This is a genomic window from Streptomyces amakusaensis, assembly GCF_039532665.1.
GTDB classification, from domain to species: domain Bacteria; phylum Actinomycetota; class Actinomycetes; order Streptomycetales; family Streptomycetaceae; genus Streptomyces; species Streptomyces amakusaensis.
Map to the genome: position 1 here is coordinate 458,201 of NZ_BAAASB010000001.1, position 56,162 is coordinate 514,362.

Here is a 56,162-nt window from a genome sequence, read left to right on the forward strand (position 1 = left end):
GACCGCCCTCGGGGAGCGCGGTTACGCGGCGCGCCGGCGGAGCCGGACGCGTGGGGGCGTACGACGGGCGAGTCACCCTGATCCCTCCCCGGCCGTATGTCATATGCCTCGGCGACAGCCTCGCACGCGAGGGGCCCGCAGGGCTTCCCCCGGGGCCGAAAACGGTGCCGCTGGGGCCGGTGATATCCGGTGATACCGGGGCCCTGGCGCACGGCCGGGCGGGGGCGGCCGTCACGGCCCGAGGACCCGTCCCCGGCGGCGGCTCCGCCCCTCGGGGCGCGGCCCGCCCCCAGCTCCCGGGGCGGCGACGGCCCTCCCGTCCGCTCCCCCGGCACCTGGCCTGAAGCCGCCCCGGAGACGGCGAAGGCCCTGCCGCGCGCCCCGGGGGCCAAGGTCGTCCCGGCCGGGCGCACGGGAGGGCCCCGGCGTGGCCCGGGGGTGAGCCCGGGCCGTTCTTCACTCGTGTGTCACTGACGGGCGTGGCTCAGCGCTTGGCCACGAAGACGTGGGAGGCGACATCCGCCTCCAGCTCCGCGGCCTCCCCGCTGCTGCCCACCAGCACCCCGCCGGGCGACTCGGTCACGCTGACCACCGAGCCGGGCTGCACACCCGCGCGCCGCAGGGTGTACATCAGCTGGGCGTCGGTCTGGATCGGCTCGCCGATCCTGCGGACGATCACCGTCTTGCCGTCCACCCCGGGGTCCAGATCGGCCAGCGAGACCATGGAGTCGTCCAGGAACGGATCGGCCTCCGCCTTCTCGCCCAGCTCCTCCAGGCCCGGGATCGGGTTGCCGTAGGGCGACTCGGTGGGGTGGCGCAGCAGCTCCAGCACCCGGCGCTCCACCGCCTCGCTCATCACATGCTCCCAGCGGCAGGCCTCCGCGTGGACCTGCTCCCACTCCAGGCCGATCACATCGACGAGGAGGCATTCGGCGAGGCGGTGCTTGCGCATCACGCGCGTCGCCAGCTTCCTGCCCTCGTCGGTCAGCTCCAGGTGGCGGTCCCCCGCGACCGTCACCAAGCCGTCCCGCTCCATGCGGGCCACGGTCTGACTGACCGTGGGCCCGCTCTGGTCGAGCCGCTCGGCGATACGGGCGCGCATGGGAACCACACCTTCCTCTTCCAGTTCGAGGATGGTGCGGAGATACATCTCCGTGGTGTCGATCAGTCCGGACATACGTGCCCCTCGATGAAATCGTGCGCTGCGGCCCCGGAGTCAATTCTTACGCATCCCGCCGACAACCGTGCCGCGCCGGGAGAAGCCGCCGGGCAGAGCCGTTGTGGAGACTGTAGGGACAGTATTGACAGGGCAATGGTCCAGACCGCAACGTGATCGGCGGCACGGGTATTCCCCGGCGCGCTCCATGTTCCACATGTCCCGGGTACGCGCGCCCGCATTCCGCGTCCCCGAACCTCCGGAGAGGGCTCAATGATGAGCGAGAGCAAGCTGGCCGGTCAGTTCTTCGACGCGGCCATCGGTCTGCTGGAACGCGTGCGCGACGAGGAGGCGGACAGCGTAGCCGCCGCCGGCGGGGTCATCGCGGACACCGTCGTCGCGGGCGGCAGGCTCTTCGCCTTCGGAGCAGGACACTCCTCGCTCGCCGCCCAGGACGTCGTCTACCGGGCCGGCGGACTCGCCCTGATGAATCTGCTCGCCGTCCCCGGCGTGGTCGGCGTCGACGTCATGCCCGCCACCCTGGGATCCGCGCTGGAGCGGGTCGACGGGCTGGCCGCGGCCGTGCTCGACACCAGCCCGCTGCGGGCGGGCGACACCCTCGTGATCATCTCGCTCTCCGGGCGGAACGCGCTCCCCGTCGAGATGGCGATGAACGCCCGGGCGCTCGGCATCAAGGTCATCGGGGTGACCTCGGTGGCGTACGCCGAGCAGACCAGGTCCCGGCACGTCTCCGGCGGCTTCCTCCGGGACCACTGCGACGTCGTCCTGGACTCCAAGATCGCCGTCGGGGACGCGGAGCTGACCCACGAGGGCATCGAGGCCCCCTTCGCCCCGGCCTCGACCGTGGTCACCAGCGCCCTGATGCAGGCGACCCTGGCGGCGGCGGCCGAGCTGCTGGTGGCGCGCGGCTTCGAGCCGCCGATGCTGCGCTCGGGGAATGTGGACGGCGGGCACGAGTGGAACGGCCGCGTGATGCGGGAGTACGGCGACCGGATCTTCTACCGGCGCTGAGCCCCAGGGGGCTCCCGGTCCGGGAGCCGCGCGCCCCGCGCCGTCGCCCGTGCACCCCGTACACCTCATGCGCGGACCGCGGACCGCGGACCGCGCAGCCGCCCCGGACGCCGACCGGCCCCGGGGCGGCTCCGCGTCCGGAGACCAGGCCGGGCCGGCCGGGCCGGTCAGCTCGGGCCGCGGCCCGCGAGGTCCAGGGCGAGCGCCGCCATGGCCGACATGCTCTCCGCGTACACCGCGTCCGCGCGCTCGAAGACCGGCCGGGTGCTGCCACGCAGGAAGGTCACGACGCCCAGGGTGCGGCCCCGGCTGCGCAGGACCGTGCAGAGGGCGTGGCTCATGCCGGCGGGCCACTGGCGCTCCCTGGACCAGCTCGCCGACGCGGCTCCTGCCGGCATGCCCGTGCCGGTGCTCGGGCCCGTACCGCCCGGGCCGGCCGCCGGGGCGGGCACGGCGGCAGCGGCGGGCGCGCTGGCGCGGACCGAGCCGATGCGCTCGGCCGCCTGGAGCGCGGGGTGGCCGCTCGGATAGCGGACCGGGATGCCGCCGCCCGCGACCGGCACGCAGGGGCCGGGCGCACCGCCCGCCGGGGTCGCCGCCGCGCGGACGAGCCGGCCCCGGTCGCCCGGCTCCACGACGTCGACCAGCACATGGTCGGCGAAGCCGGCCAGCGCGAAGTCGAGATAGGCGGTGGCCGCCTCCAGCGGGTCCTCGCACTCCCCCGCCGCCCGGGCCGCCCGGTGCAGCTGACTGGCGCGGAACCGCAGCCGGTCCGCCTCCTGCTCGGCGAGCTTCGCGGCCGTGACGTCCTGGAACACCCAGCCCACCCCCAGCGGCACGGGCTCCTCCGCCAGCGGGGACCCCAGCCGCAGAAAGCCGCTGCGCCAGCAGCGCCGCCGCCCCGGCTCGGGCCCGCCCGCCAGGGTCACCCACATCTCGCCGACGCCGCGCGGCTCCCCCTCCGCCAGGACGTGCTGAAGCGCCGCCTCCAGCTCCTCCACGCCCTGGACCACCAGCTCGCCCAGCGGTCTGCCGAGCGGGACCGGACGGCCCGTGCCCAGCGCCTCGGCCGCGTAGACGTTGACGACCGTCGGCCGCAGATCGACGTCGACCAGGACCAGACCCCAGGACGTGTCGTCGAAGAGGGCCTCGCTCAGCGCGATCGAGCGCTCCAGCCCGATCTGCGTATGCACCTCGTTGAAGGCGCAGTACAGCCCGGCCCGCTCGCCGGCCGCGCCGGGCACCGGCGCGGACTGGGTACGGACCAGCACCCGCCCGCCGTCCTTGCGCAGCAGCGCGAACTCGTTGACCGTGCGCCCCGGGGCGTCCATGGCAGCCGCCAACCGGGCCTCCACATCGGCGGCGTCGGCGGAGCGGACCGCCCAGCCGGTGAACCCGCGCCGCCCGACGGCCTCCTGGGCCGACCAGCCGAGGACGCGCTCGGCCTCCCGGTTCCAGTGGGTGATCGTGCCGTCCGCGCCGAAGGCGCAGAGCGCCGCGTCCATCCCGTCCAGAAGGGCGGCCAGCAGCTCCGCCCCCGCGCCCGCCGTCGCCGTCAGCGTCGGCTCACTCTTCGAAGCACTCATCGCGGCCCCCTGTCACCCCACATTCAACTCGAACGTGACCCACGACACACCAGCTTCCGGCTATTCGTTGTCCGTCGGACGCCGTCAGAACGGCTCATTTAATTCGGTTGAGCCCGCCCGGGGGCGCTTCTAGGGTGTGAAGCACACGACGAAAGGAGGTGATCCGGAAGTGGTTTCTTTTCGGATGCGTGAGGTGACTGCGGGCTAGAGGCCTGCTGTCGCACTCTGTGCAGTGGCAGGTTTTCTGCCGCACTCCAATGCAGTCACCCGACCCGTGGGCCGCCGGTGGTCCGACCGGCTTCCTCCGTCCCGTACGGAGGAAACAGGCCCACGGGTCGTTCCGCATTCCCTTTGTCCCGGGCGCACCCGGGCGCACCCGGGGGCATACCCAGGGGCTTACCGGGGTCTTACCCAGGCGCATAGCGGGGCGCATTCAGGGCGCGCCGGGGGCTTTCGGAGCGTTTTCAGGGCGCGAGCCGCTCAATTCGCCACTTCCCGCCCTCCCGGACGTACCGCAGCCGGTCGTGCAGCCGGTTCTCATGCCCCTGCCAGAACTCCACCGTCTCCGGCACCACCCGGAAGCCGCCCCACTCCGGCGGGGCGGGCACCGGCTCCCCCTCCGGGTAGCGCGCGGCCAGCTCCTCGTACCGGTCGACCAACTCCTGCCTGGAGCCGATCACCGAGGACTGCTCGCTCGCCCACGCGCCGAGCCGGGACCCGTGCGGACGGCTGCGGAAGTACGCGACCGTCTCGTCCCTGCCGACCCTCGCGGCCGTCCCGGTCACCACGATCTGACGGGCGATCGGATGCCAGGGGAAGAGCAGCGAGACCTGCGGGTTCGCCGCGATCTCCCGGCCCTTGCGGGAGCCGTAGTTGGTGTAGAAGACAAAACCCTCCCCGTCGTGCCGCTTCAGCAGCACCGTGCGCGAGGACGGCCGGCCCTCGGGGGTCGCGGTCGACACCACCATGGCGTTCGGCTCGCTCAGGCCGGCGGCGACGGCCTGGCCGAACCAGCGGGCGAACTGCTCCATCGGGGCGGCGGCCAGCTCCTCCTCCAGCAGCGGGGTGGAGCGGTAGCGCTCCCGCATCACGGCGGGATCCGGCACGGCGGGATCCGGCACGGCGTTCTGGGCGGCGGAGTCAGTCACGACCGTCATCCTGCCCCAGCGGCCACACCCCGGCCCGCGGCGGGGGCCCCGGGTCAGTGGCTCACCCGGACTCCTCCCGCTCCCTCAGCTGCCGCCGGAGGATCTTCCCCGAGGCGGCGCGCGGCACGCCCGCGACGAACGACACCCGGCGGACCCTCTTGTACGGGGCGACCCGCCCCGCCACGAACGCCATCACCTCGTCCTCCGTCAGCCTCACGGCCCCCGGCCGCCGTACGACATACGCCTTCGGGATCTCCGAGCCGTCCTCGTCCGGGACCCCGACCACCGCCGCGTCGGCGATGCGGTCGTGGGTGAGCAGCAGCGCCTCCAGTTCGGCGGGCGCGACCTGGTACCCCTTGTACTTGATCAGCTCCTTGACCCGGTCGACCACATACAGCCAGCCGTCCGCGTCCACCCGTCCGATGTCCCCGGTGCGCAGCCAGCCGTCCTCGTCGATCATCTCGGCGGTGGCTTCGGCCAGGCCGAGATAGCCCTTCATCACCTGCGGCCCCCGGATCGCGATCTCGCCCTCCTCGCCGGGGCCGACCACCCTCTTCCCGCTTCCGTCGAGCGGCAGCAGCCTCAGCTCCGTCGACGGGAGCAGCCTGCCGACGGTGCCCGGCGGCGCGGGCGGGCCGGCCGGCGGCACGACATGGGTGGCGGGCGAGAGTTCCGTCATGCCGTACGCCTGTCCCATCGGCGGCAGCCCCAGCCGCTCGGAGCAGACGGCCGCCAGGCCTGCGTCCAGCGGCGCGGCGGCGCTGATGGCGTACTCCAGCGAGGAGAGGTCGTACCGCGCCACCGCCGGGTGCCTGGCCAGCGCGAGGACGATCGGCGGGGCCACGAACAGGGCGGTGACGCGGTGTCTCTCGATCGCGCCGAGGAAGGACTCGATCTCGAAGCGGGAGAGCACGACGACGGTCGCCCCCTTGCGCAGCGGGGCGTTCATCAGCGCCGTGAGGCCGTAGATGTGGAAGAACGGCAGTACGGCGAGGATCCGGTCGCCGGGGCCCATCGGCAGCGGGACCTCCAGCTGCGCCAGATTGGTGGCGATGGAGCGGTGGGTGAGCATGACGCCCTTGGGCGCGCCGGTGGTGCCGGAGGAGTACGGCAGTACCGCGACGTCCTCGTCCGGGTCGATGGCGACGACGGGCTCCGGCGCGGCCGATTCGGCCATGTCCAGCACGCTCGCATGCCCCTCGGCCCGGTCGCAGACGAAGATCTCCTCGATCCCCGGGGCCAGCTCGGCGGCCCTGCGCGCGGTCTCCAGCAGCGGCGCGACGGTGACGATCCAGCGCGCGCCCGCGCCCCGGAGCTGGGTGGCGAACTCCTCCGCCGTCGCGAGCGGATGCACGGTGGTGACCGAGGCCCCGGCGCGGGTGGCCCCGTAGAAGACGCCGGGGTAGGCGATGGAGTTGGGGCTGTGCAGCGCCAGTACGTCCCCCTCGCGCAGCCCGGCCCGGGCGAGCCCGGCGGCGATCCCCCGGTGGGCGCGGTCGAGCTGCGCGTAGCTGACGGCGGTGCCGGTCGCCGCGTCGATCAGGGCGGTGGCCCCGCCGCGCTCGGCGGCCCGGCCGAGCACCGCGTCGTGGATGGGCAGGCGGACCGGCCGGGCCTCGGGGTAATGGCTGCGGAAGACGTGCTCGTGCTCGTGATCGACCATCGGAGCCCCCTCTACGCTGAGTGGACGGCCAGAATCGCGGCTGACGGCCCGGCTTGGGGAGTCCCGGGAAGCGATGAGATCGGGCGGGACGGCCCGGGGCCGTGGCTCCAGGGGCGGGCGGTACGCCAGGGACACCCGGCGCGCGTTCTACCGTCCGGTCTCCACGGGCTCCGGTTTCACGGGCCCCGGCGTCCGGCGCCGGGTCTGGGTCCGTACCGCTCCCATGCTCGCCGCGATGACCAGCGCGATCGCCAGCGCGTCCGTGAGCGAGAGCGCCTGACTCAGTACGAGGAAGCCCGCCGCCGCCGCTATCGCGGGCTCCAGACTCATCAGGACGGCGAAGGTGGACGACGCCATCCGGCGCAGGGCGAGCAGCTCCAGCGTGTACGGGAGCACGGACGACATCAGCGCCACCCCGAGCCCCAGCAGCAGGATCGACGGATCGATCAGCTTGGTCCCGGACTCGGCGATCCCCAGCGGCAGACTGATCAGCGCGCCCACGCCCATCGCCAGCGCCAGCCCGTCGGCCTGCGGGAACCTGCGTCCGGTGCGGGCGCTGAAGACGATGTACGCGGCCCACATCCCGCCCGCCGCCAGCGCGAACAGCGCGCCCACCGGGTCGAGCCGGTCGAAGCCCCCGCCGCTGAGGAGGAGGACGCCGACGAGGGCGAGCCCCGCCCAGACCAGATTCACCAGCCGCCGGGAGACGATCACGGAGAGGGCCAGCGGGCCGAGCACCTCCAGGGTGACGGCCGCGCCGAGCGGGATCCGGTCGGCGGCCTGGTAGAAGAGGATGTTCATGGCGGCCATCGCCGCGCCGAAGGCGACCACCGTGCCCCAGTCGGCGCGCGAGTGCCCGCGCAGCCTGGGCCGGCAGATCACGAGCAGGACGACGGCCGCCAGCACCAGCCGCAGCGTGACGACTCCGAGCGCGCCCGCGCGCGGCATCAGCAGCACCGCCACCGCCGCGCCGAACTGCACCGAGAGCCCCCCGGCGACCACCAGCCCGACCGGCCCGAGGCTCCACCGCGAGCCCTTGGCACCCGCCTCCGCGGACCCGTCCGCCCCGGCGAGCGCGGCGGCTGCCCCGGGTTCGGCGACCCCCGCGACAGGACTGCGCACCTCGTCCACCGACTGCTCCCTTCGTGGAAAACCCCGTACGACCCGTACAGCTCGTACGAGCTGCCACGCTACGGGGCCCCGCGCGGCGCGTGAAATGCCGACTGGGCTGCGGTTATGCTCCGGGCGCATGAGTATCGAGCTGCGTCACCTCCGCGCCTTCCTCGCCATCGCCGAGGAGTCGAGCGTGACGAGGGCCGCGCAGCGGCTGCATCTGACACAGCCCGCCGTCTCCCGGGCGCTGGCCGCCCTGGAGAAACATGTGGGCACCCGGCTGGTGGACCGCTCCACCCACCATCTCGCCCTCACCGCCGAGGGCCGGGTCTTCCGCGACAAGGCGGCCACCGCCGTCGCCGCCTTCGACGAGGCCCTCGACTCCGCCCGGCTCCGCCGCTGGCCGCTGCGGCTCGGCCACGCCTGGTCCGCCCTCGGCCCCTACACCACCCCGCTGCTCCGCCGCTGGGAGCAGGAGCACCCGGACACCCCGCTGGAGCTGCTCCGCATCGACGACCGCACCGCCGGTCTCGCCCGGGGCGAGGTGGACGCCGCCGTACTGCGCGGCCCGGTCGACGCCCCCGGGCTCGTCACCGAGCTGCTCTTCCTCGAACCCCGCGTCGCCGCCATCACCTCCGACGGCCCCCTCGCCGCCCTCCCCCGCCTCACCCTCACCGACCTCGCCTCCGGCCCGGTCCTGGTCAACGAGGTCTCCGGCGTCACCACCCTCGACCTCTGGCCCCCCGACGCCCGCCCGTCCTCCCACCTCACCGTCACCAACACCGACGACTGGCTCACCGCCATCGCCGCCGGCCGCGGCGCGGGCGTCTCCGTCGCCTCCACCGCCCAAATGCACCCCCACCCCGGCGTCACCTACCGCCCCCTCCCCGACGCACCCCCCGTCCCCGTCCTCCTCGCCCACCGCGCCCACTCCAACCACCCGGCCCTGGCGGACCTGATCGCCCTGGCGCGCGAACTGACCCGGTAGAGCCCTGCGGGCCCGGCTCCGTTCAGCCGGGCCAAAGCTCCTCGGTGAGCAGCACCTCGTACTCCGGGTCCGCGTACTCAAAGCTGTGCCCGCCGCCATGCCCCCGGTAGAGCGCACACGCCTCGTTCTCCCCGCCCGGCCTCCCGTTGTCCGCCCCGCAGTCGGCCAGCACCGCGACCCCCTCCGGGACCTGCCCCTCCTCCCACCGGGTCCAGACCTCGCCCCCGCTCGCATCGTCCAGCTCGCGGACCAGGTCAAAGTGGGCCCCGTCAGCGTGCTCTTCCAGGCCGCAGCGCAGCTCCGTGGCCACCTCCATCGGATGACCCCGCTCGTCCGGGGTGATCTCCAACGCCAGCACCACCAGCTGAAGCGGGAGCCGCACGGTCGCCGCGCAGACGAACCGGCTCTCGTCCGGTTTCACCGTGGAGAGCACCGTCATCGCCCCCACCGGCTCACCGCATAAGCGTTCGCCTCGGCCACGGCCGCGCTCATCGCGTCGGACTGTATGGCCGGACTCAGATCCCCCGGCATCGCGTCCCACTCACACCCGCCATTGAGCGGCCGCAACTGGACCCGTCCCCCGACCAGACCCATCACCCGGCCCACCCGCCTCGACGCGGTATCCCGCACCACCGACCCCGCCTCGGGGCCAGGTGCCGACTGCGCGGGCTCCCTCGCCGGGGCGTCCTGGGGCTGTTGTTCCTTCACCGATGCTCCTCACACCGTTCGAGGGGCGTCCGGTCGAATTCCGCACCACTCCCTCATCACTCATTGATCATGAGGAAGCGCACAGGGTGAGCAGTAGGCCGTGGCGTGGCCATGCGCGGCCGAGTGGCGGCCATGACGGGAACGAAGGGCGATGACACCTCAGACTGAGCGCATGAGCCGTAATGACGCTCTCAGAGCCGCCCGTCTGCGCAGGGGCTGGCGCACCGTCGAGCAGGCAGCCGAGCGGATCTCCTCGCACGGCCAACATCTCTTGGACGAACGGCACTTCAACGTCTCGCCGAGGACCTGGAGACGCTGGGAGGGCGAGCGCCCCGGCTGGCCTCCGGAGGAGACCGCGATCGTCATCCACGACGCGCTCGGCCATTGGCCCGAAGATCTGGGATTCACCACCCCACCAGGCTGGATCCGCCCCGAGCATCATCACGAGGACGATGTGAAACGCAGGGCCTTTACCTCAGTCACCGCAGCGGCGCTCATAGCCGGGCCCACGGTTCCGCAGCATGTGGACCCCGCCCTGATCGACTACTTCCAACAGCAGCTGGAAGGGCACTACCGGGCCGACATGTTCCTCGGGCCGCATGACCTCATCGGAACGGTGAGCGCGCAGTATCAGCTCATCGACAAGCTGGTGCGCTCCGCCAAGGGGACGACCCGCCGGGGGCTCCTGCGGGTCGGCGCGGCCTATGCCGCGCTGGTCGGGTGGCTCTACCAGGACGCCGGCGACCTGGAAGGCGCGCTCTTCTGGCGGGGCATCACCCAGGAAATCGCCATACGGTCCCGCGACCCGCATCTCATCGGGTACTCCCTGGTCAACCAGGCGCATGTGCGCACAGACCTCGGGGACGGCCGGGCGGTGGTCGATCTCTGCGAGGCGGCCCTGGAGGACTCCCGCCTGCTCGTGCCGAAGGTCAGAATCATGGCGATGCAGCAGCACGCTCACGGCGCGAGCCTCATCGGAGACCGCAGCACCGTGGACCGCCTCCTCGACGAAGCGGGCGCGATGCTGCCGCGCGTCGACGACGACCTTCCCTGGGGCAACGCCTGCCGCAGGACACCCGGCTATCTCGAAGTACAGCGAGCCACCTGTTACGGACGTCTTGGGCTCGGCGTGGAAGCGGAAGCCTTGTGGACACAGGTACTCACGGTCGTACCGGAGACCGCTCGCCGTGACCGTGGGGTGTACCTCGCCCGTCACGCCACCGCAGCGGCGACCGCACGGCGTCCGGACCAGGCACTGGAGATCGCCCGCAAGGTCGCGGGCATCGCCGTGGAGACCCAATCCGCTCGCATGGCCCACGAACTGGCCACCCTGGAACGCGCGATGAGCCCGTGGCACGATGCGCCGGTCGGCCGGGACCTCGCCGAGGTTCTGGCACCCGTGACCGAGAGGGGATGACATGGCGGGCACGCCAGTCGTACTGACCGAGGACGAGATCACCGAGCAGTTGACCCTGGCTCCGGGCTGGCAGCGCCACGGAGAGCAGATCACCCGGTCCTTCGCCATCCGCTACCACGGCGGCGTCGCGCTGATCGTGCACGTCGCGGACGTCGAACGCCTCATCGGCCACCACGCCGACATCGACCTCCGCTGGGACCACGTCCGCTTCACCATCACCACCCACGACGCCGGACACCGCCTCACCACCGCCGACTTCGATCTCGCACACCGCATCGACGGCATCGCCCACGCCCACGGAGCCACACCCGAAACGAGACCAGACTCCTGAGCAGGAGCACGCTGACCGCTATCCGTCCAGCCGGGCTGGATCCGCGATTCCCGATCCGGCGCGGCAGACGAGACAGGGAGGTTCCCCATGACGCGGCAAGGAGCGATCGCCGTCGAGTGCCTGAACGGACCGGCCTCGGCGCGGGCGGAGCAAGCCTTCCGGCTGGTGTACGCCGAGACTTTCGCGGAACCCCCGTACAACGAAACGGAAGCCGACGTGACCGCCTGCTTCCGCCGCTTCCGCTCCCAGACACGGAAACAGACCTTCCGCGCGGTCCTCGCCCGCACACGCCAAGGCGAGCCGGTCGGCATCGGCTTACGGGTACCCCCTCGGCCCCCGCACCGGCTGGTGGGACCGGATCGCCCCGCCCGCCCCCGACGACCTTCGCCGTGAGGACGGCCGCCGGACCTTCGGCCTGATGGAACTCGCGGTACGCGCCCCTTGGCGCAGGCTTGGAGTGGCCCGGTGCATGCATGCCGCGCTCATCGCCGACGCGGCGGAAGAGCACGTACTTCTCAATGTCCGCCAGGACGCCGAGGCCGCGCGGGAAACGTACCGGGCGTGGGGATACCGAAAGGCGGGCGAGACCCGCCCATGGGACGGAGCCCCGGTCCACGACGTCATGACCCTCGATCCACGGTCGGAGACGGCATAGACCAGGCATCGGTTGGCCCGTGGCGTTCGTCATCCGCCCACCCGTGACCTCCTCCGCCGTACGGCAGCCGCAGTCGACGCCCTCGGCGGGCTCCACCGGGCCGAAACGGCATCCCGCCAATCGGTGTTCGGCGCGCCGCAGGCCGGCGGTGGCGGACTCCAGTCGCTCGAAGACCTCCCAGGACATGACGACGGCCACGGGTGTTCCGTCCTCGGTGAGCGCGGTGGGGATTCCGGTCTCCCCGGCGCGGGTGACGATCATGTCGAGGAGGAGAGCGGCGTCCGCCGTGGAGGACTGGGGCATCTCGGAGAGCTGATCGAGGAGATCCATGCCGGGACGGTAGGGCGGGGACGGTGCGAGAACAAGGCGCGCCGCCCCGTCCGCCCCGATCAGGGTGTCCGGGGCGGACAGCGTTGACGAATCAGGGCAGGGCCATGGCTCGGGACCGGTCGGCGCGGCGTGGAGCGGAAGCGGTCGGCTCGACGGCTGAGCCGACGGAATCGGGTCGCGCCGTACGCTGAATGGGTGACCCTTCGTAGTCTTCATGACCGATCCGCCCTGGCCGAACGCTTTGGGCGCGACCCGGCGATGCATCTGATGGAACTCGGCGATCTCGACGATCTGCTGTGGGCGCACACCAGTTGGTACACGGTGTCGGAGGACGGGCCGGTCGCGCTGTTGTACGCGGTGGGGGAGATTCCGACGCTGCTCGCGTTCTCGCGGGCGGGGGAGGCCGCCGGGCTGGAGGAGTTGGCCGGGGCGCTGGGGCCGGTGCTGCCGAGGCGGTTCTTCGGGCATGTGACCGGGGAGGCGGGGAAGGTGCTGGCGGCGGCGGGGTACGAGGTGGAGTCGCACGGGACGCTGGTGCGAATGGTGCTGACGGAGCCGGGGCGGGCGGCGGCGCATCCGGAGGGGGTGTGGCGGCCGGAGTTGTTGGGGCGGGGGGATCTGCCGGAGTTGCTGGAGCTGTTCGGGCGGGCGTATCCGGGGAATTGGTTCGACCGGCGGATGCTGGACACCGGGCAGTACATGGGGGCGAGGCGGGACGGGCGGCTGGTCGCGGTGGCGGGGGTGCATGTGTACTCGGCCGAGTACCGGGTCGCGGCGATCGGGAATGTGGCGACGGATCCCGGGGTGCGGGGGCAGGGGGCGGGCGGGGCGTGTGTGGCCGCGCTGTGCCGGCGGCTGGGGGAGAGCGTGGATCACATCGGGCTGAATGTGCGGGCGGACAACGCGACGGCCGTCGGGCTCTACCGGAGGCTCGGCTTCTCGGAGGTCACGGAGTTCGCCGAGGCCACGTTCACGGCGCTGCCGCAGACCGCGACCGGCTGAGGCGGGCCGGGCTGTGGACAGACACGCGGACATGTACGCGGCCGTCGAAGCGACGATCAATCGGCTGAGCGCCCGGGTGTACGTCGGGCTGCGCGACGGGCCGCTCGACGCCGGGGATGTGGTCGCGCTCGCCTGTGAGCTGCTGGACTGGGGCGGCGGCGGGGAGGCCGTGCGGGAGGTCGTGGAGCGGGATCCCTCGCGGGTCCCGGCGGCCGAGATGGCAGTGCTGGCGCGGGGCGTGCTGGAGGAGATCGGGTTCGAGCCGGGGTTCGACCTGGAGCCGGGGCGGCTGGAGACGCTGCGGCGGGCGCTGCGGGTGGTGACACGGGATCTGCGGACGCGCGGGATCGAGGGCGAACCCGAGGTGGTGGTGGAGGAGAGCACCTATCCGGAGGCGGCCGTGGTGAGGCTGGCGAGCGGGCGGCTGCTCGGCAACGACGGGACGCTTCCGCCGTCCAGCGGCGAGGACATGGCCGGGGCGGTGGCGGCGGTCGCGGAGATGGTGCACGCGGGGCTGCTGGAGGAGACCTGGACGGTGTGGCCGCAGTGCGCGGAGCACCGGCTGGGCGCTCATGCCGCCGAGCGCGCGGAGCGAGCCGTGTGGTGGTGCGGGGGCGGGGACGGGCATGTCCTCGCGGAGGTGGGTGGGCTGGGGCGGGCCTGAGTCCGCCGACCGGGCCGGGCGGGGGTACGCCGTACCTGGGCCGGCCGGAGACACGGCCATGGGGCGACGCCTGACCGGCACGGGCCGGCCGCGGCCCGCTCAGGGCTGTTCCAGGCCCTCCGCCAGCACCTCCGCCAAGTGGCGGGCCCGTACGCCCGCGAGCTGGTCGAGCTGGGTGCGGCAGGAGAAGCCGTCGGCGAGGATCTCGGTGCCGGGGGCGGCGGCGCGGACCGCCGGGAGGAGCTGTTCCCCGGCGCAGGCGGTGGAGACCTCGTAGTGGCGGTGGCCGCGTTCGAAGCCGAAGTTCCCCGCGAGACCGCAGCAGCCGCCGCTGAGTTCACCGCTGAGGCCGGCCCGGGCGCGCAGCCGGCGTTCGGCGGCGTCGCCGAGTACGGAGTGCTGGTGGCAGTGGGTCTGGCCGGCGATCTCGCGGCCCAGCCGGGGCGGCGTCCACCCGGGGGCGTACTCCTCCAGGGTCTGGGCGAAGGTGCGGACCGAGGAGGCGAGCCGGGCCGCGCGCGGGTCGTCGCCGAGCAGTTCGGGGAGGTCGGTCTTGAGGGTGGCGGCGCAGCTGGGTTCCAGGACGGTGACGGGGACGCCGAGGTCCAGGAGGGGTTCGACGGTGTCGAGGGTGCGGCGCAGCACCGCGCGGGCGCGGGTGAGGCGGCCGGTGGAGATGTGGGTGAGGCCGCAGCAGACGGGCCCGGCGGGGAGGGTGACCGGCAGACCGGCCGCGCTCAGGACGCGTACCGCCGCGAGGCCCGCCGCCGGGGCGAGGTACTGGGTGAAGGTGTCGGGCCAGAGCACCGCCGAGACGGGGCCGTCCGCCGGGCGGTCGCCCAGCAGCCGGGTGAGGGTGACCGGCGCGAGCTTCGGGAGCGGGCGCCGGGGGTCGATGCCGGCCAGCAGCCGGGCGGCCGACGCGAGCGGGCGTACGTCCGCAAGGGCGTTGAGCGGGCGGGCGAGGGGCGCGGCGGCGCGCAGCCAGCGCGGGAGGCCGCCCATCGCGTAGTGGGAGCGCGGGCGGAGGCGGCCCGCGTAGTGGTGGTGGAGGAACTCGGCCTTGTAGGCGGCCATGTCGACGCCGACCGGGCAGTCGCTGCGGCACCCCTTGCAGCTCAGGCAGAGGTCGAGCGCGTCGCGGACCTCGGTGGAGCGCCAGCCGTCGCGGACGACCTCGCCCGCGAGCATCTCGTGGAGGAGGCGCGCGCGGCCCCGGGTGGAGTGCTCCTCCTCGCCGGTGGCGCGGAAGGAGGGGCACATCACGGAGTCGGTGCCCGGTTTCGCCGTACGGCACTTGGCGACGCCGACGCAGCGGCGGACCGCGCCGGCGAAGTCGCCGCCGTCGGCGTGGTGGCCGAAGACGGTGTCGAGGGGCGCGGGCGGCAGCACGGCGAAGCGGAGGCCCTCGTCGAGCCGGTGCGGGCGGACCAGCATGCCGGGGTTCATGCCGCCGTCGGGGTCCCACAGGTCCTTGAAGCGGGCGAAGAGGGCGACGAGTTCCTCGCCGTACATCTTCGGCAGCAGCTCGGCGCGGGCCTGGCCGTCGCCGTGCTCGCCGGAGAGGGAGCCGCCGTGGGCGACGACGAGGTCGGCGGTCTCCTCGGAGAAGCGGCGGAAGGCGCGTACGCCGGGGCCGGTCAGGAGGTCGAAGTCGATGCGGACATGGACGCAGCCCTCGCCGAAGTGGCCGTAGGGCGCGCCGCGCAGGCCGTGGGCGGCGAGCAGCGCGCGGAAGTCGCGGAGGTACGCGCCGAGCCGGGCGGGGGGCACCGCGCAGTCCTCCCAGCCGGGCCAGGCCTCCGCGCCGTCGGGGGTGCGGGTGGCGGTGCCGGCGGCGTCCTCGCGGATCCGCCAGAGGGCGCGCACGGCGGCGGGGTCGTCGACGACCGTCGCGTCCAGCGCGTCGGAGGCGCGCAGCAGGGTCTTCGCGGCGGCGCGCGCGGCGGCGGGGGTGTCGCCGCCGGTCTCGGCGAAGAGCCAGGCGGCTCCGCGCGGCAGGCCCCGGCCGTCGGGGACGAGGTCGCGGGCCATGCCCTCGACGGTCAGCGGGCCGTACGGGAGGAGTCCGGCCGCCGCGTCGGCCGCCGCGCTCTCGTCGGGGTAGCCGAGGACCGCGAGGGCGCGGGCGGGCGGGGCGGGCACCAGCCGCACGGTGGCCTCGGTGAGGACCGCGAGGGTGCCCTCGCTGCCGCAGAACGCGCGGGCGAGGTCGGTGCCGTTCTCCGGGAGGAGCGCGTCGAGGGCGTATCCGGAGATCCGGCGCGGGAGGTCCTGGGGGTATCCGGTGCGCAGCAGGGCGAGATGGGCGTCGACGAGGGGGCCGAGACCGGGCGGACCGCCGGGGCTTCCGGGGCCGCCGCCGGGGCTTTTGGCGAGACGGTGGGGGGTGCCGTCGTACGCCATGACGGTCAGGGCGCGTACGTTGTCGGCGGTCGTGCCCCAGGCCACCGAGTGCGCCCCGCAGGCGTTGTTGCCGATCATTCCGCCGAGGGTGCAGCGGGAGTGGGTGGAGGGGTCGGGCCCGAAGGTGAGGCCGAGCGGCCGGACCGCGTCGACCAGGGTGTCGAGGACCACTCCCGGCTGGACGACGGCCGTGGCGGAGTCCTTGTCGACGGCGAGGACGCTGTTCATGTGGCGTGTGAAGTCGAGCACTACGCCGGTCCCCGTGGCCTGCCCGGCGATGGACGTACCGCCGCCGCGCGGCACCACCGGGACGCCGAAGCGGCGGCAGATCTCCAGCGCGGCGGCGACGTCGTCCGTGTCGCGCGGGGCGACGACTCCGGCGGGCACCCGGCGGTAGTTGGAGGCGTCCATGGTCATCAGGGCGCGGGCGGCGGCGGAGAAGTCGACCCGGCCGCGCACCGCCCGGCGCAGTTCGGACGCGAGTTCCCCGGTCGGTCGCTGTTCGGCCATGTGTCTCAGGATGCCCCGTTCGGACGCTCCCCCACAGGAAGGAAACATGCCGATTGTGCCCGTTGCGTCCACCGGGCCCTTGGCAAAGCGCGGGTGAGGCGCGCAAAGTGATCGCCAATTCTCCTATAGTGACGACAACTTGATCAGGAACTAGCGGCTCCAGTTATGCCCCCGCCACCCCTCGGAAGGCAACACTCGATGACCGGCACCGCCCAGAAGCGATGACCCGCGGTATGCGGGCGGTCCACCCGGCCGAGCTCGGCGTGATGCTCCCCGGGCCGGCCGAGAATGCCCTGAAGATCGCCGTCGTCGGCGGCTTCGGGGTCGGTAAGAGCACCATGGTCCGCTCCGTCAGCGAGATACGTCCGCTGCACACGGAGGAAGTGATGAGCCGCGCCGGGCTCACCCTGGACGACACCAGCCGTGTCTCGGCCAAGAACGCCACGACCGTGGCCTTCGACTTCGGCCGGATCACCATCGACGACCGGAGCGTGCTGTATCTCTTCGGCGCGCCCGGACAGGAGCGCTTCTGGTTCCTGTGGGAGCGGTTGCTCTCGGGGACGATCGGCGCGGTGGTCCTGGTGGACACCCGCCGGCCCACGGACGCCTGGTACGCGCTGGACCGGCTGGAGTACCACGGGATGCCGTACATCGTCGCGGTCAACGACTTCGGCGGGCCGCTCCACAGCGACGAGCACATCCGGCAGGCGCTGGCGCTGGGGCCGGACGTGCCGCTGGTGGAGTTCGACGCGCGGGACCACTCGTCCAGCAAGTTCGTGCTGATCGCGCTGGTGGAGCATCTGCACGAGCTGTCGGTGCACCAGAAGAAATAGAAGATTTCTCGCCGCCCGGGTGTCTCAGCCGACGGACCGGGCGGCCGGGTCGCGCGCGGACCCGATACGCTCCGATGCGTGGCTGATATCCAGATTCCCGCTGACATCAAGCCCGCCGACGGCCGTTTCGGCGCGGGCCCCTCCAAGGTGCGTACGGAGGCGGTGGACGCGCTCGCCGCCACCGGCACCTCCCTTCTCGGCACTTCCCACCGCCAGGCCCCGGTCAAGAACCTGGTCGGCGAGGTGCGCTCCGGCGTAAGCGATCTCTTCCGGCTCCCCGAGGGCTACGAGGTCGTCCTCGGCAACGGCGGCTCCACCGCGTTCTGGGACATCGCGACGCACGGACTGATCGAGAACAAGTCCCAGCACCTGTCCTTCGGCGAGTTCTCCTCCAAGTTCGCGAAGGCGGCCAAGCTCGCCCCGTGGCTGGCCGACCCGACCGTCGTCTCCTCCGAGCCGGGCACCCACCCGGAGCCGGTGGCGGAGGCGGGCGTCGATGTCTACGCGCTCACCCACAACGAGACCTCGACCGGTGTCGCGGCCCCGATCAGGCGGGTCGCGGGCGCGGACGAGGGCGCGCTGGTGCTGGTGGACGCGACCTCGGGCGCGGGCGGTCTGCCCGTGGACATCACCGAGTCGGACGTCTACTACTTCGCCCCGCAGAAGAGCTTCGCGGCCGACGGCGGCCTGTGGATCGGCGTCTTCTCCCCGGCCGCCCTGGAGCGCGCGGCGCGCGTCCACGCCTCGGGCCGGCACATCCCGGAGTTCTTCAGCCTGCCGACCGCGATCGACAACTCGCTGAAGAACCAGACGTACAACACCCCCGCCCTCTCCACCCTCTTCCTGCTGAACGAGCAGCTGAAGTGGATCAACGGCCAGGGCGGTCTGGACTGGGCGGTGGAGCGCACGGCGGCCTCCGCGCGGGCGCTGTACGGCTGGGCGGAGGCGTCCAAGCACGCGACGCCGTTCGTCACCGACCCGGCGAAGCGCTCTCAGGTCATCGGCACCATCGACTTCGAGGACGACATCGACGCGGCGCTGATCGCCAAGACGCTGCGGGCGAACGGGATCGTGGACACCGAGCCGTACCGCAAGCTCGGCAAGAACCAGCTGCGCGTGGCGATGTTCCCGGCGATCGACCCGGCCGACGTCGAGGCGCTCACGGCCTGCGTCGACTATGTGATCGACCAGCTCTGACCGGCTGAGGACATACGCGGGAGGGCCCCGGCGGAATCACTTCCGCCGGGGCCCTCCGTCGTACCGCGCGGACGTCAGCGGCTCAGCCGGTGGAAGCGCCGGACCGCGAGCGGCAGGAAGATCGCGGTCAGCACCAGCGGCCAGACGACGGCCATCAGCACCGCGTTCTCCTGGACCCAGCTGCCGTCGCTGGCGACCGGGTTGCCGAACAGCTCACGGGTGGCCGCCGCCGTGGAGGAGAGCGGGTTCCAGGCCGCGACCACGCCCAGCCAGTCGGGCATGGTGGACGGCGGGACGAAGATGCTGGAGATCATCGTCATGGGGAAGACGATGGCGTACAGACCGCCCGCCGCCTCCGGGCTGGGGATCAGCAGGCCGAGCCAGACGCCGAGCCAGATCAGCGAGAAGCGGAGCAGCACCAGCAGCGCGAAGGCGGAGAGGGTGGCGAGGAAGCCGCCGTCGGAGCGCCAGCCGGTGGCGACCGCCGTCGCGGCGAGGATGGCCAGCTCGGCGACGGCCGCCAGGATGTCATTGCCGCCGCGCCCGGCGACCACGGCGGAGGGGGCCATGGGCATCGAGCGGAAGCGGTCGATGACGCCCTGGGTGGCGTCGTGGACGACGACGGTCGCCGTGTTCATGAAGCCGATGGCCATCGTCATCGCGAACATGCCGGGCATCAGATAGTCGCGGTAGTCGCCGCCGGGCGACTTCATCGCGCCGCCGAAGACATAGGCGTACAGCAGCACCGAGAGGATCGGGAAGCCGAGCTGCCAGACGATGATGATGGGCTGGCGCTTGTAGTGGATGAGCCCTCGGCGCACCACGGTCCAGCTGTCCATCACCGCCCAGTACAGCCGGCGCTGGTCGGGGTCGCCGACGGTCAGATCGACCTTGCCGGCGCGGTCGGGCCCACCCGGGGCGACGGGCGCGGTGCGTTCCAGGACCTCGCTCATGCGGCGGCCTCCTCCTTGGTCTCGGTCTCCGTGCGGTGGCCGGTCAGCCGGAGGAAGACATCGTCCAGGCTGGGCCTGCGCAGTCCGATGTCCTCCACGCCTATGCCCTCGTCCTGGAGGGTGCGCGCCACCTCGGTGAGGGCCGCGACACGGTCGTGGACGGGCGCGTGGATCCGGCGCTCGTTGCGGTCGGTCTCGGGGGCGGACTCGGCGACCCGGGCGACCACGGCGTGGGCGCGGTCGAAGTCGGCGACATCGCTCACGACGACCTCGACCCGGTCGCCGCCGACGCGGTTCTTCAGCCCGTCGGGGGTGTCGTCGGCGATGGACTGCCCCTGGTCGATGACGGTGATCCGGGAGGCGAGCTGGTCGGCCTCCTCCAGATACTGGGTGGTCAGCAGTACGGTCGTGCCGCCGGCCACCAGTGCGCGGACCGCGTCCCACACCTCGCCCCGGCCGCGCGGGTCGAGCCCGGTGGTCGGCTCGTCGAGGAAGAGCACATCGGGGGCGAGGATCATCGAGGAGGCGAGGTCGAGCCGCCGCCGCATGCCACCGCTGTAGCTCCCCGCGCCCTTGTCGGCGGCGTCCACCAGGTCGAACTGCTCCAGCAGCTCGACGGCGCGCAGCCGGGCCCGGCGGGCGCCGAGGTGGAAGAGCCGGCCGAACATCTCCAGGTTCTGGCGTCCGGTCATCACCTCGTCCACGGCGGCGTACTGGCCGGTGAGGCCGATCCTGCTCCGTACGCGGCGGGGCTCGCGCCGTACGTCGAGGCCCGCGACCCGGGCGCTGCCCCCGTCGAACCTGAGGAGGGTGGCCAGCACGCGCACGGCGGTGGTCTTGCCCGCGCCGTTGGGCCCGAGGAGGCCGTGCACGGTGCCCCGGCGCACGGCGAGGTCGAAGCCGTCCAGGGCGCGCTTCTCGCCGTACCGCTTCTCCAGCGCCTCGGCGTGTACGGCGTAGTCGTTCACAGATCCTCCAGGGCGTACGGGTGGTCTCGCGGGCCAGCGCAACTCGACTGCGTACGCTGTACCCTGATGAGAGTACACCGTACCCAGTTCTTGTTCCAGCGCGTTCGGGAACGCCACATAAGGTGAGGTCATGACGACCGAAACGAGCGGCAGCGGCGATGTCACCCGCAGCCTGGAGCTGCTGTGGGGCACCGCCGAACGCCCCAGCCGGGGCCCCAAGCCCGGCCTGACCCTCGACCGGATCGTGGTCGCCGCCGTCGAGATCGCCGACGCGGAGGGTCTCGGCGCGGTCTCCATGCGGCGCATCGCCACCGAGCTGGGCACCGGCGCGATGAGTCTGTACCGCTATGTCCCCGGCAAGGCCGAGCTGCTCGATCTGATGCTGGACCGGGTCAGCGACCCCGAGTCCTGGGAGCCGCCGGCCCCCGGGGAGCGTCCCGACTGGCGGGCCGAGGCGGAGGCCATGGCCCGGGGGTATCTCGCCCTCTACCGGGCGCACCCCTGGCTGCTCAAGGTCAACCAGGCGCGGACGGTGCTGGGGCCCAGCGCGCTCAAGGGGCTGGAGGCCGCGCTGACCGGGCTGCGGGGGATGGGGCTCACCGACCCCGAGCTGATCTCGGTGATCATCGCGACGCAGAGCTTCGTGAGCGGGATCGCCCGGGTGGAGACGGAGGCCGCCGAGGCGGCGGAGGCCACCGGGCAGAGCAATGAGGAGTTCTGGGACCGCCAGAAGCCGTTCCTGGAGCGGGCGATGGTCAGCGGGGAGTACCCGCTGGTGGCCTCGTTGCGGGAGGACGCCTTCAGCGACGAGTTCGACCACTTCGAGTTCGGGCTGAAGCGGCTGCTGGACGGGTTCTCCGTGCTGGTGCGCGAACGCGCCGAGGAGACCCGGGGCGGGGGGAAGGCGGTCAGCTCCGGCGGGTCAGCCGCTTGAAGCCGAGGAACAGGGCGACCGCGCCCGCAAGGGCGAGCACCCCGTACGCCGTCTTCCGGTCGCCGCCCTCCTCCTCGTCCTGCGCGCCGCCGGCCGAGCCGGCCGCCCTGGCGGGTGAGTCGCCGCCTCCGCCGCCGCTCTTCTTCACCTCGACCCGCTCCACCGCGCTGCCCACGCCCTCCGAGCCGAACATCAGCGCGTCGCCGTCGGCCGTGTAGGTCACCGACTCGGACTGCCGCTGGATGGGGGCCCGCACCCGGTGGTCGGGCCCGAGCCGGCCCTTCTCCCACGCGTAGCCGCGCGCGCTGAAGTACGAGCGGAGCACCAGCTCCTTCCCGTCGGGCGAGAAGGCCCCGTCGGTCACCCACGGCACCTCCCCGATCCGCCGGAAGGTGTTCGTCCCCGAGGCGGTGAGCCGGGCCGGCCCCTCGTACAGATGGCCGCCGTCCTCGTTCTTGGACGCGATGTAGGCCCGCCCGGTCCCGGGATGCACCATCATCGCCTCGGCGTTGCGCGGCCCGTCCTCGTACTTCACCGTGTACTGCGTCGCCCGGACGGTCAGGTCCCCGAGGCTCTTCGGCTCCGGGAAGGCGTAGATCCAGACGTGCTGCCAGGAGCCGTCGAGGTTGTCGCCGATGTCGCCCACGTACACCCGGCCGTCGGGGCCGACCGAGATCGCCTCCATGTCCCGGGGCTTGCCGACGCCGGTCAGGGTGACGGTGGCGACCGTACGGCCGGTGCGGGAGTCGACCGCGAAGACCCTCGGCTCGTCCTGGTCGTTGTGCGTCCAGTACACCCCCGGGTGGGCCCGGCTGGCGGCCAGACCGCTGGACTCCGTGATCCGGGAGTCCTCGACGGTGAAGCCGGGGTCGCCCGCGGCCCTCCCGGCCGCGGCCGACGCGGGTGCGGCGGCGAGCGCGAGCAGAAGGGCCGCGGCGGCCGAGGCGGAGGCGGTGACGCACATGAGCGAACGCATGGCCCCAGCCTGCCATCCGGCGCGCTCCCGCACCGCTCCCGTACCGCTCCCGTACCGATCGCGGCCGGGCCCGTGGCCCGGTCCGTGGCCGGTCTCACAGCGCGGCGGCGGACGGTGATCGGCGATGATGACCCCCATGCGCTTTCTCTTCGTCGGCGACAGCATGACCGTCGGGCGCGCCGGCGACTACACCTGGCGCTACCGGATGTGGCGGCACCTCGACGGCTGCCCCGACGGCCCGCACGAGATCGTCGGCCCCCGCTCGGAGCTGTACGACGCCGGGACGGACACCGCCGTCTCCACCGAGTACGCGGCCCCCTTCCCGGCGGCGGCCCGCCGCCATCTCGCGGGCTGGGGCGAGGGCTGGTTCCACATGGCCCCGCTGATCGGTCCGGTGGTCGCGGAGCACCGGCCGGACGTGCTGCTGGTGTCGCTGGGCCTGATAGACCTCGGCTTCTACACCGACAGCGGCCAGACCGCGGGCAATGTCCGCGCCTTCGTCGCCGCCGCCCGCGCCGCCGCCCCGGGGCTGCGGATGGTCCTGCTGCCGGTCATCCCGAACGTCCGGGCCCGTGACGACGCGCCGTTCGCGGCGGAGTGCGAGCGTTTCAACACGGCGCTGGCGAAGGAGGTGGCGGAGCTGGACACCGCGGCCTCGCCGATCCTGCTGGCCTCGCCCCCCGAGGAGTACGCGATCGACACGGACACCTACGACGGCACCCACCCCGGCCCCTCGGGCGAACACAAGCTGGCGGCGGCGTTCGCGACCGCGATGCACCAGGCGTGGGGGCTCGGCGGGCCCTACCGGGCGGCCGGCCCGGCCGCCCCGGCCGGCCCCGGAACGGGCTGAAGCTTCCCCTCCGGAAAGGGAACGCGCGGGGCCCCTTTCAACTCCTTCTGTGCGCCAAGGACGTTGAGCGGAGCCGCATCGGCGGCCCATCAGTCTGGGGGACACACATGAGCAACACACGCCGGACCTTTCTGACCGTCGGAGCCACGACCGCCGCCGCACTGGGCGCGGGGGCGGTGACGGCGGTCTCCGCGAACGCGGCGGAGGTCCCGCGCACCCGTCCCGAGCCGGTCTACGAGACGCCGCTGGGCATCGCGATGGAGGGATACCCCAGCGCGCACCCGGTGCGTTTCCTGCGGCTGGTCAACCAGGGCGAGACGGTCAACATGGCCTATCTCGACATCGCCCCGGCCCCCCACTCCCCCCAGGGCGTCTCCGGCCGGACCGTGCTGCTGCTGCACGGCAAGAACTTCGACGGCGGGGCCTGGGAGCCCACCGCGCGCGCCCTCGCCGCCGCCGGGCACCGGGTCGTGGTCCCCGACCAGATCGGCTTCGGCCGCTCCTCGAAGCCCGCCCTGGAGTACAGCTTCGAGCTGCTGGCCCGGAACACCGTCGCCCTCCTGGACCAGTTGGAGGTGGCCCGCGCCGATGTGATCGGGCACTCCATGGGCGGCATGCTCGGCGTACGGTTCGCACTGGAGCACCCGGACCGCACCGGGCGGCTGGTGCTGGCCAACCCGGTGGGCCTGGAGGACTACCGCGAGCTGGTGCCCGCGCTGAGCACGGAACGGCTCTTCGCCGACGAGCTGGCCAACACCGGCCTGGAGGGCATCCGGGCCTTCTACCGCGCCTATGTGGTGCAGTGGCGGCGGGCGTACGAGCGCAATGTCGAGCTGCGGTACCGCGTCACCCTCGGCGGCGAGTACCCGCGCTGGGCGCTGGCCTCGGCCCGTACGTACCAAATGGCCTACCACCAGCCGGTGCTGGCGGACCTGCCGAGGCTGCGGCTGCCGGTGCTGCTGGTGATCGGGCAGAAGGACCGGGCGGCGATCGGCAAGTCGTACGCCACCCCCGAGAACCGGGCGAAGCTCGGCGACTTCCCGGTGCTGGGGCGGCGCGCCGCCGCCGCGATACCGGGCGCGCGGCTGGTGGAGCTGGCGGACGTCGGGCATCTGCCGCAGCTGGAGGCGCGGGAGCGGTTCGAGCGCGAGGTGCTGGCCTTCCTCCGCGACTGACGGACGGCGCGCGCGAGGGGCGGGCCGGGGGTTTCCCCTCCCCCGGCCCGCCCCTCGGCGCGCTCCTCGGCGCGCTCCTCGTGAAGGAGCGCCGTACTACCGCGCTTCCGGCGGCGGCGCGTAGGTCACCTTCTCCAGGTGGTAGTAGTCCGCCACGCACTGCGCGGGCCACTTCAGCTTCCCCTGGCGGCCGAACGGCTCCTTCATCCGCGCCACCCCGGTCGGGGTGTACGGCATGACCTTCTCGCCGCGCGCCGAGGCCGCCTTCAGCGAGGCGTCCTGGCGGTCCCAGCGCTCGGCCCTGACCTCCATCCGGTCGCCGAGACCGGCGAGCGGGGCCATCAGCCCCACCACGGTCAGGGCGCAGAGCAGCGCCCCGCCCGCGGCGGCGAAGGCGGTCACCGGGCCCCGGTCGCGGAGCCGGCGGCCCAGCACCGCGCCGGCGGCGACCAGGAGCAGGACGTACATCAGCAGATAGTCGTTCCAGGTGCGCTCGGTGGTCACCACCCGGTCGCCGAAGACGGGGTAGGTGATGACCGTGCAGAGATAGCCGGCGATCAGGAACGCCGCCGCCCCGAGCCCCAGCAGCGGCAGTTCCCGCGCGGGCGCGAAGAGGGAGCGCGCCCGCCCCGCACCCTCCCGTGCGAGCAGGCCGAGCAGCACCCCCGCGGCCACCGCGCCCAGATACTGCCAGGTGCCGAACACCGTGCCGAGGATCTCCACGTACCCGCGCAGCGAGCCCCACAGCGACTCCGGCGCGAGCATCGAGACACTCTCCGCGTCGAAGCGGTCGCGGCGGTTGCGCGAGCCCGGCGAGGTGACCAGCAGCAGGGTGCCCACCGCGATGCCCGCCATGCCCGCGAGCGACCAGATCCGGACCGCCTTGACGATCCGCTCGGCGAAGATCATCGGGGCGAAGAGGACCGTCGTGCCGAGGACCACCAGCGAGACGACGGACGCCTCCTCCGAGAGCGTCCCCATGAAGACCCCGGCCCCGGCCGCCACGGCGAGCGCCGCGATCCGGGCCCGCCGGCCGCGCGCCCGCAGCAGCGGGATCGCCACCGCGGCGCAGAGCACCGGGGCGAGCGTGTGCGAGACGGAGGCCGCCGGCCAGTAGAAGGTCTTGTACGTGTTGGTCGTGGCGAACAGGAAGACCGCCGTGACCATCCCGGCCACCAGCAGCGGCACCCCGCGCGGCGCACGGGTGCCGCTCGCGCGCAGCAGCGCGACCGTCAGCGCCCACAGCAGCGCCAGCATCAGCACCCCGCTGACCGGGCCGTACCACTGGTGCCCGGCCACCGGGAACTTCGCGTACGCGCCGACGAGCACGCCGTTGCCCAGCCGCCCGTTGTCCAGCGAGTAGAACTTGTCGACCAGCCCCCAGATCCCGTCGTCGCGGACGACCGGGATGAAGCACCACTCGTCCGCGCTGGGCCGCACATGGCGGCCGTAGAAGGACGCCTGGAGCAGCAGCGCCAGCGGCAGCAGGGAGAGACCGAGCGGCCCGTACACCCGCCATCGGGACGGGGGCCGCGAGCCGTCCGGGGCCGCCGTGCCGCGGCGGGCGGACGAGGAGGCGGACGAGGTGGTCGGTGTGTCGACCGGCATGTTCACAGCCGCCCTTCGCCGAGGCGCGCCGAGACGGCGAGCGCGGCGGCCGGCAGCGGGCCCGGCGGCTCGGAGCCGTCGGTCTCCCGGACGACGTAGTGCGGCCGGCGCTTGGACTCGTGGTAGATCCGGCCCACGTACTCGCCGATGACGCCCATGGTGGCGATCTGCACCCCGCTCATGCCGACGATGACCGCGATCAGCGTCGCGTAGCCGGGGGTCTCGACGCCGTCGACGACGACATTCGCCACGATCCACGCGGCGTACAGCAGCGCGGAGAGAAAGAGCCACAGCCCGGCGTGGATCGCCATCCGCAGCGGCCGGCTGTTGAAGGAGAGCAGCCCGTCGATGCCGTAGTTGAGCAGCCTCCGGCCGCCCCACTTGGACTGACCGGCCGCCCGCTCCACATTCTCGTAGGTGAAGCTGACGGTGTCGAAGCCGATCCAGGAGAAGAGCCCCTTGGAGAAGCGATTGCTCTCCGGCAGCGACAGCAGCGCGTTGACCGCCCGCCGCGACAGCAGCCGGAAGTCACCCGCGCCGTCGACGACCTCGACCTCCATGAACCGGCGCACCAGCCGGTAGTACGCCTGGCTGAGCCGGGTCCGCACCACTCCCTCGCCGGTGCGGTCGCGCTGGGCGACGACCTGGTCGTAGCCGTGCCCGCGCAGTTCCAGCATCCGGGGGATCAGGCTCGGCGGATGCTGGAGGTCGGCGTCCATCAGGACGACCGCCTTCCCCCGGGTCATCCGCAGACCGGCCAGCATCGCCGATTCCTTGCCGAAATTCCGGCTGAAAGAGGTATAGCGGGTACGCCGATCGGCGGCGGCGAGCTGCTGCAAGTGGGCGCGGGTGTGGTCACTGCTCCCGTCGTCCACGTAACACAATTCAAAACTCTTCCCCGTCGACTCAAGAACCCCGATCAGAGTCGCGTGGAAAGTCTCGATCACCTCGCTCTCGTTGAAGCACGGTACGACAATCGAAATCTCTGGCATCTGCTTTCCTAGCTCAGGGCCAACCGCTTCCGGACAGGTCCGGATTCATCGCTCGATGTGACGTGAGCTACATAGTGCGCAGGCAACCCGGCGTGAGCCGGTAATTCTGCGCCCCCGTGGCGCGGCTTTCCCTGGGTCATGGCGTCCTGCCCTCTGCGTCAACTACCGCCACATCCGTGCGGGCCTCGCTGTAGAGGACGTCGCCTTTGTCGATTCGGTGGCCTGTCTCGTTCATTTCATTGGGCGTGCCGGGGCTCTGCTCACGCACGGCCACGGTCCGGCTGCCCAGATAGCGGTAGTCCTCGGGGTCGATGAGGAGTTCGGTACGGAGGTCCGCCGCGGTCTTGGCGGCTTCGGCCGCCGCCCGGACGGTGATGGCGATGGCCTCGCGGCCCGCGGCGTCGCGCACCAGCTGTTCGCCGACGTCGATGCCCGGGATCGCGGCCATCGCCCGGTAGATCTTGGCGAGCGACTTGGAGGAGAGCGGATAGGACTCGGCCATCACCCGCAGCGCCCGGAAGCTGTGCTCGGGCACCGGCTCGGGATCCGCTTCCCCGCCGTCGCCCGTCGGATAGAGCCGCCGCGCCTCGATCAGCGCCTTCGCCGGGTCGTCGGGCAGCGCCTCGGCGATCCGGTAGATCTCGCGGGCCGAGCGGTCGTCGTCCGAACGGTCCCGTTCGGCGGCGGGGTTGGCGTAGGGGGTCCAGTCCTCGGGGTCGTGGTCGACACTCACGGAGACGTCCGACCGGGCGTCCTTCTGGTCCGGCCGGTCGACCACCCTCTTGGAGTAGATCCACTGATCGGGGGCCGGCTCGGGGACCGACGGCTGCTCCTCGACCGCGCCGGCGGCCCGCTGGAGCACCTCGACCGGGTTCTCCAGGCTCCGCGAGGCAAGCTGGTCCATGGACAGGTCCGGAGCCGGGTCGGCCCCGATATGGGTCGCGAGCAGGGCGGCGGCGGTGATGGCCACGGCCGCGCCGAGCGAGGCGATCCGCCAGTCGGAGGCGAGCGCGCGCGCCCGGCCGCTGGTCCGCCACGAGGCCGCGAGCCGGTCCGCGAGGCCGGGGCGACCGCCCTCGGCGATGCCTTCGAGGAGCCGGCGGCGGCCGGCCGCGAGGACGGCGCGGTCGGGAGCCGGGGTCTGCGCGCGCAGTTCGCGCAGGCGGGTCATTTCGTCCATGACGTGGTCAGCTCCGTGGCATCGGGGGTGAACGCGGGGTCGGCGATCAGGGCCTCGCGCACCTTGCGACGGGCGCGGTTGAGCCGGGATCTGACGGTGCCGAGAGGGATGCCGAGAGCCTCGGCCACCTCCTGGTAGCCGAGATCGGCCCAGGCGATGAGCAGCAGTACGTGCCGGTCCCCGGGCGACAGCGCCGCGAGCGCGCCGGCGAGCGGGGCCTGAGCCGCCAGCCGGTCGTCGGAACGGTCGCTCCACGGGGCGGCCAGCGGGTCCTCCCCGCTGCGGGCCATCGCCCGCAGCGCCCGTTCCTCGCTGCGCCGGTGGCCCCCGATGAGCTTCGCGGCGATTCCGTAGAGCCAGGGGCGGGCGCTGCCCCGGCTGGTGTCGTACCGCCGGCGGCCCCGGAAGGCGATGAGGAAGGTCTCCGCCATGATGTCCTCGGCGGCCCCCTCCCCGAGGCGGCGCGCCGCGTAGCGGTGGATGTCGGACGCGTGCCGGTCGTAGAGCATGGCGAAGACGTCGGGACGCGCCAGGGATTGGGCGATCACCTCGGCGTCGTCGGGGGCGGCCGGCGGTCCGGTCACATCAGCTCCACGGGTCAAGCGGTCAGGCCTGTCATCTGTCTGTTGTCCGCAGGGGCCCGGATGGTTCACGGAACCGAAACTTACCTTGGGTAAGGGGCTGTCCCCGAGTAAGCTGAGGCCATGTCAGAGAATCCGCGAGGGTCCGGTGAGTCGGGTGCGCCCGGTGTGCCGGGTGCGCCCGGCGCGCTGAGCGACGCGTTCACCGCCGACTGTCCGGCGCGCGATGTGCTGAACCATGTGGGCAGCCGGTGGGGGGTCCTCATCCTGGCCGCGCTGGGCGAGGGGCCGATGCGGTTCCATGTGCTGCGCGACCGCGTCGGCGGCATCAGCGAGAAGATGCTGTCCCAGAATCTGCGCGCCCTCACGCGCGACGGCCTGACCTCCCGCACGGTCGAGCCCGCCTCGCCGCCCCGGGTGACGTACGCGCTGACCCCGCTGGGGCACGAACTGTCCTCGCTCTTCAGCGGGCTGGTCGACTGGATCACCCTGCGCGTCGACGACGTACTGGCGGCGCGCGAGGCGCACGACGGCGGGCACTGACCGCGCACGGGCCGACCGCGCACGGGCGGCGGGCATGACGCCGCTCACACTCGCCACCGGGCCCGGGGTCGGGGACTGCGCGCCTCCCCCGGGGTGCGGAGCCCACCCCCGGGTAATTACTTACCAAAAGTAAGCTCAATACCTACGGTGAGCCAGGTCGGGTCGCACGGACCCGGAAAGGGGACCTGGTGAACACCCAGCCGAAACCGGAATCGAAACCGGAGCCGAAACCGCGGAACGACACCCCGCGCGCGGGCGTCCGCGAGTGGGTGGGACTGGCGGCGCTCGCCCTGCCCGCGATGCTCGTGATCATGGATACGAGCGTGCTCCATCTGGCGCTGCCGGCCCTGAGCGAGGATCTCGCCCCCACCGGATCCCAACTGCTCTGGATCACCGACTCCTACGGCTTCGTCATCGCCGGCGCGATGATCACCATGGGCACACTCGGCGACCGCGTCGGCCGGCGGCGGATCCTGCTGATCGGAGCCGCCGCCTTCGGCCTCGCCTCCGTACTCGCCGCCCGCGCCCTGCTGGGCCTCGCCGGGGCGGCGCTCGGCACGCTCTTCGTCCGCCGCCAGCTGCGGCCGGCCAGTCCGCTGCTCGACATGAGGCTCTTCGCCGACCGGGGCTTCAGCGTCTCCCTCGGCACCCTGACGCTGACCGTCGTCTTCATGCTGGGCGGCCAGTTCCTCATCTCCCAGTACCTCCAGATGGTGGTCGGGCTCGACCCCCTGGAGTCCGCGTTCTGGAGCCTCCCGACGGTCCTGGGCGGCACCCTCGCCATGTTCGCCGCCCAGGCCCCGCGGCCGCAGGCAGCCAACTCCTGTCCACCGCCCGCGACGCCTTCGCCGACGGGCTGGCCCTGATCGCCCTCTGCTCCTCCTTCGCCCTGGCGGCACTGGCGGTGACGGCGACTCTGCTGCTGCGGGAGCGGGCGAACCCTGCGGAGTGACGGGGCGAGTCGAACAAGTTTCTCCAGAGCGTGACTATGTCCTTGTGCGATCGTTGTACGAGACGCCTGCCCGCCCGACGCGGCAGCGGGGAGAAGCGCCACCGTGACTGTTCTGATCGACAGGATCCAGATGGCCGACAGCGACGACATGCAGCCCTTGGACAGGATGTTCGAGGCGCTGGAGCGGATGCCCGTCCCCGAGGGATACCGGGTCGAGGTCGTCGAGGGAGTCGTCTGCATCTCGCCGCAACGGGACACGCACTGGGAGATCATCCGTCGGATCGTCCGGGCTCTTGAGGACAGATTCGGCATGGGAGTGCGAGTCCTGTCCGATGTTCGCATCGACTTCCCGGGCGGCCTGAACGGCTTCTGCCCCGACGTGGCCAAGCTCGCCGGCGATGCCGAGAAGGACGACCACGGCCAGTGGCGGCACAAGGACATCGAGTTCGTCGCCGAGGTGATCTCCGAAGGCACGGCCGCCAACGACTACGGGCCCAAGAAAGAGGCGTACGCCACCGCCGAGGTCCCCGTCTATCTGATCGCCGATCCGTACACCGGCAAGTGCCACGTCTATACCCAGCCCAAGGAGAACGGCTACCTCAGCGAGCTGACCATCGCCTTCGGCCAGCCCGTCGACCTCACTCTCACCCCCGCCGGCCTCACCCTCGCCACCGACGAATTCCCGCGCGACTGACCGGAGTCCCGCCGGTGCGCCGCCCGGCGGCAATCCCCTTGCTTCGAGCGCGCTCCAAGGCGTTGGCTGGTGGACCATGAAGTACACACAGCTGGGACGCACCGGGCTCACGGTCGGCCGACTCGTCCTCGGGACGATGAACTTCGGGCCGCACACCACGGAGGCGGACAGCCACACCGTCATGGACACGGCGCTCGACGCCGGGATCAATTTCTTCGACACGGCCAATGTCTATGGCTGGGGCGAGAACAAGGGCGATACCGAGAAGATCATCGGCAGCTGGTTCGCCAAGGGCGGCGGCCGGCGGGACAAGGTCGTGCTCGGGACGAAGGTGTACGGCGACATGACGCCGGACAAGACGGCGTGGCCGAATCACGATCGGCTTTCCGCGCTCAATATCCGGCGGTCGGTCGAGGCCAGTCTGAAGCGGCTGGGAACCGATCACATCGACATCTACCAGTTCCATCACATCGACCGGAGGACCCCGGTCGAGGAGATCTGGCAGGCCGTCGACACCCTGATCGCCCAGGGCAAGATCCTTTACGCCGGATCGTCGAATTTCCCGGGCTGGAAAATCGCCCAGGCGAATGAGGCCGCCCGCAGGACCGGTGGATACGGGCTGGTCAGCGAGCAGTGTCTGTACAACCTCTTCGAGCGCCGCGCGGAGATGGAGGTCATCCCCGCCGCCCGGGAGTACGGACTCGGGGTCATCCCCTGGTCGCCGCTGCACGGCGGTCTGCTCGGCGGGGTGATCCGGAAGGAGGCGCAGGGCGGCCGGCGCGCCGCCGGGATGGCGGTGGAGAGGCTGGCCGACGCGGGCGTGCGGGAGCGGATCCAGGCGTATGAGGATCTGCTGGAGCGGCAGGGGCTCGCGCCCGGTGAGGTGGCGCTCGCCTGGCTGCTGAGCAGGCCGGAGGTGACCGCGCCGATCGTCGGGCCGCGGACCGTCGAGCAGCTGGCGGGGGCGGTGCGCGCGCTGGAGCTGGAGCTGGGCGAGGAGCTGCTGGCCGCGCTGGAGGAGATCTTCCCGGGGCCCGGACCCAGCCCGGAGGCCTTCGCCTGGTAGGCGCGCGGGGCGGTGGGCCGGGTGGGGAGGAGGTCCTCTACTGCCCGGCCACGGCCGCCACCGCGATAACCGCGAACATGAGTACGAGGACGCCCGCCATGATCTTGTTTCTGGTCTTGGAGTTCACCCTACGAGGTTAACCCGGCCCCTCGGGGGCCCCGTGCCCCAGGTGCCAGTCGGCGACCGTCGCGTAGCGGGGGCGGGCGCCGGGGACTCCCGGCTCGGGGTGGGTGCTGCGGACAAGTGCGAAGCGGGAGACCGGCCAGGGCGCGCCCTCGAAGTCGCTCAGCCCGTCGGCGTACGGCCCGAGGTCCGTCTCGGTGCGGCTGCGGGCGATCGTGAGGTGGGCGAGGTAGCGGCGGTGTTCGGTCATCGGGACGCCCGCCCGGCGGGCCGCCGCGTCCGCGCGTTCGGCCAGCAGTCGCAGCTCGGGGAGGGCCCCGGCAGCGCCCGCCCAGAGGGTGTGGCCGCCGAAGTGGCCGCCGCCGTGGATCCGGAGGGTGAAGGGCTCGGTGCGGTGGGCGGCGCGGGCGAGGCGGGCGGTCAGTTCGGGCAGCAGCCGTTCCTCGACCTCGCCCAGGAAGGCGAGGGTGTAGTGCCAGTCCTCCCGGCTGGTCCAGCGCAGACCGTCCGAGCCGGGCAGCGCCCGCAGCCGGCCGACGGCCGTGCCCAGCTCGGCGACCGCCCCGGCCGGGGGGAGTACAGCGGCGAAGAGTCTCATACGGGGAGTCTCGCCCGGCCGGGTCCCGCGCGTCAGGCGGCGGCCGTCAGACTCTTCTCGCGCTGTTTGGGGACGAAGGCGAGGTGCTTGTGGCCCCGGCGCAGATCCACCTTGAGCCGCAGCCCGCCGGACCTGGCGAGCAGGAGGCCGACGCCGAGCGCCGCCGCCAGCGATATCGCCCCGCCGAGGGCGAGGCCGACCCTGGGCCCGTACGCGTCCGTGATCCAGCCGAAGAGCGGTCCGCCCAGCGGCGTACCGCCGACGAACACCATCATGAACAGGCTCATCACCCGGCCCCTGACGGCCGGGTCGGTCGCCATCTGGATGCTGGAGTTGGCGGTGACATTGACGGTGAGGCCGAACATGCCGACCAGCACCATCAGCAGAGCGAAGATCCAGAACTCGGGGGCGAGGGCGGCCACGATCTCCAGCGCGCCGAAGAGGACCGCCGCGCCCACGAGTATGCGCAGCCGTGAGGTGGCGCGCCGGGCCGCGAGCAGCGCTCCGGCAAGGGAGCCGACGGCCATCAGGGTGTTGAGCAGGCCGTAGGTGCTCGCGCCGGAGTCGTAGACGTCGTGGACGAAGGCGGTGAGCCAGATCGGGAAGTTGAAGCCGAAGGTGCCGACAAAGCCGATGAGGACGATCGGCCAGATCAGCTCCGGGCGCGAGGAGACATAGCTCAGCCCTTCCCTGAGCTGGCCCTTGCCGCGCGGGGCGCGCTCGACCTTGTGCAGCTCGGCGGTGCGCATGAGCAGCAGTGAGGCGATGGGCGCGAGGAAGGAGAGCCCGTTGAAGAGGAAGGCGTATCCGCTGCCGACGGCGGTGATCAGCACACCGGCGACGGCCGGTCCGATCAGCCGGGCGGACTGGAAGTTCGCCGAGTTGAGGCTGACGGCGTTGCCGAGCTGGTCCGGGCCGACCATCTCGGCGACGAAGGTCTGCCGGGCGGGGTTGTCGACGACGGTGACGAGGCCGAGCAGGAAGGCCGTGAGGTAGACATGCCAGACCTGGACCTCGCCGGTGAGGGTGAGGACGGCGAGCGCGATGCCGGTCAGGGCCATCGCGGACTGGGTGGCCAGCAGCAGGGGCCGTTTGGGCAGCCGGTCGGCGAGCACTCCGCCGTACAGGCCGAAGAGCAGCATCGGGAGGAACTGGAGGGCGATCGTGATGCCGACGGCGGAGGCCGAGCCGGTCAGGGTCAGCACCAGCCAGTCCTGGGCGATCCGCTGCATCCAGGTGCCGGTGTTGGAGACCACTTGGCCGGTGGCGAAGAGCCGGTAGTTGCGGATCTTCAGTGAGCTGAACATGGATGTCGTCGTAGGGGCGGGTGCGGGTGCGGAGTCTGCTCCGGGTCCCGTACGCAAAAGTGTTCGCCTCCTCAAAGGTGTTCGTTACAGATGTGCGAGCTTCTCCAGAACAGGGGCGGCCGCGCGCAGCTTGGCCCATTCGTCCTCGTCCAGGCCTTCGGCCAGCTCGGCCAGCCAGGCGTTCCGCTTGCGGCGGCTCTCGTCGAGCATGGCCTCGGCCCGCTCGGTCTGGCTGACCACCTTCTGGCGGCGGTCGTCGGGGTGCGGCTCCAGCCGCACCAGCCCCTTGGCTTCGAGCAGCGCCACGATGCGGGTCATCGACGGCGGCTGGACATGCTCCTTGCGCGCCAGCTCGCCGGGGGTCGCCGAACCGCAGCGCGCGAGCGTCCCCAGCACCGACATCTCGGTGGGGCTGAGGGACTCGTCGACCCGCTGGTGCTTGAGTCTGCGGCCCAGCCGCATCACGGCTGAGCGCAGGGCGCTGATGGCGGCGACGTCGTCGGGAGCGATCGCGCCTGCGGCGGCGTCGGCCACCGTGCGTGCGGCGTCGCCTTCGGCGGCACCGCTGGACAGGTCAGACATGTTTATTAGCGTAACTCATTACTCTGCCTAAAGACCAACCGGTTTCGCGCGTCGCCGACACCGCACGGACGGGCACGGAGAGCGACGCGCCGGGGGCTCCGGGAGGGCCGCGGGAGGGCCGCGGGAGGGCCCCGGAAACGCCGTACGGGCGGCCCCGGGACCGAGGTCCGGGACCGCCCGTACGGGGCGGGGCTTCTGGCGGGGTCGCCGTTATGTGAGACCGAGCGCCGGCATCGCGTAGTAGAAGACGAAGACCGCGGAGACGGCGTACATCGCGATGGGGACCTCGCGCCCGCGGCCCGTGGCGAGGCGCAGGACGCTGAAGGCGATGAAGCCGATGCCGATGCCGTTGGTGATGGAGTAGGTGAAGGGCATCATCACCATCGCGAGGAAGGCGGGGACGGCGAGGGTGAAGTCGGTCCAGTCGATGTCGCGGATGGAGCCGGCCAGGATCAGGAAGCCGACCGCGAGGAGGGCGGGGGTGGCGGCCTGGGAGGGGACCATCGTGGCGAGGGGGGTGAGGAAGAGGGCGAGGGAGAAGAGCGCGCCGGTGACCACGGAGGCGAGACCGGTGCGGGCGCCCTCGCCGACGCCTGCGGTGGACTCCACGAAGCAGGTGGTGGCGGAGGAGGAGGTCGCGCCGCCGGAGGCGACGGCGATACCGTCGACGAGGAGGACCTTGTTGATGCCGGGGAAGTTGCCGTCCTTGTCCATCAGCTTGGCCTCGTCGCCGACGCCGAGGATGGTGCCCATCGCGTCGAAGAAGCAGGACAGCAGGACGGTGAAGACGAAGAGCGAGCCGGTGAGGATGCCGACCTTCTCGAAGCCGCCGAAGAGGCTGACCTCGCCGACGAGCCCGAAGTCGGGGGTGCTCAGCGGGTTGCCGGGCCACTTCGGGACGGTCAGGCCCCAGGCGCGGTCCGGGAGGTCGACGATCACTTCGATGATCATCGCGACGATCGTCATGACGACGATGGAGATGAGGATCGCGCCGGGCACCTTGCGGATGATCAGGACCAGCGTGAGCAGCGCGCCGAGGACGAAGACCAGGACCGGCCAGCCCAGCAGATGACCGCCGTGGCCCAGGGTCAGCGGGACGGTGGTCTGGGCGATGTCCGGGATGCGGGAGACGAAGCCGGCGTCCACCAGGCCGATGAGCATGATGAACAGGCCGATGCCGATCGCGATGCCCTTGCGGAGGCTGCGCGGCACGGCGTTCATCACCCGTTCGCGCAGGCCGGAGGCGACCAGCAGCATCACCACGAAGCCCGCGAGGACCACCATGCCCATCGCGTCGGCCCAGGACATCCTGGGCGCGAGCTGGAGGGCGACGACGGTGTTCACGCCGAGGCCGGCCGCCAGCGCGATCGGCACATTGCCGATGACGCCCATGAGGAGGGTGGAGAAGGCGGCGGTCAGCACGGTGGCGGTGACCAGCTGGCCGTTGTCGAGCTGGTGCCCGTACATGTCCTTGGCGCTGCCGAGGATGATCGGGTTCAGCACGATGATGTAGGCCATCGCGAAGAAGGTGGCGAAGCCGCCGCGCACCTCGCGCGCGACCGTGGAGCCGCGCTCGGAGATCTTGAAGTAGCGGTCCAGGCCACCGGGGGCGGCGCCCTTCGGCGGGCCCTCGGGGGCGGCGGCGGTGGCCGACGGGGTCATTCCGTCCTCATCAATGCTCTTGGATGTTTCTACGAATGAAACAGGTCATGGGCAAACCGTTTCAGTATGAACATATGAACCGAAGATCGCCATCTTCGCGCGTAGACCCCCGTGGCGACTGGGCCGACCGCACCCGCCCACCGGCCGCCGCCGCACCCCCACCGCACCCGCCGCCGGGGCCCGGCGGGGTGCCTACACTGTCCCCATGGCGAAGTGGACTGCGAAGCACGAGGCGCCCGAGCCCCTGGAGGGGCCGGTGGTCGCCACCGTCACCGGTGGCACGATCCTCTGGTTCGTCCTCTTCCTGGCACAGCTCCCGTTCTACGGCTGGTTCGCCGACCGCGATCTCCAGTGGTGGGTGTGGACCTGTCTGGCCGGCGCGGGCCTCGGGCTGATCGGCATCTGGTACGTCCGGAAGCGCGACGCCGCGATCAAGCGGGCGGCTGCGGCCGGCGCCGCCCAGGACGCGCGGACCCCGGACGGCGCGGACGGCCCCACCGGGAGCTGACCCCCGACACACGGGCCGCTCCCGCTTCCCGAGGGGTGGACCCGCCGCACCTTCCGTACCGTACGAACCATGACTCAGCGGGCAGGGATCGACACGGAGGGTCCGGAACCGGACGGCCGCGACACCGTCCGGAGCGCGGCGCGGCAGCAGGGCCCGCCGATCGACGCGGGGGCCGAGCTGGATCCCGTACACCCCATGACCATGCCCGCCTCCCGCCGCCGGGCGAGTGGGCTGAGCGGGGCCGAGGTCGCCGAGCGGATCGCCCGGGGCGAGGTCAACGACGTACCCGTACGGTCCTCCCGCTCGCTCGGCGAGATCGTCCGGGCCAATGTCCTCACCCGCTTCAACGCCCTGATCGGCGTCCTCTGGGTGATCATGCTGATCGTCGCGCCGATCCAGGACAGCCTGTTCGGCTTCGTCATCGTCGCCAACACCGGCATCGGCATCGTCCAGGAGCTGCGCGCCAAGAGGACTCTCGACGGGCTCGCGGTGATCGGCGAGGCCCGGCCGACGGTGCGGCGCGACGGGGTCGCGACCGAGGTCTCCACCTCCGGCATCGTCCTCGACGACCTCGTGGAACTGGGCCCGGGCGACAAGGTGGTGGTGGACGGCGAGGTGGTGGAGGCCGACGGGCTGGAGATCGACGAGTCGCTGCTGACCGGCGAGGCCGACCCGGTGTTCAAACGGCCGGGCGACCCCGTGATGTCGGGCAGCTTCGTGGTCGCGGGCGGCGGCGCGTTCACCGCGACGAAGGTGGGCCGTGAGGCGTACGCGGCCCAGCTCGCCGAGGAGGCCTCGCGGTTCACTCTCGTCCACTCCGAGCTGCGCAGCGGCATCAGCACCATCCTCAAGTACGTGACCTGGATGATGGTCCCGACCGCGACCGGGCTCGTCATCAGCCAGCTCGTCGTCAAGGACACGGACGTCAAGGACTCCGTCGCCCGGACCGTCGGCGGGATCGTGCCGATGATCCCCGAGGGGCTGGTGCTGCTGACCTCCGTCGCCTTCGCGATCGGGGTGATCCGGCTGGGCCGCAGACAGTGCCTGGTGCAGGAGCTGCCCGCGATCGAGGGGCTGGCCCGGGTCGACGTGGTCTGCCTGGACAAGACCGGGACGCTCACCGAGGGCGGGATGGACGTCACCGAGGTGCGCCCGCTGGGCGGGGCGGACGAGTCCTCCGTACGCGCGGTCCTCGGCGCGCTCGGCGCCTCGGACCCGCGCCCGAACGCCTCCCTCCAGGCGATCGCCGAGGCGTATCCGGACAAGGACCCGGGGCTGCGGTGCGTGGACACCCTGCCCTTCTCCTCGGCCCGCAAGTACAGCGGCGCGACCCTGGAGCCGGAGGGCGGCGGGCGTACGAGCTGGCTGCTGGGCGCGCCCGACGTGCTGCTGACGCCCGGCGATCCGGAACTCGACGGCGTCGAGCGGCTCAACGAGGCGGGCCTGCGGGTGCTGCTGCTGGCGCGGGCCGCCGGAGCACTGGACTCCGCGACGGCCGCCGAGGGCGCGCGGCCCGTCGCGCTCGTCGTGCTGGAGCAGCGGCTGCGGCCCGACGCCGCCGACACCCTGCGGTACTTCGCCGAGCAGCGGGTCACCGCCAAGGTCATCTCCGGCGACAACGCGGTCTCGGTGGGCGCGGTCGCCCAGAAGCTGGGCCTGCCCGGCGCGGAGCGGCCCGTCGACGCGCGCACCCTGCCCGCCGGGGGCGAGGCGCTGGCGGCGCGGCTGGACGACCACTCGGTCTTCGGCCGGGTGACCCCGCGTCAGAAGCGGGACATGGTGGGCGCGCTCCAGTCCCGGGGCCACACGGTCGCCATGACCGGCGACGGCGTCAACGACGTGCTCGCGCTCAAGGACGCGGACATCGGCGTCGCGATGGGCTCGGGCTCCGAGGCCACCCGGGCGGTGGCCCAGATCGTGCTGCTGAACAACAGCTTCGCCACCCTGCCGTCGGTGGTGGCCGAGGGCCGCCGGGTGATCGGCAACATCACCCGGGTCGCGACCCTCTTCCTCACCAAGACGGTCTACTCGGTGCTGCTGGCGATCCTGGTGGTGTGCAGCCAGATCGAATACCCCTTCCTGCCCCGGCATCTGACGCTGCTCTCGACGCTGACGATCGGGGTGCCGGCCTTCTTCCTGGCGCTCGCCCCCAACCGGGAGCGCGCCCGGCCGCACTTCGTCCGGCGGGTGATGCGGTACGCGATCCCGGCGGGCGTCGTCGCGGCGGCGGCCACCTTCTGCACCTATCTGCTGGCCCGCGCCCACTACAGCGGCCCGGGCGCGCTGGAGGCGGAGACCAGCGCGGCGACGCTGACGCTCTTCCTCGTCTCGATGTGGGTCCTCGCGATCATCGCCCGGCCCTACACCTGGTGGCGTGTCGCCCTGGTGGCCACGATGGGGCTGTGCTTCGTGGTGGTGCTGGCGGTGCCGTGGCTCCAGGAGTTCTTCGCGCTGAAGCTGGTGGGGACGGTCCTGCCGTGGACGGCGGTGGGGGTCGCGGCGGCGGGGGCGGTGCTGCTGGAGTTCGGCTGGCGGTGGGTGGACCGGAGGTTCCCTGCGTGAGCGCGCCGGGGACCAGGGCAGGGGCCGGGCTCGCGACCCGATGATCGGACGCTTTCGGCCCTGCCCGTACGTACCCTGAATCCGTCCGCCAGTTGTACGCCTCTGCCCGTTTCACCGGCGTCATTGTTCGGTTACGTCCGGATTTGCCGAGTCACCGGCGACAGCGCCCCACGGCTGTCAGCATGCGCTCATGCCGAAACCCCACGAGCCTGTCATGGATCTGATCCGGGCCTCCATGGACCCCGCTTCCCGTACGGCGCGGTTGCGGATCGACTCCCCCGCCTGCCGTGTGGTGATCGCCGCGGCCCGCGCCGACGCCGAGGAGGGCGGCAACAGCCGCGTGGTCACACTCGCCACCGGCACGGCCGTCTCCGCGACCGGGCTGACCATGCTCCTCGCCGAGCACCGGCACGTCACCACGGAGGTGTTCATCGACCATCTGGAGGCCGCCAAGCACGAGATGGACCCCGACGGAAGATCCCCCGATGTCACCGTGGTGATGCGCAGCCTCCTCACGGAGCGCCCGATGCAGGAGTCCGCCCGGGTTTTCACCGACGCCTTCCTCCAGGACCAGGAGGGCTTCTGCGACCTCATCGTGGACCTCGCCGAGTACGCCGCGAGCGCCATCAAACTCCTCCAGCAGAACAAGGTCGCCACGGAGGAGCAGACCCTCGCCGAGCTGGACGGCATGCTGGAGGAATTCGTCAACGCCGCCTGAACCGGACCGCGCTCCGCGCCCCTACCCGTCCCCGCGCATCAGCTCCAGATCGTCCCCCCAGCCGTCCAGCACCGGGCCGTGCCCCCGGGTCCGGGCGTACGGCTCCACCTCGCGGAAGAGCCTCCGCACCACGAGCGGCCCCCGCTCCGACAGCACCTCGCCCAGCAGGGGCAGCAGCCGGTCGGGGGCCCACTCGGGGCGGTCGAGCGGGTGGTGGCGCAGCTCCCACTCCAGATACTTGTTGTACGGGCGGACCCGGCCGTCCAGCGCGAAGACATAGCCGAGGAAGTACGGGACCGTGTCCGCGCCGTCCAGACGGGCCGCGAGCGAGCGGCCGTCGCGGTCGCTCTTCAGACACCGGTAGACGCTGTTGAGGAAGGCGTCCAGGAGTTCCGGCGCACTCTCGGCGGCCTCCGCCGGGGTGAGCCGTCCCTTGGCGGCGACGAGTTCGGCGATCAGCCCGTCGGCGGTGTCCTTCACCACCTCGGCGCGGGTGAAGGCGTACCGGTTCCACTCGGTCCCGGAGCCGGGCAGGGCGTGGCCCCGGAACTCCGTGAGCGGCAGCAGGACCACATCCAGCAGACCGTCCCGGCGGCGCTCGGCGGCGAGGGGGCCGTGTTCCGCGCCGTCCTCGGCGACGAGGTACACGTCGTAGTCGGAGCGGGCGGTGGCGGTGCCCTCGCGGGCCCGGGAGCCGGTGAGGACGAGTCCGAGGGCGTGCCGGTCGCGTCCCACGCGCTCCAGCAGCGCCGCGTACTCCCCGGCGGCGGTCCCGGTGTTCCCTGTGCTGTCCCTGTCGTCGGTCACCGGCTCAGCCCACCACACGGCCGCCGCGCGCCCCAAGCGGTTTTCGGCGGCCTCGACGGCCCGGGTCAGCCCGGGTCAGCCCGCGTCGAACCAGCGGTCGCGGGCCAGTTCCTCGGTGCGGGAGGGGTCCTCCAGGAGGGCGGCGACCTCGAAGCGGCGCGGCCACTGGCCCGCCGACCAGGCGAGGCCGGCGGCGACGCCCTCCAGGGTGGAGGCGTGGAGGACGCCGTCGGGGGTGCGCCGCCAGGGGAGTTCGAGGCCGCCCGCGATCAGCTCGTCGTGCTCGACGTAGGAGGCCGGGGTGGCGGGCCCGAGGAGGACATGGACGGATTCCGGTACGTCGTGCTCCTCGCCCTCGGTGGTCACCTCCGCCGTGAGGGTCTCGCTCAGCAGCCGGACCTGGAGCAGCTCGGCCAGCTCCCCGGCGCGCGCCGGGGAGACCGGGAGCAGCGGGAGTCCGCCGGCGAGCGGCAGCAGATCGGGGGCGTCGGCGACGACCGCGTCCCGCGCGTCCACGACGCGGGTCACGCCGTCGACGACCGCGCGCAGCTCGTCGGGGAGGGTCACCTGCTCCGGGTCGAGGTCGGCGAGCGCGCTGTAGAGGCCGTGCAGCTGGGCGGGGCGCACCGGGCGCTCCGGGTCGGCGAGGCGGCCCAGCAGCTCGGCCGCGCCGCCCGGCTCGTCCAGCAGATCGGCGGCGGTGGTGCGCACCCCGAGCGCCCTGAGCACCTGCGGGTCGTCGAAGCCGCCGGCGTCGACGGACTCGTACAGGCCCTCCAGCAGCGGATCGCCGCCCTCGGCGCGCAGCCCGGCGGGGCGGCGGCCGTCGAGCACCGGGTGGTCGCGGAGCCACCACGCGGTGTACGGGCGTACGGACTCGGTCGTGCCGTCGGGCAGCAGCACCCGCACCGGCTGGGTGAGCGCGTCGCGCAGCGGCGGGCGGGAGAGCAGGGCCAGGGCCTGCGGCCAGCGGTCGTCGTCCACCAGGTCCAGATCGCGGACGGCGACCAGTTCGGTGACGACCGGCGGGACGGGGGTGTCGGGCAGCCGGTCGAGGACGTCCTCGCACCAGACGTCGACGGCGTCCAGCAGACCGGCGTCGTCGGGCTCGGCGTAGTCGCCGTCGCGGGGCTCCAGCTCGTCGGGGTCCAGGACGATGTCGGTGGCGCGTACGAGGGTGAAGTCGGCGAGGACTCCGCAGGCGGCCAGCGGGCGCGGGCCCCAGCGGTCGGCCAGTTCGGCGTCGCAGAGCGCGGGTCCGTCCTCGCGCATCACCAGCGCGAAGGGGCTGCCGGGCAGCACCAGCTCCCCGGCGGGGGCGGGCTCGCCGTCCTCGTCGGGGAGGGCGAGCGCGCCGAGCCAGGGTTCGTCGCCGGGTTCGAGGTCGGCGTCGCGCACCAGCGCGAGCACGGTGTCCGCCAGTTCCTCGGCGTCGAGGGCGTCCTCGTCCCAGATCTCGCCCGCGTCGAGCGAGCCCGCGACGGCCGCCCGGACCTGAGGGGTGGTCAGTACGGCGCGGGGGGTGGCGGGCAGCGCGCCCAGCTTCTCCAGCAGGGGGTGGGCGGCGTCCGGGTGAACGACCTTCAGCCCGAGCCTGGCGAGGTCCGCCGGGGTGTCGGAGAGCGGGAGCAGGGTCTGGCGGGGGCCGATGACGGTCCGCAGATCGGTCAGCGGCACCGGGAGGCCGGACAGCCGGTCCGGGTCGACGCCCGCGAGGCTGTCGTAGAGCCGGTGCCACCAGGAGGGTTCGCGCTCCAGACCGGCCAGCCGGTCCATCGCCTCGGTGAGCGGCACCCGGGCGACGCCGAGGGTGCGCAGCTCCACCCGGCGCTCCAGGCCCGCGGGCAGCAGGCTCGGCAGCACCTCGGCCAGCACCCGTACGGTGTCGGCCCCCGCGCCCTCCAGCACCTCCGCCTCGATGGGCCGCAGCCCGGCGGGGGCGGTACGCCCGGGGAGCCCGGTGTCCTCCTCCTCGTCGGCGGGCCGGGGGGCGGCGGCGAGCAGGAAGGCCGTACGCGGCAGCAGCTCCAGGATCGCCGCCCGCAGCGCGCCGTCCAGCTCGCCCTTGCCGAGGGGGCCCGGCACCAGGTCGATGGTGCCGGTGGACACCGGCCGCCACTGGGCGAGCAGTTCGGCGTACGCCTCGGCCGAGCGCCGCACCACGAAGTCGGTGAGCGGGCCGGGGGCCGGGTGGCGGCGGGTGGTGTCCAGCGGGAACGAGGCGATCAGCAGGGCGGGGACGCCCAGCGGCTCGTCGGTCGGGGTCGGCGCGTGCACGACCGGCGCGGTACGCGGGCGGGCGGGCGCGCCCTCGCCGTCCACGGGCACCGCCCAGGTGACGGACCAGTGGGGGCGCAGCCGCTCCTCGACGGGGCGGTCCTTGAGCAGCTCCGCCTCGATGGAGCCGGTGTGGGTGACGGTCCGCCAGCGGCGTTCGCCGTGCACGCTGTCGTCGATGTGGACATACGGCCCCCGGGTGGCGCGGCGCACGGTCCGTACGCCCTCGGGGGTCTCGATCACGATCTCGGCGAGGCCCGGGAGGGTGAGCAGCAGTGCGTCGTCCACGCCGCCGAGGAGGTGTTCCACCAGGTCGACGGCGGCTCCGTCGCGCAGCGGGAGCACGATGACCGTGTCGTACCCCTCGGGGGCGGGACCCTGGGCGGGCAGCGGAAGCCGCAGCAGCGGGACCTGTCCGTCCCGGCGGCGGATCTCGTCCGCGAGCCCGGGGCTGCCGGCCGCCGCCTCCTGGGCGAGGGCCCTCGCCTCGGCCAGGGACCAGCGGACGCCTCCGGTGCGGCCGAGGATCGCCGGTTCGTCACTGACCGCGAGCACCGCGGCGAACCCGACGCCGAAGCGTCCGACGCTCTCGCCGTCTCCGCGCTTGGCGGAGGCCCGCAGGGTGCTGAGCGACTCCGCGCCCGCCGCGTCCAGCGGGGTCCCGGTGTTGGCGACCGCCAGCACCGCCGGGGAGTCGCCCTCGGCGGGCCTGAGCGTGAGACGCAGCCGGCCGGGGGTCTCCGCCCGTGCGGCGGCGTCCGCCGCGTTCTGCGCCAGCTCGACCACGAGCCGGTCGCGGTACCCCCCGAGTACGAGGTCCTCCTCCGCGTTCGCGTCCTCCCGGAACCGCGCCGGAGCCGCCGCCCACGCGTCCAGCACCCCACGCCTCAACCGCGCGGTTCCGAAAGGGTCGGGCCGCTCGGTGGGGGTGACGCTCACGCTGTGCTCCGCTCTGGGGGGCGATGGGCTTCGGGTGAAGGTACCGCGTGGGGGGTGGGGTGGTTTCCACCGGCTGGAATTGACGTCTCTGGTCTTGTGCGGGCACCTGGGGTGCGGGGCCGTCCTCAGGTGCCGGACAGGCTTGATATTGACGTACCTGGTCCCGCTCAGCCCCTCGGGGTGCGGGGTCCGTCCTCAAACTCCCCCTGGCTCCGCCGGGAGGGACCCCCAGACGGGCTGGAATTGACCTTCCCGGCCCAGCTCGGGCCCCGGGGCGCGTCCGTAGACGAGGTCCCCCCGGCGGAGCCGGGGGGAGATTGAGGACGGACCCCGCGCCACGGCGGGCCCGCGACGGACCGGAGACATCGATCTCAGCCCGTCTGGGGGTCCCCCGGCGGAGCCGGGGGCACCCTCGGGGCCCGGGGTGGGCCGGGTACGTCGATATCGAGCCCGGCCGGCCCGGAGGGCTAGGAGTGGCCGAGGTCCTCGTCGGGGGACGGGGTCGGGGTGGGGGTGTCCTGGCCGAGGGGGAAGGCGTCGGTGGCGAGGGAGTCGAAGACGGGTTGGGGGGGCTGGGGGGTTTTGGGCATGACGGCGGCTTCGGAGTGGCCGCCGCAGCCGTAGGAGAGGGAGACGACTCGGCCGTCGGCGGGGGAGAACTCATTGGCGCACACCCCGAACGCCTGTCCGAGCGACCCGGCGATCGGCATGAGGAAACCGCAGGTCACACACCCTGCGGGCGCGGCCTGCGCCATGGGCGTCTTCGCCCCGAAGGACTCCTCCCAGCGGTCGGCCGCGATGTGCAGGCCGTAGCGCGAGAGCACGCGCGCCCGCCGCATCCCCAGCTCCTCGGCGACGGCCGCGATCTCACCGCGGGCGTTGGCGACGGTGTCGGCGGGGGCGCGGTCGGTCAGCTCGGCGTCCTCGGCCTCGACCAGCTCGGCGAGGTCGTGGGTGGTGGAGGCGATCGCGGAGTTCGGCGGGGGGGTGTCCTCGCCGGTGAAGCCGGGCTCCAGGCGGAGGTCCTCCGCCTCGGTGGGGAGGAGGTCCCCGGGGCCGAGGTCGCCGGGGCGCAGCCGCTCGCTCCAGGGCACCCACTCGGGTGCGAGGAGGGCGTCGGGGCCGGGGAGGAGGACGGTCTCGTCGAGGGTGACGTTCTTGGCGCGGGAGGCCCGCGCGACCGTCACCGCCCAGCGCCAGCCCCGGTAGCCGGGCTCCTTGCACTCGAAGAAGTGAGTGACGACACGGTCGCCCTCCGAGACAAGGGACACATGCTCACCCACCACCCCCGGGGCCGCGGTCTCCTCCGCCGCCGTCCGGGCGAGATCTACCGCCTCGGCGCACAGGCGGTCGGGGGTTCGGCTTCGCGTCGTCGCAGCACTCACAGGTCTCGCTTCTCTCCTACGCCGTCTCACGGGTGCGCCTGCCGAGTCGTGAGGCGGTACGGGGCGCAGGCGGAGCGGACCAGGGGGCCGCATCGACGTCCGCGCCCAGACCAACCCGTCCCGGGCACACCTACCGCCATCCATTCTGAGGGATGACGAAGAGGCGCGCGGCCGAGAACAATCGCCGGTGGCGCGCTACGCACGCTACCCCTTCCTCAGCTCCGCGCCCACCTGCGCGCTCCAACAAGAGGTCGACAGGGACCCGACTCAGCGCGCATCGCGCGTGTTCCCACGGGTGCTTGGGGCAGTATGACGAGGTGGCAGCCGCCAGGTCGGCCGAGGGGCCCGGAGCGCTCAGCAGAGCGATCCGGGCGGTGGGACGTGCCCTGCGGGCCCCTTTCACCCGTACCGGGAGACGGATCCGGAAGGCGACGCACGCGCACGGCGCGGGCGAGTCGGGCCTCGGAAGGCTGATCGAGCTGCACGCGGTGAACGGCGCGGGCGATGTCATGATCACGGTCGCGCTGGCGTCCACGGTCTTCTTCTCGGTGCCCACGGACGAGGCGCGCGGCCGGGTCACCCTCTATCTGGCGATCACCCTCGCCCCCTTCGCCCTGCTCGCGCCGGTGATCGGCCCGCTGCTGGACCGGCTGCCGCACGGCCGGCGGGCGGCGATGGCGGCGGCGATGCTGGCGAGGGCGCTGCTGGCGCTGGGGCTCTCGGGGGCGGTGGCCACGGGCGGGCTGGAGCTGTATCCGGCGGCGCTGGGGGTGCTGGTGGCCTCCAAGGCGTACGGGGTGGTGCGCAGCGCGGTGGTACCGAGGCTGCTGCCGCCCCGGTTCTCGCTGGTGAAGGCGAATTCACGGGTCACTCTGGCGGGGCTGCTGGCCACGGGGCTGGCCGCGCCGGTGGGGGCGGGGCTGCACCGGATCGGGCCCCAGTGGCCGCTGTACGGGGCGTGCGCGCTGTTCTGTCTGGGGACGTACTGGGCGCTGAAGCTGCCGCCCAAGGTGGACTCGGCGAAGGGCGAGCGCAAGGCGCTGATCCTGCCGCTGGGCGAGAAGAGGCCGAGTCTGCGGACGGTGGGGCCCTCGGTGCTGCACGGCCTTCAGGCGAACGCGGCCTTCCGGATGCTCTCCGGCTTTCTCATCTTCTTCCTCGCCTTTCTGCTGCGGGATCATCCGCTGGCCGGGCAGAGCGCGGCGGTGTCGCTGGGGCTGGTGGGGGTCTCGGCGGGGCTCGGCAATGCCCTGGGGACGGCCGTGGGGGCCTGGCTGCGGACCCGGGCCCCGGAGATGATCATCGTGACGGTGCTCGGCACGGCGCTGGTGGCGGCGGTGCTGGCGGCGGTGTTCTTCGGGGCGGGGATGGTGGCGGTGCTGGCCGCGACGGCGGGGCTCTGCCAGGCGCTGGCCAAGCTGTCGCTGGACGCGCTGATCCAGCGGGATGTGCCGGAGGAGGTGCGCACCTCGGCGTTCGCCCGCTCGGAGACGCTGCTTCAGATGTCGTGGGTGGTGGGCGGCGGGATCGGGATCGTGCTGCCGCTCAACGGCGCGCTGGGGATGTCGGTGGCGGCGGCGATCGTGGGCACGGGCGCGGGGCTGGCGGTGCGCGGCCTGGTGGGCGCGTGCGGCCGGACCGGCCGCACCGGACCGAGGGTCGCGTGAGACCGGTGAGATCCGCCAGACAGACCCTCGCGTGCGGCGCGCCGGACCCCCGCGCGGGAAGGGCGGGCGGGACCGATAGCCTTTTGGCCATGACCGTTGCGATCTTCTCCGGCAGGCGCCGCCGGGCCGCTGCCACCCTCGGCGCCGTCTCCGCCGGGCTCCTCGTACTCTCGGCGTGCGAAAAGCCGACCCCGCTCGCGACCGTCACGGTCGGGACGGAGTCCGTGAACTCCGAGGCCGCCTGCTACAACGACGGCAAGGCCATCAAGGAGTCCCTGGTCCAGGGGTGCCTGAACAAGGACTCCGGCAAGACCATCAAGGTCTCGCTGGACGACAAGATCCGCTTCGGTGTCGACCCGGAGATCGCGGAGAACGGCTGGACCCTGTTCATCGGCGGCCAGCCCGCCGAGCAGGAGCCGTTCAAGAAGACGTACCGGACCATCCCGGCCAACGCCTTCTTCACCTCGCAGACCGGCGAGACCACCAACAAGACGAACATCAGCATCGTCGAGACCGACGGCAAGAAGCTCATCGGCATCTGGCTGTTCACGCTAGAGAAGAAGTGACCCCGGGGGCCCGGTGATGCGCGTACTGGTGGTGACCGCGGTGGCGGCCGAGTCCGAGTCCGTCGCCGCCGGGCTCACCGCTGGGCTCCGGGCCGGGCACCCGGCTCCGGCCGGCCCCACGGTGCTGGCCGGCGGGGTCGGACCGGCCGCCGCCGCCGCGGCCACCGCCTCGGCGCTGGCCCTGGCGACCGCCGGAGGCACCCCGTACGACCTGGTGGTCTCCGCCGGGATCGGCGGCGGCTTCCCGGCGCACGCGCCGGTCGGCTCGCTGGTCGTCGCCGACGCGATCGTCGCCGCCGACCTCGGGGCGGAGACGCCCGAGGGCTTTCTCCCCGTCGAGGAACTCGGCTTCGGCCGCACCTCCCATCTGCCGCCCGCCGCGCTCGCCGCCCGCGCCGCCGCTCTGACCGGCGCCCGGTGCGCGCCGGTGCTGACCGTCTCCACGGTGACCGGCACGGCCGCCCGCGCCGCCGCTCTGAGCGGGCGTCACCCCCGGGCCGCCGCCGAGGCGATGGAGGGTTTCGGCGTCGCCGAGGCCGCCGCCGCCCACGGGGTGGCGGTGCTGGAGATCCGGGCGATCTCCAACGCGGTGGGCCCGCGCGATCGCGCCGCCTGGCGCATCGGCGCGGCACTGGCCGCCCTGCGGACCGGCTTCGAGCAGCTCAGCCCCCTTTTCGAGGAGTCGTCGTGACCCTGCGGATCGCGTACTCGCCCTGCCCCAACGACACCTTCGTCTTCGACGCCTGGGCCCATGGCCGGGTCCCCGGCGCGCCCGCCGTCGACGTCGAGTTCGCGGACATCGACATCACCAACGGAATGGCCGAGCGCGGCGAGGGCGACATCCTCAAGGTGTCGTACGCCGTGCTGCCCTGGGTGCTGGACGAGTACACGCTGCTGCCCTGCGGCGGCGCGCTGGGCCGCGGCTGCGGCCCGCTGGTGCTCACCCGGGAGCCGGGCGGGGAGCTGCGCGGCAAGACCGTGGCGGTGCCGAGCGAGCGTTCGACCGCGTATCTGCTGTTCCGGCTCTGGGCCGCCGACCAGGTGCCCGGCGGGGTCGGCGAGGTGGTCGTGATGCCGTTCCACGAGATCATGCCGGCGGTGCGGGACGGAAAGGTCGACGCCGGACTCGTCATCCACGAGGCCCGGTTCACCTACCGGACGTACGGGCTGCACTGCCTCGCCGATCTGGGCGAGCACTGGGAGGACACCACCAGCCTGCCCATCCCGCTCGGCGCGATCATCGCCAGGCGCTCGCTGGGGAGACAGACGCTGGAGCTGCTGGCCGACTCGATCCGTACCTCCGTACGGATGGCGTGGGACGACCCGGAGGCCTCGCGTCCGTATGTCCGCGCGCATGCGCAGGAGATGGATCCGGCCGTCGCCGACCAGCACATCGGTCTGTATGTGAACGAGTTCACCGCGGAGCTGGGAGAGGACGGCTACGCGGCGGTGCGCGGGCTGCTCACCCGGGCGGCGGCGGAGGGACTCGTACCGCCGCTGGCCCCGGGGGCGCTGGCCTTCGGCTGAAGGCGACGTCCGTGTCGGCGGCGGAACGGCTGTACGGCGGGAGGGGCGGCGCGTCGGTGAAGAGGACCGACGCGCCGGGAGGAGGGACTGATCAGACGTCGAGCTGGTCGGCGACCGCGCGCAGCAGCCCCGCGATCTTCGCGCCCTGCGCCTTGTCGGGGTAGCGCCCGCGCTCCAGCGCGGGGGTGATGTTCTCCAGCAGGGTCGTCAGATCCTGCACGATGGAGGCCAGCTCGTCCGGCTTGCGCCGCTGCGCCGCCGCCACGGACGGCGTGGGGTCGAGAACCGTCACGGAGAGGGCCTGGTCACCACGCTGGCCGGCGACCACACCGAATTCGACACGCTGGCCCGGCTTGAGCGAGTCGACTCCGTCGGGCAGCACGGACGAGTGCACGAAGACGTCGCCGCCGTCGTCGCGGGAGAGAAAGCCGAAGCCCTTCTCGCTGTTGAACCATTTGACCTTGCCGGTAGGCACGTCTGTCCTCGTCTTCGTACTCATGGGGGCGCTGGGGCCGCCGGAAGCGTGGCGCCGATTTCGGCTCTGGAAAGCACTGCGGCGGGCCGTCCGACCCGCAACCCAAGGCTAATGGTCCAGGGGCTGGTGACAAGACGTCGCCGATCGGTTCCTACTCGCTGGGAACTACCCTGGCTGGATGACTGCTACTCCTACCGCACCGGGTGACGGACTGGTCCGTACCGGTGGCATCGTCTTCATCGTCGGCGCGGTGGCCACTCTGGTCACCATGGCACCGCTGTTCCTGGGGACGGATCCGTTTCCGCCGATCGCCTACGGCGTCTGCATGCTCATGGGCGTCGGCTTCATGATCTCCGGGGCGGGGGTGCTGCGCTCGATCGCGGCTCAGCGGCGCGCCGCGAAGTCCGTCGCCTAGTCCTTCCGGGCGAGGTGCCCGCGCAGCCAGGCGGGAAAGGCCGTGAGGTCGTCGAGCACCACGTCCGCGCCCTCTTCGCGCAGCTCAGCGGGGCCGCAGGGGCCGGTCGGCACGGCGACGGCCAGGGCCCCGGCGGTGTGCGCGCCGCGTACGTCGCCGATGTGGTCGCCCACGTACACGCTCGCGCCGTGCTCGCGCAGCGCCTCGGCCTTGGCCTCGGCCCAGAGCCAGCCGATGACGGCGTCGGGGACGATGCCGAGCGCTTCGAGGTGGAGCCTGGCGTTCGGTTCGTGCTTGGCGGTGACCACGATCGCCCGGCCGCCGGATTCGCGGACGGCGGCGACGGCCTCCCGCGCGCCGGGCAGCGCCCGGGTCGGCTCGATCGCGTACGCCGGGTAGAGCGCGCGGTAGCGGTCGCCCATGGCCTGAATCTGATCATCGGGGAACCAGTGGGCCAGCTCCTGCTCCAGCGGCGGGCCGAGCCGGGTGACGGCGAGGTCGGCGTCGATCCACACCCCCGTCTCCTCGGTGAGCGCGTGGTACGCGGCGCGGATGCCGGGCCGGGAGTCGATCAGCGTCATGTCCAGGTCGAAGCCGACGGTGATGCCGTCGCCCGCGTCCGGTGCCGAGGCGTGTGACGGGTTGGAAGCCAGAGGGTCCATGGGTCAATTGTGCCCATCGGTGGCTCCTACACCCGCACCTTTACACTAAGCCAAGCCTTACCAAACCTGCTGGTTCCGCTCCCTGATTGGTGCACATGTCAGCCAGACGCGCGCTCGCGGTCCGCCGCATCGGCTGGACGGCGGCGGCCGTCGTGGCCCTGCTGATCGCGGCCCTGCTCAGCCTCGGGGTGGGGGCGCGGCCGATCGCGCCGTCCGCCGTCTTCGACGCCCTGCTGCACGGCGGCAGCGGCGACGACGCCCAAGTCGTCCGCGAGATGCGGTTCCCCCGTACGGTCGTCGCGATCCTGGTGGGCGCGGCGCTCGCGATGGCGGGCACCGTGATGCAGGGCATCACCCGCAACCCCATCGCCGACCCGGGCATCCTCGGCATCAGCCAGGGCGCTTCGGTGGGGGTGGTCTGCGCGATCGCCTTCGCGGGGGTGCACACGCTGGCGGGGTACGTCTGGTTCGGATTCGCCGGGGCCGCGATCGCGGCGGTGGCGGTGTACGCGATCGCCGCCAACGGGCGCGGCGGGGCCACCCCGGTGAAACTGGCGCTCAGCGGCGCGGCGATCAACGCGCTGCTGGTCGCGGTGGTGACGTCGATCCTCACCACCCAGGCGTCCACCCTGGACGAGTTCCGCTTCTGGCAGGTGGGTTCGGTGGCCGGCCGGGACATGGGGATCGTCGCCCAGCTCTGGCCCTTCCTGCTGCTCGGCGCGGTGCTGGTGATCTCGGTCGCACGCGGGCTGGACGCGCTGGCGCTCGGCGAGGACATGGCGAAGGGGCTGGGCCAGAACATCGCGACCGTACGGATCGTGGGCGGTCTCGGCGCGACGGTGCTGACCGGCGCGGGAGTGGCGGCGGCGGGCCCGATCGCCTTCATCGGGCTGGCGGTCCCCCATCTCGTCCGCGCGGTCGTGGGCACCGACCACCGCTGGGTGCTGCCGCTGGCGGCGCTGGTGGGCCCGGTGATGCTGCTGGTGGCGGATGTGATCGGGCGGGTGGTGTTCCCGCCGGGGGAGATACCGGCGGGTGTGATGACCGCGCTGATCGGCGTCCCCTTCCTCGTGTTCCTCGTCCGCCGCAAGGCGGTCCCCGCGTGACCCCCGCCCGTTCCGCCAACCCCACGGGGGCCCGCACATGAGCACCACCGTCCGCCCCACCGGTTACGCCGTCGTCCGGACCGGGCCCGCCGCCTTTCTGCTGCACCGCCGGTCCGCGCTGGTCGCCACCGTGCTCGGGGCGCTGCTGGCCGCCGTCTGTGTGCTGTATCTGTCCGTCGGGGAGAGCTTCGTCGCCCCGGGCGAGGTGCTGAAGGTGGTCCTCGGGCAGCCCTCCGGCCACGAGCTGGTGGTCGGGACCCTGCGGCTGCCCCGGATGACCGTCGCCCTCCTCGTCGGCCTCGCCTTCGGCGTCGCGGGCGCGCTCATCCAGACCGTCGCCCGCAATCCGCTCGCCAGTCCCGACATCATCGGCATCAGCCAGGGCGCGACGGCGGTCACCGTCGGCGGGCTCGCCTTCGGCGTCCCGGCGACGGTGCTGCCCTACTTCTCCGTGGCCGGGGGGCTCGCCGCCGCCGCGCTCGTCTATCTCTTCGCCTGGCGCGGCGGACTCCAGGCCGCCCGCTTCGTCCTCATCGGCATCGGCATCGGCGTCGCCCTGCGCTCCATCACCCTCCTCTTCCTGACGAAGACCGACCACCACATCGCCCAGCAGGCGAAGATCTGGATGTCGGGCTCCGTCAACGGCCGGGGCTGGGAGGAGGCCACCCCGCTCGCCTGGGCCATGCTCGCCATGGTCCCCGCCGTGCTGTGGGCGGCCCGCGCCCAGCGGACCGTCTCCCTGGACGACGACACAGCCACCTCGCTGGGCGTCCGGCTCGGCCGGGTACGCCTCGGGCTCGTCCTCACCGGTGTGGTGCTGGCCTCCGTGGCGACGGGCGCGGCCGGGCCCGTCGACTTCGTGGCGCTGCTCGCACCGCAGATCGCCCGCAGGCTGACCCGTACCGCGCAGATCCCGCTGCTCTGCTCGGCGCTGACGGGAGCGGTGGTCGTGGTGAGCGCCGACCTCCTCGCCCGCAAGCTCCTGGCCCCCACCGAACTGCCCGTGGGGGTCCTGACGGCCGCCCTCGGCGCGCCGTATCTGATCTGGCTGCTGATGCGCGGCCGTACCACCGGAGGAAACGCGTGAGCAGGCTCATGGCGCGCGGGCTGACGCTCGCGTACGAGGACCGGACCGTCGTCCACGGCATCGATCTCGCGATTCCCGAGGGCCGGGTGACCGTGATCGTCGGGCCGAACGCCTGCGGCAAGTCGACCACCCTGCGCGCGCTGGGCCGGCTGCTGAAGCCGGCGGGCGGCGCGGTGCTCCTGGACGGCGCGGAGCTGGCGAAGATACCGACCAAGACGATCGCGCGCGCCATCGGGCTGCTGCCCCAGTCGCCCGTCGCCCCGGAGGCGATCACCGTCGCCGATCTGGTCTCGCGCGGCCGTCAGCCCCATCAGGCCTGGTGGAAGCAGTGGTCGGAGGAGGACGAGCGGGCGGTGACGGACGCGATGGAGCGTACCGATGTCACCGATCTCGCCGAGCGCTCGGTGGACGAGCTGTCCGGCGGGCAGCGGCAGCGGGTGTGGATCGCGATGGCGCTCGCCCAGGACACCGAGGTGCTGCTGCTGGACGAGCCGACGACGTTCCTGGACATCTCCCACCAGGTGGAGGTCCTCGATCTGGTGCGCCGGCTCAACCACGAGCGGGGGCGGACCGTCGTCGCCGTGCTCCACGACCTGAACCAGGCCGCCCGTTACGCCGACCATCTCGTGGCGATGAAGGACGGCCGGATCGTCGCCGAGGGCCCGCCCGCCGAGGTCGTCACCGCCGAGCTGGTGCGCGAGGTCTTCGGGCTCGCGTCGGTGGTGGTCCCGGACCCGGTGACCGGCTCCCCGCTGGTGGTGCCGGGCGCGCCCTACACGCCCGGCGCGGCGGACCTTCCCGTGCAGAAGACCGGTACCGCCGGCTGAGGCCGGGACCGGGACCGGGGCTCAGCGGCGGGAGCGCCAGACCAGATAGAGCGCGGAGGCGATCGCCGCGCCGTTCAGCACCCAGGGGCCGGTGGCGGAGATCGCGTCCGCCATCCCCTCCGGGGGGACCGGCTCGCCCCAGCGGCCCTCCGTACGGCCCCAGAGCCAGAGGGCCCCGGCACCCAGCGCCGTGCCCGGCAGGCCGAAGACGGCGAACTTGGTCTCGGCGGGGGTGAGCCTGCGGGAGAGATACGCGAGGACCCAGCCGAGGCCGAGCGGGATCCAGGAGCCGAAGAGCACGCCCCCCAGCAGCAGCGCGGCGGCGAGCAGCAGCAGCGGGTTGGTGAGCCGGAACCGGGGCTTCGGCGCGGGCTCGGCCGCTTCGACGGGGACGGCTTCGGCGGGGACGGCTTCCGCCCGGCGGCGGAGCAGCCCCGGCAGCCGGCGGCGCGGCCGGGTCTCCGCAGCGCCCCCGGCCTCCTCCTTCTTCTGCTCCGTCCCCGCTTCCCCGGCCTTCTTCCCGTCCTCCTCCACCGGAGGCGGCGTCAGTATCTCGGGGATCTCGACCCCGCCGGTGAACCCGGCCACCCGCTCGCCGGGCCCGAACGGCTGCGGGGTCACGCTCCACCAGTCGACGTCCGCGTCGGACGGGCCCAGCTCGTCGAGGCCCGCGAGATGCGGCGGCAGCCCGCCCGCCGGGGGCCGGGGCGGGAGCGGCGGGGCCTTCGGCCGCTCGGCCGCCGTCCTGCGCGGGCGCGGGATCCGGCGGCGCACCCGCTGCTCCGGCAGCGCGGCGGCCGGGGCCGGAGCGGAAGGGGGTACGGAGGGCGGCGGCAGGGCCCCGGAGCCGTCCACCGTCGCCGCCACGACCTCGTCCGGGGTGCCGATCCGCCCCAGGATCCGGCGCACGGCGGCGGGGGTGTCCGGGACCGCCCCGGCGCGCCGCCGGTCGATCTCGGACCGCAGCGCCGACACCAGCTCCATCCGCGCGCCGGACGGCAGCTGACGCTGCTGGGCCAGATCGCCGACCCGGCTCAGATAGTCGTAGACGAGCTGATCACTCTCGATCCCCACGGCCGGCTCCCCTGACGTTCCCCGATGTTGCCTGCCGACGGTAGCGCGCCCTCAGCGCTCCGGGGACTCCACAGGCCCTTCCAGCGACTAACGTGGTCCGGATGGGGACCACGCCCGAAGGAAGCAGTCCGCGCACACTGGCCGAGGCCCTGCGTGCCCGCAGCGAGCAGGAGCTGACCGCGCTGCTGCGCGCCCGCCCCGACCTCCTCAACCCGGTGCCGGGGGATCTGACCCAGCTGGCCACCCGCGCGAGCACCCGCGCCTCCGTCGTACGGGCGCTGGAGCGGCTCGACCGGTTCACCCTCCAGACCGCCGAGGCGCTCGCGGTCGCCCCCGACCCGGGCCGGTACGAGACCCTGCTGGCGCTGCTGGGCGGCGACGACGGCGACCCGGAGGTCGAGGCGGCCCTGCCGCGCGCCGTCGAGGCGCTGCGGACCCAGGCCCTGGTCTGGGGCGGCGGCGGCCGGCTGCGGCTGGTGCGCACCGCCCGGGAGCTGCTCACCCCCTCGCCCTCCCGGCCGTCCCCCACCGGTCTCGGCCCCACCGTCGCCGAGGCGACGGCCGGGATGTCGCCCGGCCGGCTCCAGGAGATCCTGGCCGCGAACGAGCTGCCGACGACGCACGATCCGGTGTCGGCGGTCACCGCGTTGACATCGCTCTTCACCGACCGGCGGCGGATGGGCGAGCTGCTCGACCAGGCCCCGTCGGAGGCGCTGACGGTCCTGGACCGGCTGGTGTGGGGACCGCCGTACGGAGAGGTCACGGCCAGCCCCACGCCCCCGGTGCGCTGGCTGCGCGACCACGGCCTGCTGCTGCCCGCCTCCCCGCGCACGGTCGTGCTGCCGCGCGAGGCGGCCCTGCACCTGCGGGCGGGCCGCGCGCACCGCACCGCCGAGCCGGTGCCGCCCGCCGTCCTGCCCGCCAGGACCGCCGCCTCGGGCCGTCCCGCCGGAGTGGACGAAGCCGCCGCCGGACAGGCGTACACCGCGCTGTCGACGGTCGAGGAGCTGCTCCAGGACTGGCACGAGGGCGGCCCGCCGGTGCTGCGGGCCGGCGGGCTCGCCGTCCGCGACCTCA

At 72.8% G+C, this 56,162-nt stretch carries 52 protein-coding genes and 1 pseudogene (1 of these 53 cut by a window edge); 29 read left to right on the forward strand and 24 right to left on the reverse strand.

Going from position 1 to position 56,162, the window contains the following annotated elements; all coding sequences use genetic code 11:
• Positions 1-484: 484 nt before the first annotated feature.
• Complete coding sequence (locus ABD371_RS01875; RefSeq protein ID WP_190124991.1) at positions 485-1,177, reverse strand: iron-dependent transcriptional repressor DtxR; 693 nt, start codon at positions 1,175-1,177, stop codon at positions 485-487.
• Positions 1,178-1,432: 255 nt separating this feature from the next.
• On the opposite strand from ABD371_RS01875, the gene ABD371_RS01880 reads away from it, so the two are divergent.
• Positions 1,433-2,188, forward strand: a complete 756-nt coding sequence (locus tag ABD371_RS01880) for an SIS domain-containing protein (RefSeq protein WP_344471891.1) — start codon at positions 1,433-1,435, stop codon at positions 2,186-2,188.
• 167 nt (positions 2,189-2,355) lie between these two features.
• Here ABD371_RS01880 and ABD371_RS01885 read toward each other — a convergent pair whose 3' ends face one another.
• The 4 genes from ABD371_RS01885 to ABD371_RS01900 all read right to left on the reverse strand — a co-directional run bounded on the left by ABD371_RS01885 (position 2,356) and on the right by ABD371_RS01900 (position 7,716).
• Positions 2,356-3,774: a PAS domain-containing protein gene (locus tag ABD371_RS01885; protein ID WP_344471893.1), complete on the reverse strand. Its 1,419-nt coding sequence runs from the start codon at positions 3,772-3,774 to the stop codon at positions 2,356-2,358.
• Between the two features lie 464 nt (positions 3,775-4,238).
• Positions 4,239-4,931, reverse strand: coding sequence for a pyridoxamine 5'-phosphate oxidase (gene pdxH / locus ABD371_RS01890; protein ID WP_381734324.1), 693 nt, complete (start codon positions 4,929-4,931; stop codon positions 4,239-4,241).
• A gap of 52 nt (positions 4,932-4,983) precedes the next feature.
• Positions 4,984-6,585 (reverse strand): 4-coumarate--CoA ligase family protein, encoded by a 1,602-nt coding sequence (locus ABD371_RS01895; RefSeq protein ID WP_344471895.1) that lies wholly within the window; start codon positions 6,583-6,585, stop codon positions 4,984-4,986.
• A gap of 147 nt (positions 6,586-6,732) precedes the next feature.
• Complete coding sequence (locus tag ABD371_RS01900) at positions 6,733-7,716, reverse strand: EamA family transporter (RefSeq protein ID WP_344471896.1); 984 nt, start codon at positions 7,714-7,716, stop codon at positions 6,733-6,735.
• Positions 7,717-7,834: 118 nt separating this feature from the next.
• Here ABD371_RS01900 and ABD371_RS01905 point away from each other — a divergent pair, with 118 nt between their 5' ends.
• Positions 7,835-8,686, forward strand: a complete 852-nt coding sequence (locus tag ABD371_RS01905) for a LysR family transcriptional regulator (RefSeq protein WP_344471897.1) — start codon at positions 7,835-7,837, stop codon at positions 8,684-8,686.
• A gap of 22 nt (positions 8,687-8,708) precedes the next feature.
• Here the strand turns inward: ABD371_RS01905 and ABD371_RS01910 are convergent, their stop codons facing one another.
• Positions 8,709-9,125 carry a hypothetical protein gene (locus ABD371_RS01910; protein WP_344471899.1) on the reverse strand — a complete coding sequence of 139 codons (417 nt, stop codon included), beginning with the start codon at positions 9,123-9,125 and terminating at the stop codon, positions 8,709-8,711.
• A gap of 441 nt (positions 9,126-9,566) precedes the next feature.
• Between ABD371_RS01910 and ABD371_RS01915 the strand changes: the two genes are divergently transcribed.
• The 6 genes from ABD371_RS01915 (at position 9,567) to ABD371_RS01940 (ending at position 13,793) form a co-directional block, all read left to right on the forward strand.
• On the forward strand, positions 9,567-10,811 hold the full coding sequence (locus ABD371_RS01915; RefSeq protein ID WP_344471901.1) for an NsdA family TPR-like regulatory protein: 1,245 nt from the start codon (positions 9,567-9,569) through the stop codon (positions 10,809-10,811).
• A 1-nt stretch (position 10,812) separates the two neighbouring features.
• Positions 10,813-11,142, forward strand: a complete 330-nt coding sequence (locus ABD371_RS01920) for a 4a-hydroxytetrahydrobiopterin dehydratase (RefSeq protein WP_344471903.1) — start codon at positions 10,813-10,815, stop codon at positions 11,140-11,142.
• A 469-nt stretch (positions 11,143-11,611) separates the two neighbouring features.
• Positions 11,612-11,797, forward strand: coding sequence for a hypothetical protein (locus ABD371_RS01925; protein WP_344471905.1), 186 nt, complete (start codon positions 11,612-11,614; stop codon positions 11,795-11,797).
• 184 nt (positions 11,798-11,981) lie between these two features.
• Positions 11,982-12,113 carry a hypothetical protein gene (locus tag ABD371_RS01930; RefSeq protein WP_344471907.1) on the forward strand — a complete coding sequence of 44 codons (132 nt, stop codon included), beginning with the start codon at positions 11,982-11,984 and terminating at the stop codon, positions 12,111-12,113.
• A gap of 209 nt (positions 12,114-12,322) precedes the next feature.
• On the forward strand, positions 12,323-13,129 hold the full coding sequence (locus ABD371_RS01935; RefSeq protein WP_344471909.1) for a GNAT family N-acetyltransferase: 807 nt from the start codon (positions 12,323-12,325) through the stop codon (positions 13,127-13,129).
• A gap of 13 nt (positions 13,130-13,142) precedes the next feature.
• Positions 13,143-13,793 carry a hypothetical protein gene (locus tag ABD371_RS01940; RefSeq protein WP_344471911.1) on the forward strand — a complete coding sequence of 217 codons (651 nt, stop codon included), beginning with the start codon at positions 13,143-13,145 and terminating at the stop codon, positions 13,791-13,793.
• Between the two features lie 99 nt (positions 13,794-13,892).
• On the opposite strand, the gene ABD371_RS01945 is transcribed toward ABD371_RS01940, so the two are convergent.
• Entirely contained in the window at positions 13,893-16,709 is a 2,817-nt protein-coding gene (locus ABD371_RS01945) for an FAD-binding and (Fe-S)-binding domain-containing protein (RefSeq protein WP_344471912.1), read from the reverse strand.
• Positions 16,710-16,930: 221 nt separating this feature from the next.
• Here ABD371_RS01945 and ABD371_RS01950 point away from each other — a divergent pair, with 221 nt between their 5' ends.
• Both ABD371_RS01950 and serC read left to right on the forward strand, forming a co-directional pair.
• Positions 16,931-17,542, forward strand: coding sequence for a GTP-binding protein (locus tag ABD371_RS01950; RefSeq protein WP_373305598.1), 612 nt, complete (start codon positions 16,931-16,933; stop codon positions 17,540-17,542).
• A gap of 78 nt (positions 17,543-17,620) precedes the next feature.
• Positions 17,621-18,739, forward strand: coding sequence for a phosphoserine transaminase (gene serC, locus ABD371_RS01955; protein ID WP_344471913.1), 1,119 nt, complete (start codon positions 17,621-17,623; stop codon positions 18,737-18,739).
• Positions 18,740-18,813: 74 nt separating this feature from the next.
• On the opposite strand, the gene ABD371_RS01960 is transcribed toward serC, so the two are convergent.
• Together ABD371_RS01960 and ABD371_RS01965 are read right to left on the reverse strand one after the other, a co-directional pair.
• Positions 18,814-19,692 (reverse strand): ABC transporter permease, encoded by an 879-nt coding sequence (locus tag ABD371_RS01960; protein ID WP_381734315.1) that lies wholly within the window; start codon positions 19,690-19,692, stop codon positions 18,814-18,816.
• Positions 19,689-20,660: an ATP-binding cassette domain-containing protein gene (locus ABD371_RS01965; RefSeq protein WP_344471914.1), complete on the reverse strand. Its 972-nt coding sequence runs from the start codon at positions 20,658-20,660 to the stop codon at positions 19,689-19,691. Before ABD371_RS01965 ends, ABD371_RS01960 begins: the two co-directional genes overlap by 4 nt.
• Before the next feature lie 130 nt (positions 20,661-20,790).
• Here ABD371_RS01965 and ABD371_RS01970 point away from each other — a divergent pair, with 130 nt between their 5' ends.
• Positions 20,791-21,594 (forward strand): TetR/AcrR family transcriptional regulator, encoded by an 804-nt coding sequence (locus tag ABD371_RS01970; protein ID WP_344471915.1) that lies wholly within the window; start codon positions 20,791-20,793, stop codon positions 21,592-21,594.
• On the opposite strand, the gene ABD371_RS01975 is transcribed toward ABD371_RS01970, so the two are convergent.
• Complete coding sequence (locus ABD371_RS01975; protein WP_344471916.1) at positions 21,569-22,570, reverse strand: SdiA-regulated/phytase-like domain-containing protein; 1,002 nt, start codon at positions 22,568-22,570, stop codon at positions 21,569-21,571. The two genes, ABD371_RS01970 and ABD371_RS01975, sit on opposite strands and share 26 nt — an antisense overlap.
• Before the next feature lie 136 nt (positions 22,571-22,706).
• On the opposite strand from ABD371_RS01975, the gene ABD371_RS01980 reads away from it, so the two are divergent.
• Positions 22,707-23,420: a GDSL-type esterase/lipase family protein gene (locus ABD371_RS01980; RefSeq protein WP_344471917.1), complete on the forward strand. Its 714-nt coding sequence runs from the start codon at positions 22,707-22,709 to the stop codon at positions 23,418-23,420.
• Positions 23,421-23,527: 107 nt separating this feature from the next.
• A complete protein-coding gene (locus tag ABD371_RS01985) occupies positions 23,528-24,595 on the forward strand; it encodes an alpha/beta fold hydrolase (RefSeq protein WP_344471918.1) in 1,068 nt (355 codons plus the stop codon).
• Between the two features lie 96 nt (positions 24,596-24,691).
• Here ABD371_RS01985 and ABD371_RS01990 read toward each other — a convergent pair whose 3' ends face one another.
• From ABD371_RS01990 to ABD371_RS02005, 4 genes are all read right to left on the reverse strand, one after another.
• Positions 24,692-26,203 carry a DUF6056 family protein gene (locus tag ABD371_RS01990; protein WP_344471919.1) on the reverse strand — a complete coding sequence of 504 codons (1,512 nt, stop codon included), beginning with the start codon at positions 26,201-26,203 and terminating at the stop codon, positions 24,692-24,694.
• Between the two features lie 2 nt (positions 26,204-26,205).
• A complete protein-coding gene (locus ABD371_RS01995; protein WP_344471920.1) occupies positions 26,206-27,195 on the reverse strand; it encodes a glycosyltransferase family 2 protein in 990 nt (329 codons plus the stop codon).
• Between the two features lie 136 nt (positions 27,196-27,331).
• Entirely contained in the window at positions 27,332-28,375 is a 1,044-nt protein-coding gene (locus tag ABD371_RS02000) for a CU044_5270 family protein (RefSeq protein WP_344471922.1), read from the reverse strand.
• Positions 28,363-28,959, reverse strand: coding sequence for an RNA polymerase sigma factor (locus ABD371_RS02005; RefSeq protein ID WP_229869269.1), 597 nt, complete (start codon positions 28,957-28,959; stop codon positions 28,363-28,365). Before ABD371_RS02005 ends, ABD371_RS02000 begins: the two co-directional genes overlap by 13 nt.
• Before the next feature lie 120 nt (positions 28,960-29,079).
• Between ABD371_RS02005 and ABD371_RS02010 the strand changes: the two genes are divergently transcribed.
• The 4 genes and pseudogenes from ABD371_RS02010 to ABD371_RS02025 all read left to right on the forward strand — a co-directional run bounded on the left by ABD371_RS02010 (position 29,080) and on the right by ABD371_RS02025 (position 32,211).
• Positions 29,080-29,499 (forward strand): winged helix-turn-helix transcriptional regulator, encoded by a 420-nt coding sequence (locus tag ABD371_RS02010; RefSeq protein ID WP_344471927.1) that lies wholly within the window; start codon positions 29,080-29,082, stop codon positions 29,497-29,499.
• A gap of 188 nt (positions 29,500-29,687) precedes the next feature.
• Positions 29,688-30,053, forward strand: a pseudogene (locus tag ABD371_RS35815) (MFS transporter); the annotation flags it as partial.
• A gap of 501 nt (positions 30,054-30,554) precedes the next feature.
• Positions 30,555-31,145, forward strand: coding sequence for a Uma2 family endonuclease (locus ABD371_RS02020; protein ID WP_344471931.1), 591 nt, complete (start codon positions 30,555-30,557; stop codon positions 31,143-31,145).
• Between the two features lie 76 nt (positions 31,146-31,221).
• Entirely contained in the window at positions 31,222-32,211 is a 990-nt protein-coding gene (locus tag ABD371_RS02025; RefSeq protein ID WP_344471933.1) for an aldo/keto reductase, read from the forward strand.
• 136 nt (positions 32,212-32,347) lie between these two features.
• Here the strand turns inward: ABD371_RS02025 and thpR are convergent, their stop codons facing one another.
• The 4 genes from thpR to ABD371_RS02045 form a co-directional block, all read right to left on the reverse strand.
• Positions 32,348-32,932, reverse strand: coding sequence for an RNA 2',3'-cyclic phosphodiesterase (thpR, locus tag ABD371_RS02030; protein WP_344471935.1), 585 nt, complete (start codon positions 32,930-32,932; stop codon positions 32,348-32,350).
• Between the two features lie 32 nt (positions 32,933-32,964).
• Positions 32,965-34,296 (reverse strand): MFS transporter, encoded by a 1,332-nt coding sequence (locus ABD371_RS02035; RefSeq protein WP_381734310.1) that lies wholly within the window; start codon positions 34,294-34,296, stop codon positions 32,965-32,967.
• A gap of 27 nt (positions 34,297-34,323) precedes the next feature.
• On the reverse strand, positions 34,324-34,821 hold the full coding sequence (locus tag ABD371_RS02040) for a MarR family winged helix-turn-helix transcriptional regulator (RefSeq protein WP_344471940.1): 498 nt from the start codon (positions 34,819-34,821) through the stop codon (positions 34,324-34,326).
• Positions 34,822-35,031: 210 nt separating this feature from the next.
• Complete coding sequence (locus ABD371_RS02045) at positions 35,032-36,483, reverse strand: NCS2 family permease (RefSeq protein WP_344471942.1); 1,452 nt, start codon at positions 36,481-36,483, stop codon at positions 35,032-35,034.
• A 205-nt stretch (positions 36,484-36,688) separates the two neighbouring features.
• Between ABD371_RS02045 and ABD371_RS02050 the strand changes: the two genes are divergently transcribed.
• The 3 genes from ABD371_RS02050 (at position 36,689) to ABD371_RS02060 (ending at position 40,271) form a co-directional block, all read left to right on the forward strand.
• Positions 36,689-36,991: a DUF2530 domain-containing protein gene (locus ABD371_RS02050; RefSeq protein ID WP_344471944.1), complete on the forward strand. Its 303-nt coding sequence runs from the start codon at positions 36,689-36,691 to the stop codon at positions 36,989-36,991.
• A gap of 69 nt (positions 36,992-37,060) precedes the next feature.
• Positions 37,061-39,553, forward strand: a complete 2,493-nt coding sequence (locus ABD371_RS02055) for an HAD-IC family P-type ATPase (protein WP_344471946.1) — start codon at positions 37,061-37,063, stop codon at positions 39,551-39,553.
• A 190-nt stretch (positions 39,554-39,743) separates the two neighbouring features.
• Entirely contained in the window at positions 39,744-40,271 is a 528-nt protein-coding gene (locus ABD371_RS02060) for a hypothetical protein (protein WP_344471948.1), read from the forward strand.
• Between the two features lie 21 nt (positions 40,272-40,292).
• Here the strand turns inward: ABD371_RS02060 and ABD371_RS02065 are convergent, their stop codons facing one another.
• From ABD371_RS02065 to ABD371_RS02075, 3 genes are all read right to left on the reverse strand, one after another.
• Positions 40,293-41,078 (reverse strand): hypothetical protein, encoded by a 786-nt coding sequence (locus tag ABD371_RS02065; RefSeq protein ID WP_344471950.1) that lies wholly within the window; start codon positions 41,076-41,078, stop codon positions 40,293-40,295.
• Positions 41,079-41,153: 75 nt separating this feature from the next.
• Positions 41,154-44,294 (reverse strand): sacsin N-terminal ATP-binding-like domain-containing protein, encoded by a 3,141-nt coding sequence (locus ABD371_RS02070; RefSeq protein WP_344471953.1) that lies wholly within the window; start codon positions 44,292-44,294, stop codon positions 41,154-41,156.
• A gap of 467 nt (positions 44,295-44,761) precedes the next feature.
• Entirely contained in the window at positions 44,762-45,679 is a 918-nt protein-coding gene (locus tag ABD371_RS02075) for a DUF3027 domain-containing protein (RefSeq protein WP_344471954.1), read from the reverse strand.
• A gap of 317 nt (positions 45,680-45,996) precedes the next feature.
• Between ABD371_RS02075 and ABD371_RS02080 the strand changes: the two genes are divergently transcribed.
• The 4 genes from ABD371_RS02080 (at position 45,997) to ABD371_RS02095 (ending at position 49,439) form a co-directional block, all read left to right on the forward strand.
• A complete protein-coding gene (locus tag ABD371_RS02080) occupies positions 45,997-47,346 on the forward strand; it encodes an MFS transporter (RefSeq protein ID WP_344471956.1) in 1,350 nt (449 codons plus the stop codon).
• Between the two features lie 89 nt (positions 47,347-47,435).
• Positions 47,436-47,912, forward strand: a complete 477-nt coding sequence (locus tag ABD371_RS02085) for a DUF2771 domain-containing protein (RefSeq protein ID WP_344471958.1) — start codon at positions 47,436-47,438, stop codon at positions 47,910-47,912.
• Positions 47,913-47,928: 16 nt separating this feature from the next.
• Positions 47,929-48,603: a futalosine hydrolase gene (locus ABD371_RS02090; RefSeq protein ID WP_344471960.1), complete on the forward strand. Its 675-nt coding sequence runs from the start codon at positions 47,929-47,931 to the stop codon at positions 48,601-48,603.
• On the forward strand, positions 48,600-49,439 hold the full coding sequence (locus ABD371_RS02095) for a 1,4-dihydroxy-6-naphtoate synthase (protein WP_344471961.1): 840 nt from the start codon (positions 48,600-48,602) through the stop codon (positions 49,437-49,439). The genes ABD371_RS02090 and ABD371_RS02095 overlap by 4 nt, the downstream gene beginning before the upstream one ends.
• 91 nt (positions 49,440-49,530) lie before the next feature.
• Here the strand turns inward: ABD371_RS02095 and ABD371_RS02100 are convergent, their stop codons facing one another.
• On the reverse strand, positions 49,531-49,914 hold the full coding sequence (locus ABD371_RS02100) for a cold-shock protein (RefSeq protein WP_190124952.1): 384 nt from the start codon (positions 49,912-49,914) through the stop codon (positions 49,531-49,533).
• A gap of 178 nt (positions 49,915-50,092) precedes the next feature.
• Here ABD371_RS02100 and ABD371_RS02105 point away from each other — a divergent pair, with 178 nt between their 5' ends.
• Positions 50,093-50,329, forward strand: a complete 237-nt coding sequence (locus ABD371_RS02105; RefSeq protein ID WP_344471962.1) for a hypothetical protein — start codon at positions 50,093-50,095, stop codon at positions 50,327-50,329.
• Here the strand turns inward: ABD371_RS02105 and ABD371_RS02110 are convergent.
• On the reverse strand, positions 50,326-50,991 hold the full coding sequence (locus ABD371_RS02110; protein ID WP_344471963.1) for an HAD family hydrolase: 666 nt from the start codon (positions 50,989-50,991) through the stop codon (positions 50,326-50,328). The genes ABD371_RS02105 and ABD371_RS02110 overlap by 4 nt on opposite strands.
• Before the next feature lie 95 nt (positions 50,992-51,086).
• Between ABD371_RS02110 and ABD371_RS02115 the strand changes: the two genes are divergently transcribed.
• From ABD371_RS02115 to ABD371_RS02125, 3 genes are read left to right on the forward strand one after another with little or no spacing between them, the layout of a single operon-like run.
• On the forward strand, positions 51,087-52,097 hold the full coding sequence (locus ABD371_RS02115; RefSeq protein WP_344471965.1) for a FecCD family ABC transporter permease: 1,011 nt from the start codon (positions 51,087-51,089) through the stop codon (positions 52,095-52,097).
• 37 nt (positions 52,098-52,134) lie between these two features.
• Positions 52,135-53,184, forward strand: coding sequence for a FecCD family ABC transporter permease (locus ABD371_RS02120; RefSeq protein ID WP_344471966.1), 1,050 nt, complete (start codon positions 52,135-52,137; stop codon positions 53,182-53,184).
• Positions 53,185-53,192: 8 nt separating this feature from the next.
• Positions 53,193-54,011, forward strand: a complete 819-nt coding sequence (locus ABD371_RS02125) for an ABC transporter ATP-binding protein (protein WP_344472179.1) — start codon at positions 53,193-53,195, stop codon at positions 54,009-54,011.
• A gap of 21 nt (positions 54,012-54,032) precedes the next feature.
• Here the strand turns inward: ABD371_RS02125 and ABD371_RS02130 are convergent, their stop codons facing one another.
• On the reverse strand, positions 54,033-55,085 hold the full coding sequence (locus ABD371_RS02130) for a hypothetical protein (RefSeq protein WP_344471968.1): 1,053 nt from the start codon (positions 55,083-55,085) through the stop codon (positions 54,033-54,035).
• 101 nt (positions 55,086-55,186) lie between these two features.
• Between ABD371_RS02130 and ABD371_RS02135 the strand changes: the two genes are divergently transcribed.
• Positions 55,187-56,162 carry the 5' portion of a helicase-associated domain-containing protein gene (locus tag ABD371_RS02135; RefSeq protein ID WP_344471970.1) on the forward strand. It continues 1,556 nt past the right edge of the window, so the window shows 976 of its 2,532 coding nt (coding positions 1-976); the start codon lies at positions 55,187-55,189; the stop codon falls past the right edge of the window.

Coding starts and splice junctions, on each gene's coding strand:
- ABD371_RS01875 (WP_190124991.1), bottom strand. CDS start 1,177: ATGTCCGGACTGATCGACACCACGGAGATGTATCTCCGCACCATCCTC.
- ABD371_RS01880 (WP_344471891.1), top strand. CDS start 1,433: ATGAGCGAGAGCAAGCTGGCCGGTCAGTTCTTCGACGCGGCCATCGGT.
- ABD371_RS01885 (WP_344471893.1), bottom strand. CDS start 3,774: ATGAGTGCTTCGAAGAGTGAGCCGACGCTGACGGCGACGGCGGGCGCG.
- pdxH (WP_381734324.1), bottom strand. CDS start 4,931: ATGACGGTCGTGACTGACTCCGCCGCCCAGAACGCCGTGCCGGATCCC.
- ABD371_RS01895 (WP_344471895.1), bottom strand. CDS start 6,585: ATGGTCGATCACGAGCACGAGCACGTCTTCCGCAGCCATTACCCCGAG.
- ABD371_RS01905 (WP_344471897.1), top strand. CDS start 7,835: ATGAGTATCGAGCTGCGTCACCTCCGCGCCTTCCTCGCCATCGCCGAG.
- ABD371_RS01910 (WP_344471899.1), bottom strand. CDS start 9,125: ATGACGGTGCTCTCCACGGTGAAACCGGACGAGAGCCGGTTCGTCTGC.
- ABD371_RS01915 (WP_344471901.1), top strand. CDS start 9,567: ATGAGCCGTAATGACGCTCTCAGAGCCGCCCGTCTGCGCAGGGGCTGG.
- ABD371_RS01920 (WP_344471903.1), top strand. CDS start 10,813: ATGGCGGGCACGCCAGTCGTACTGACCGAGGACGAGATCACCGAGCAG.
- ABD371_RS01925 (WP_344471905.1), top strand. CDS start 11,612: ATGCATGCCGCGCTCATCGCCGACGCGGCGGAAGAGCACGTACTTCTC.
- ABD371_RS01930 (WP_344471907.1), top strand. CDS start 11,982: ATGACGACGGCCACGGGTGTTCCGTCCTCGGTGAGCGCGGTGGGGATT.
- ABD371_RS01945 (WP_344471912.1), bottom strand. CDS start 16,709: ATGGCCGAACAGCGACCGACCGGGGAACTCGCGTCCGAACTGCGCCGG.
- ABD371_RS01950 (WP_373305598.1), top strand. CDS start 16,931: ATGACCCGCGGTATGCGGGCGGTCCACCCGGCCGAGCTCGGCGTGATG.
- ABD371_RS01960 (WP_381734315.1), bottom strand. CDS start 19,692: ATGAGCGAGGTCCTGGAACGCACCGCGCCCGTCGCCCCGGGTGGGCCC.
- ABD371_RS01970 (WP_344471915.1), top strand. CDS start 20,791: ATGACGACCGAAACGAGCGGCAGCGGCGATGTCACCCGCAGCCTGGAG.
- ABD371_RS01975 (WP_344471916.1), bottom strand. CDS start 22,570: ATGCGTTCGCTCATGTGCGTCACCGCCTCCGCCTCGGCCGCCGCGGCC.
- ABD371_RS01980 (WP_344471917.1), top strand. CDS start 22,707: ATGCGCTTTCTCTTCGTCGGCGACAGCATGACCGTCGGGCGCGCCGGC.
- ABD371_RS01985 (WP_344471918.1), top strand. CDS start 23,528: ATGAGCAACACACGCCGGACCTTTCTGACCGTCGGAGCCACGACCGCC.
- ABD371_RS01990 (WP_344471919.1), bottom strand. CDS start 26,203: ATGCCGGTCGACACACCGACCACCTCGTCCGCCTCCTCGTCCGCCCGC.
- ABD371_RS01995 (WP_344471920.1), bottom strand. CDS start 27,195: ATGCCAGAGATTTCGATTGTCGTACCGTGCTTCAACGAGAGCGAGGTG.
- ABD371_RS02000 (WP_344471922.1), bottom strand. CDS start 28,375: ATGGACGAAATGACCCGCCTGCGCGAACTGCGCGCGCAGACCCCGGCT.
- ABD371_RS02010 (WP_344471927.1), top strand. CDS start 29,080: ATGTCAGAGAATCCGCGAGGGTCCGGTGAGTCGGGTGCGCCCGGTGTG.
- ABD371_RS02025 (WP_344471933.1), top strand. CDS start 31,222: ATGAAGTACACACAGCTGGGACGCACCGGGCTCACGGTCGGCCGACTC.
- thpR (WP_344471935.1), bottom strand. CDS start 32,932: ATGAGACTCTTCGCCGCTGTACTCCCCCCGGCCGGGGCGGTCGCCGAG.
- ABD371_RS02040 (WP_344471940.1), bottom strand. CDS start 34,821: ATGTCTGACCTGTCCAGCGGTGCCGCCGAAGGCGACGCCGCACGCACG.
- ABD371_RS02045 (WP_344471942.1), bottom strand. CDS start 36,483: ATGACCCCGTCGGCCACCGCCGCCGCCCCCGAGGGCCCGCCGAAGGGC.
- ABD371_RS02050 (WP_344471944.1), top strand. CDS start 36,689: ATGGCGAAGTGGACTGCGAAGCACGAGGCGCCCGAGCCCCTGGAGGGG.
- ABD371_RS02055 (WP_344471946.1), top strand. CDS start 37,061: ATGACTCAGCGGGCAGGGATCGACACGGAGGGTCCGGAACCGGACGGC.
- ABD371_RS02060 (WP_344471948.1), top strand. CDS start 39,744: ATGCCGAAACCCCACGAGCCTGTCATGGATCTGATCCGGGCCTCCATG.
- ABD371_RS02085 (WP_344471958.1), top strand. CDS start 47,436: ATGACCGTTGCGATCTTCTCCGGCAGGCGCCGCCGGGCCGCTGCCACC.
- ABD371_RS02090 (WP_344471960.1), top strand. CDS start 47,929: ATGCGCGTACTGGTGGTGACCGCGGTGGCGGCCGAGTCCGAGTCCGTC.
- ABD371_RS02105 (WP_344471962.1), top strand. CDS start 50,093: ATGACTGCTACTCCTACCGCACCGGGTGACGGACTGGTCCGTACCGGT.
- ABD371_RS02110 (WP_344471963.1), bottom strand. CDS start 50,991: ATGGACCCTCTGGCTTCCAACCCGTCACACGCCTCGGCACCGGACGCG.
- ABD371_RS02115 (WP_344471965.1), top strand. CDS start 51,087: ATGTCAGCCAGACGCGCGCTCGCGGTCCGCCGCATCGGCTGGACGGCG.
- ABD371_RS02120 (WP_344471966.1), top strand. CDS start 52,135: ATGAGCACCACCGTCCGCCCCACCGGTTACGCCGTCGTCCGGACCGGG.
- ABD371_RS02125 (WP_344472179.1), top strand. CDS start 53,193: ATGGCGCGCGGGCTGACGCTCGCGTACGAGGACCGGACCGTCGTCCAC.